The 57,671-nt window shown below is 30.2% G+C and carries 43 protein-coding genes (2 of these 43 cut by a window edge); 20 read left to right on the top strand and 23 right to left on the bottom strand.

What is annotated here, in order from left to right; translation table 11 throughout:
• Positions 1 to 1,689: the 5' portion of a catalase/peroxidase HPI gene (gene katG, locus DAD81_RS18765; protein WP_111709850.1), read on the bottom strand. The gene continues 561 nt to the left of window position 1, outside the view; 1,689 of the gene's 2,250 nt are visible here — the first part of the coding sequence; it begins with the start codon at positions 1,687 to 1,689; its stop codon lies beyond the left edge, outside the window.
• A 280-nt stretch (positions 1,690 to 1,969) separates the two neighbouring features.
• A complete protein-coding gene (clcA, locus tag DAD81_RS18760; protein ID WP_111709849.1) occupies positions 1,970 to 3,310 on the bottom strand; it encodes a H(+)/Cl(-) exchange transporter ClcA in 1,341 nt (446 codons plus the stop codon).
• Between the two features lie 391 nt (positions 3,311 to 3,701).
• Here clcA and DAD81_RS18755 point away from each other — a divergent pair, with 391 nt between their 5' ends.
• A complete protein-coding gene (locus DAD81_RS18755) occupies positions 3,702 to 4,013 on the top strand; it encodes an MTH1187 family thiamine-binding protein (protein WP_111709848.1) in 312 nt (103 codons plus the stop codon).
• Between the two features lie 345 nt (positions 4,014 to 4,358).
• Positions 4,359 to 5,432 carry an NADH:flavin oxidoreductase gene (locus DAD81_RS18750; RefSeq protein ID WP_111709847.1) on the top strand — a complete coding sequence of 358 codons (1,074 nt, stop codon included), beginning with the start codon at positions 4,359 to 4,361 and terminating at the stop codon, positions 5,430 to 5,432.
• Between the two features lie 150 nt (positions 5,433 to 5,582).
• On the opposite strand, the gene DAD81_RS18745 is transcribed toward DAD81_RS18750, so the two are convergent.
• Positions 5,583 to 6,338: a DUF5995 family protein gene (locus tag DAD81_RS18745; protein ID WP_111709846.1), complete on the bottom strand. Its 756-nt coding sequence runs from the start codon at positions 6,336 to 6,338 to the stop codon at positions 5,583 to 5,585.
• Positions 6,339 to 6,722: 384 nt separating this feature from the next.
• Here DAD81_RS18745 and DAD81_RS18740 point away from each other — a divergent pair, with 384 nt between their 5' ends.
• The gene (locus DAD81_RS18740; protein ID WP_157961190.1) at positions 6,723 to 7,940 is read left to right on the top strand and encodes a hypothetical protein; all 1,218 of its coding nucleotides are present in this window, start codon (positions 6,723 to 6,725) and stop codon (positions 7,938 to 7,940) included.
• Complete coding sequence (locus DAD81_RS18735; RefSeq protein WP_111709844.1) at positions 7,937 to 9,856, top strand: ATP-binding protein; 1,920 nt, start codon at positions 7,937 to 7,939, stop codon at positions 9,854 to 9,856. The genes DAD81_RS18740 and DAD81_RS18735 overlap by 4 nt, the downstream gene beginning before the upstream one ends.
• Before the next feature lie 46 nt (positions 9,857 to 9,902).
• On the opposite strand, the gene DAD81_RS18730 is transcribed toward DAD81_RS18735, so the two are convergent.
• The 7 genes from DAD81_RS18730 to DAD81_RS18700 all read right to left on the bottom strand — a co-directional run bounded on the left by DAD81_RS18730 (position 9,903) and on the right by DAD81_RS18700 (position 20,216).
• Positions 9,903 to 11,504: a hypothetical protein gene (locus tag DAD81_RS18730; protein ID WP_111709843.1), complete on the bottom strand. Its 1,602-nt coding sequence runs from the start codon at positions 11,502 to 11,504 to the stop codon at positions 9,903 to 9,905.
• A gap of 68 nt (positions 11,505 to 11,572) precedes the next feature.
• Positions 11,573 to 11,902: an HNH endonuclease gene (locus DAD81_RS18725; protein WP_218939738.1), complete on the bottom strand. Its 330-nt coding sequence runs from the start codon at positions 11,900 to 11,902 to the stop codon at positions 11,573 to 11,575.
• 190 nt (positions 11,903 to 12,092) lie between these two features.
• Entirely contained in the window at positions 12,093 to 13,334 is a 1,242-nt protein-coding gene (locus tag DAD81_RS18720; protein ID WP_111709841.1) for a peptidoglycan-binding domain-containing protein, read from the bottom strand.
• A 19-nt stretch (positions 13,335 to 13,353) separates the two neighbouring features.
• Positions 13,354 to 14,241, bottom strand: a complete 888-nt coding sequence (locus tag DAD81_RS18715) for an exonuclease/endonuclease/phosphatase family protein (RefSeq protein ID WP_218939737.1) — start codon at positions 14,239 to 14,241, stop codon at positions 13,354 to 13,356.
• Positions 14,242 to 14,559: 318 nt separating this feature from the next.
• Complete coding sequence (locus DAD81_RS18710; protein ID WP_111709839.1) at positions 14,560 to 16,530, bottom strand: DUF2779 domain-containing protein; 1,971 nt, start codon at positions 16,528 to 16,530, stop codon at positions 14,560 to 14,562.
• Positions 16,531 to 16,572: 42 nt separating this feature from the next.
• Positions 16,573 to 18,357 carry a patatin-like phospholipase family protein gene (locus DAD81_RS18705; protein ID WP_111709838.1) on the bottom strand — a complete coding sequence of 595 codons (1,785 nt, stop codon included), beginning with the start codon at positions 18,355 to 18,357 and terminating at the stop codon, positions 16,573 to 16,575.
• 104 nt (positions 18,358 to 18,461) lie between these two features.
• Positions 18,462 to 20,216: an amidohydrolase family protein gene (locus DAD81_RS18700; RefSeq protein WP_111709837.1), complete on the bottom strand. Its 1,755-nt coding sequence runs from the start codon at positions 20,214 to 20,216 to the stop codon at positions 18,462 to 18,464.
• Positions 20,217 to 21,256: 1,040 nt separating this feature from the next.
• Between DAD81_RS18700 and DAD81_RS18695 the strand changes: the two genes are divergently transcribed.
• The 16 genes from DAD81_RS18695 to DAD81_RS18620 all read left to right on the top strand — a co-directional run bounded on the left by DAD81_RS18695 (position 21,257) and on the right by DAD81_RS18620 (position 36,838).
• Positions 21,257 to 21,751, top strand: a complete 495-nt coding sequence (locus tag DAD81_RS18695) for a hypothetical protein (RefSeq protein WP_111709836.1) — start codon at positions 21,257 to 21,259, stop codon at positions 21,749 to 21,751.
• 52 nt (positions 21,752 to 21,803) lie between these two features.
• Positions 21,804 to 22,391, top strand: a complete 588-nt coding sequence (locus DAD81_RS18690; protein WP_111709835.1) for a hypothetical protein — start codon at positions 21,804 to 21,806, stop codon at positions 22,389 to 22,391.
• 372 nt (positions 22,392 to 22,763) lie between these two features.
• On the top strand, positions 22,764 to 24,188 hold the full coding sequence (locus DAD81_RS18685) for a S41 family peptidase (RefSeq protein WP_111709834.1): 1,425 nt from the start codon (positions 22,764 to 22,766) through the stop codon (positions 24,186 to 24,188).
• Positions 24,189 to 24,416: 228 nt separating this feature from the next.
• Positions 24,417 to 25,781, top strand: coding sequence for a glycoside hydrolase family 28 protein (locus tag DAD81_RS18680; RefSeq protein ID WP_245949358.1), 1,365 nt, complete (start codon positions 24,417 to 24,419; stop codon positions 25,779 to 25,781).
• A gap of 146 nt (positions 25,782 to 25,927) precedes the next feature.
• The gene (locus DAD81_RS20860; protein WP_111709832.1) at positions 25,928 to 26,239 is read left to right on the top strand and encodes a hypothetical protein; all 312 of its coding nucleotides are present in this window, start codon (positions 25,928 to 25,930) and stop codon (positions 26,237 to 26,239) included.
• 224 nt (positions 26,240 to 26,463) lie between these two features.
• Entirely contained in the window at positions 26,464 to 27,690 is a 1,227-nt protein-coding gene (locus tag DAD81_RS18670; protein ID WP_111709831.1) for a hypothetical protein, read from the top strand.
• Positions 27,691 to 27,866: 176 nt separating this feature from the next.
• The gene (locus DAD81_RS18665) at positions 27,867 to 28,301 is read left to right on the top strand and encodes a GNAT family N-acetyltransferase (protein ID WP_157961189.1); all 435 of its coding nucleotides are present in this window, start codon (positions 27,867 to 27,869) and stop codon (positions 28,299 to 28,301) included.
• A gap of 85 nt (positions 28,302 to 28,386) precedes the next feature.
• Positions 28,387 to 28,821, top strand: a complete 435-nt coding sequence (locus DAD81_RS18660) for a hypothetical protein (RefSeq protein WP_111709829.1) — start codon at positions 28,387 to 28,389, stop codon at positions 28,819 to 28,821.
• Between the two features lie 133 nt (positions 28,822 to 28,954).
• Positions 28,955 to 29,713: a tRNA-uridine aminocarboxypropyltransferase gene (locus DAD81_RS18655; RefSeq protein ID WP_245949356.1), complete on the top strand. Its 759-nt coding sequence runs from the start codon at positions 28,955 to 28,957 to the stop codon at positions 29,711 to 29,713.
• Between the two features lie 266 nt (positions 29,714 to 29,979).
• On the top strand, positions 29,980 to 30,630 hold the full coding sequence (locus DAD81_RS18650; RefSeq protein WP_157961188.1) for a DUF3667 domain-containing protein: 651 nt from the start codon (positions 29,980 to 29,982) through the stop codon (positions 30,628 to 30,630).
• A gap of 131 nt (positions 30,631 to 30,761) precedes the next feature.
• Positions 30,762 to 31,682, top strand: a complete 921-nt coding sequence (locus DAD81_RS18645) for a ThuA domain-containing protein (protein ID WP_111709826.1) — start codon at positions 30,762 to 30,764, stop codon at positions 31,680 to 31,682.
• A gap of 361 nt (positions 31,683 to 32,043) precedes the next feature.
• Positions 32,044 to 32,865 (top strand): hypothetical protein, encoded by an 822-nt coding sequence (locus DAD81_RS18640; protein WP_111709825.1) that lies wholly within the window; start codon positions 32,044 to 32,046, stop codon positions 32,863 to 32,865.
• A gap of 362 nt (positions 32,866 to 33,227) precedes the next feature.
• A complete protein-coding gene (locus tag DAD81_RS18635) occupies positions 33,228 to 34,016 on the top strand; it encodes a peptidase MA family metallohydrolase (RefSeq protein ID WP_111709824.1) in 789 nt (262 codons plus the stop codon).
• Positions 34,017 to 34,408: 392 nt separating this feature from the next.
• Entirely contained in the window at positions 34,409 to 35,335 is a 927-nt protein-coding gene (locus DAD81_RS18630; protein WP_111709823.1) for an alpha/beta hydrolase family protein, read from the top strand.
• Positions 35,336 to 35,672: 337 nt separating this feature from the next.
• Positions 35,673 to 35,864, top strand: coding sequence for a hypothetical protein (locus DAD81_RS18625; protein ID WP_157961187.1), 192 nt, complete (start codon positions 35,673 to 35,675; stop codon positions 35,862 to 35,864).
• Positions 35,865 to 35,977: 113 nt separating this feature from the next.
• Positions 35,978 to 36,838 carry a CPBP family intramembrane glutamic endopeptidase gene (locus DAD81_RS18620; RefSeq protein ID WP_111709821.1) on the top strand — a complete coding sequence of 287 codons (861 nt, stop codon included), beginning with the start codon at positions 35,978 to 35,980 and terminating at the stop codon, positions 36,836 to 36,838.
• Positions 36,839 to 37,254: 416 nt separating this feature from the next.
• Here the strand turns inward: DAD81_RS18620 and DAD81_RS18615 are convergent, their stop codons facing one another.
• The 13 genes from DAD81_RS18615 to DAD81_RS18555 all read right to left on the bottom strand — a co-directional run.
• Complete coding sequence (locus DAD81_RS18615) at positions 37,255 to 38,607, bottom strand: TolC family protein (protein ID WP_111709820.1); 1,353 nt, start codon at positions 38,605 to 38,607, stop codon at positions 37,255 to 37,257.
• A 20-nt stretch (positions 38,608 to 38,627) separates the two neighbouring features.
• Positions 38,628 to 39,365: a Clp protease/crotonase-like domain-containing protein gene (locus DAD81_RS18610; RefSeq protein WP_111709819.1), complete on the bottom strand. Its 738-nt coding sequence runs from the start codon at positions 39,363 to 39,365 to the stop codon at positions 38,628 to 38,630.
• 12 nt (positions 39,366 to 39,377) lie between these two features.
• On the bottom strand, positions 39,378 to 40,334 hold the full coding sequence (locus tag DAD81_RS18605; protein WP_157961186.1) for an efflux RND transporter permease subunit: 957 nt from the start codon (positions 40,332 to 40,334) through the stop codon (positions 39,378 to 39,380).
• Positions 40,335 to 40,355: 21 nt separating this feature from the next.
• Positions 40,356 to 42,413: an efflux RND transporter permease subunit gene (locus DAD81_RS18600; RefSeq protein WP_111709817.1), complete on the bottom strand. Its 2,058-nt coding sequence runs from the start codon at positions 42,411 to 42,413 to the stop codon at positions 40,356 to 40,358.
• Positions 42,414 to 42,415: 2 nt separating this feature from the next.
• Positions 42,416 to 43,501 carry an efflux RND transporter periplasmic adaptor subunit gene (locus DAD81_RS18595; protein ID WP_111709816.1) on the bottom strand — a complete coding sequence of 362 codons (1,086 nt, stop codon included), beginning with the start codon at positions 43,499 to 43,501 and terminating at the stop codon, positions 42,416 to 42,418.
• A gap of 83 nt (positions 43,502 to 43,584) precedes the next feature.
• Positions 43,585 to 44,154, bottom strand: a complete 570-nt coding sequence (locus tag DAD81_RS18590; RefSeq protein WP_157961185.1) for a TetR/AcrR family transcriptional regulator — start codon at positions 44,152 to 44,154, stop codon at positions 43,585 to 43,587.
• 470 nt (positions 44,155 to 44,624) lie between these two features.
• Positions 44,625 to 46,142 carry a RagB/SusD family nutrient uptake outer membrane protein gene (locus DAD81_RS18585; protein WP_111709814.1) on the bottom strand — a complete coding sequence of 506 codons (1,518 nt, stop codon included), beginning with the start codon at positions 46,140 to 46,142 and terminating at the stop codon, positions 44,625 to 44,627.
• 17 nt (positions 46,143 to 46,159) lie between these two features.
• A complete protein-coding gene (locus DAD81_RS18580) occupies positions 46,160 to 49,177 on the bottom strand; it encodes a SusC/RagA family TonB-linked outer membrane protein (RefSeq protein ID WP_111709813.1) in 3,018 nt (1,005 codons plus the stop codon).
• A gap of 774 nt (positions 49,178 to 49,951) precedes the next feature.
• On the bottom strand, positions 49,952 to 51,259 hold the full coding sequence (locus tag DAD81_RS18575; protein ID WP_111709812.1) for a hypothetical protein: 1,308 nt from the start codon (positions 51,257 to 51,259) through the stop codon (positions 49,952 to 49,954).
• A 297-nt stretch (positions 51,260 to 51,556) separates the two neighbouring features.
• The gene (locus tag DAD81_RS18570; protein WP_111709811.1) at positions 51,557 to 53,140 is read right to left on the bottom strand and encodes a sulfatase-like hydrolase/transferase; all 1,584 of its coding nucleotides are present in this window, start codon (positions 53,138 to 53,140) and stop codon (positions 51,557 to 51,559) included.
• Between the two features lies 1 nt (position 53,141).
• Positions 53,142 to 54,626: a sulfatase-like hydrolase/transferase gene (locus DAD81_RS18565; protein ID WP_245949362.1), complete on the bottom strand. Its 1,485-nt coding sequence runs from the start codon at positions 54,624 to 54,626 to the stop codon at positions 53,142 to 53,144.
• A gap of 69 nt (positions 54,627 to 54,695) precedes the next feature.
• Positions 54,696 to 56,288 carry a sulfatase family protein gene (locus DAD81_RS18560; RefSeq protein WP_111709809.1) on the bottom strand — a complete coding sequence of 531 codons (1,593 nt, stop codon included), beginning with the start codon at positions 56,286 to 56,288 and terminating at the stop codon, positions 54,696 to 54,698.
• Between the two features lie 27 nt (positions 56,289 to 56,315).
• Positions 56,316 to 57,671: the 3' portion of a T9SS type A sorting domain-containing protein gene (locus DAD81_RS18555; RefSeq protein WP_111709808.1), read on the bottom strand. Its footprint extends 699 nt past the window's final position; only the last 1,356 of its 2,055 coding nucleotides appear in the window; the start codon falls outside the window, past its right edge; its stop codon occupies positions 56,316 to 56,318.

The raw sequence follows: 57,671 nt of genomic DNA, 5'->3' as shown, positions 1-57,671 counted from the left end.
TTCTACCCCAACATTACCTGCTAAAACAATTGTATCTGCAATACTAATACCAAATTCAGAAGCAATTGGTTCTAATATTGATAAAACATATTTTAAACGGTTTGGTTCGTTTCCTACCCAATCTTTTTGAGGAGCTAAACGAATACGAGCTCCATTGGCGCCTCCACGCATATCAGAACCACGGAAAGTACGAGCGCTATCCCAAGCTGTTGCTACCATTTCTGAAATAGATAAATTTGTTGCCGCAATTTTTTCTTTTACAGCTATTACATTATAATTTGTAGTTCCTGCAGGAATAGGATCTTGCCAAATTAAATCTTCTTTTGGCACATCTGTTCCAAAATAATTTGCTTTTGGCCCCATATCTCTATGCGTTAATTTAAACCAAGCACGTGCAAAAGTATCTGAAAAATATGCTGGATCATTCATAAACTTTAAAGATATTTCTTTATAAATAGGATCTACCTTCATAGCCATATCTGCATCCGTCATCATTGGATTATGGCGAATACTAGGGTCTTCAACATCTACAGGTCTGTCTTCTTCTTTAATACTTACAGGTTCCCACTGCCAAGCACCAGCAGGACTTTTAACAGATTCCCACTCATGATTAAATAACATTTCAAAAAAACCATTATCCCATTTTGTTGGGTGTGTAGTCCAAGCTCCTTCAAGCCCACTTGTTACCGTATAGCGACCTTTCCCTGATTTATTAGGGTTATGCCAACCTAATCCTTGTTCTTCTACATTTGCACTTTCAGGATCTGGCCCTAAAATACTTGCATCACCATTACCGTGTGTTTTACCAACGGTATGTCCACCAGCAGTTAAAGCAACTGTTTCTTCATCATTCATTGCCATACGCGCAAAAGTTTCACGTACTTGAGCTGCTGTTTTTAATGGATCTGGATTTCCGTTAACTCCTTCTGGATTCACATAAATTAGCCCCATTTGTACCGCAGCTAAAGGATTTTCCATAGTTTTAGGATCTTCTAAATTACCATAACGCTCATCACTTGGTGCTAACCATTCTTTTTCAGCTCCCCAATAAGTATCTTTTTCTGGGTGCCAAATATCTTCTCGCCCAAAACCAAACCCAAAGGTTTTTAATCCCATATTTTCATAAGCAATAGTACCAGCCAAAACAATTAAATCTGCCCAACTAACTTTATTACCATATTTTTTCTTAATAGGCCATAAAAGTCTTCTTGCTTTATCTAAACTAACATTGTCTGGCCAAGAATTTAGCGGTGCAAAACGCTGATTACCTGAACCTCCTCCTCCTCTACCATCAGAAGTACGGTATGTTCCTGCTGAATGCCAAGAAAGACGAATAAATAAACCTCCATAATGTCCCCAATCTGCCGGCCACCATTCCTGACTATCTTTCAGTAAAGCATGCATATCTTTTTTTAATGCATCTATATCCAATTTTTTAAGTTCCTCATAATAATTAAAATCTTGTCCTAATGGATTTGTTTTAGTATCATGTTGATGCAAAATATCAAGATTTAGTGCGTTTGGCCACCAATCCATAACAGTTGATTTGGTTGATGTATTTCCTCCATGCATTACCGGGCATTTACCCGATGATTGAGAATGATCGGCTCCTATACCTCCATCTTGCTCCTGATGAATTGGACATTTGCCTTCTTTGTTTGATGAATTTGAATATTTATCGTTTTCCATTTGAGAAAGGTTTATATAATTAGTAATTTGTTTCCTATCAAATTTAACCTAATTATTACTTGGAATTATTAATTATTCAATTTTTATACTTTATTTAACGATAGATATATTTTATAGAAACATATTTATTTATAGTTTTAATGAATAGATTCAAGTACCTATATTTTTAATATCACTTAAAAAATAGGTTTTAAAAATTCAAATTAAAAAAGGGAATATTTTTAGAAAGGTTTAAATGTATTATGAATGTAAATGAACAAAAGCAATGTGGTGAAATTATTTAATTTTCTACTTGAGGTGTTACTTTTCCCAAAGTACGTTTTAATAAGGTTGTATAAATTGGTTTGTTTCCAAGTAGCGTGGTAAATACTGATGCCGTTACCGTGGTAATTATTAAAGGTAATATTAATTCATAGTTAGATGTCATTTCTATAGACAGTGCCAAGCCTGTTAGTGGAGCTTTAACTGTTGCTGAAAAAATACCAGCCATTCCTGCAATAGCAAAAATTTCTGGATGTGATATTAAATTGGGGAAAAATTGTTGCATAATAATACCAAACAATACACCTAAAATAACCCCAAGTGTAAGCATTGGTAAAAATATCCCTCCAGGCACACCAAAACTATAGCTAAAAAAAGATAGTAACATTCTTATACTAAATAAAAACACTAAAAATAATAATGGAAATGAATTGTCTAGTACTTTGGTAATAGTTATATACCCTCCTCCTATCATATCAGGAGATAAAAATCCAATTATGGTAATTATTGACCCCACAAAAACCCCTGTATAAAGTATTGGTAATTTATTAGAAAATTGAAAAAAATCTAAAGATAAAATAAGTACTTTATTGTAAATTAAGCCTATTATACTGCACAATAAACCTAGAATAATATATAACCACAAGCTATAAATATTTGGACTTGGAAATACCATCATTTGTATAATTGGTTTGGCTTCAACTAAAATTCTTACAATAAAATCCGCTGAACCAGCACCAATCATAATAGCTGCCACTGAATAAAAATTAAATTTAAAATGCCCATGCATTTCTTCAATTACAAAAATAATACCTGCAAAAGGAGCGTTAAATGCACTGGCAAGTCCGGCAGCTGCTCCAGCAGAAACCAATGGGTTATTTTCTATATCAGTCTGTCCCAAAGTATCCTTAACCATTTTACCAATATTGGCTCCTAATTGAATAGTTGGACCTTCTCTTCCTAACAACAATCCACTTCCTAAAGAAAATAATGAAGCAATAAATTTTATTGGAATAACTCTTTTCCAAAGCATAGGACGCAAACCATCTAATGCTCCTTCTATTTCGTGCACACCACTTCCTGATGCTTCTGGAGCAAATTTACGAACTAAAAATAACGCAACACTTACACCTATAATGGCAAATAATATTGGCCACAACCAACTTAATAAATCAGTTTTTTCTACGTTATTAAATAAGGTATTTCTAAAATCTTCAATATAACTAAGTGAAATTCTAAATAAGCCAGCTACAAGCCCTACAATTAGTCCAATTAACAGCGCATAAAATAATAGCCTTAAATTTTTAGTATTCTCATCTGTTAATTCTCTATATATTCTGTATGAGGCATTAAATTTCATATGAAATCAGTTGAGTTTATTATTTACAAAAAATATTCTATAAACAGATTTTCTTCACTTTGAAAGCAATCATTTATATTTTTTGCAACATCTAATATAAAACAAATTTTCATTCTAATAGCAGAGAAAAATCCCAAATTAAAAAGATTAACTTTTAATTAATTTTCTGCTGCTAAAAAAATTGTTTGAGTCTTTAAACCCTTCAAAATATATTTTACTACGTTTTTTATTTAAATTTAAAAAAGTGAGACTCTCCAATTCAACTTGCAATAAAAAACCAAACATTTTAATTTGTTGCCGCGTTTAACTTATACATAAAATGGATTTATTTGCTAAATAAATTCAACACTTTCACTATCTTTGTCATTATACTTAATTCATTATTAAATCAATGTCAGTACTATTAGAATTTGCCATGTTTCCTACCGATAAAGGTGAGAGCATAAGCCCGTATGTGAGTAAAATTATACAACTAATACGCGAAAGTGGAGTTACTTATCAACTTACCGCAATGGGGACCATAATAGAAACCGAAACGCTATCTGAAGCTTTAGCTATTGTTCAACAGTCTTACGATGTTCTGGAGCCGGATTGCGATCGCGTGTATTCATCTCTTAAATTTGATATTCGAAAAGGGAAAACTCAATGTTTGACTCAGAAAATAAAATCTGTAGAAAAAATAATTGGAGAAGTAAATAAATAGCACATTTAAAATATAGCTTATTTTTAATTTGAAAGGTTTACAATAAGGTCTAATAATTCTGTATTTTACATATATATTTAATTGTAAAAACCTTTTTTATAAAAGATTAGATTTAATTGAAATTCTTAAAACTTACTACAACTATGCTCTTTAACCAGATTCTGTTTTCTTTAGTGAAAGAGCAAGGTTTGTTTTAATATTATTTGTTGATATTTTGAATAAAGTTGAGGATAACCGTAACACAAAAGTCAGAATTCTATACCTTTTTTTGAAAGTTTAATTAGATTTAAAAGGATTTAAAATTTCTGCTTAAATTTGAAATCTAAATCATTTTAACATTTTACTATGATCAATGCAAATTCAGCCTTAACTTTTCCTTGTGGAGCCACTATGAAAAATAGATTTATGTTGGCTCCTTTAACAAACCAACAAAGCCATGAAAATGGGCAACTCTCTAATGATGAACTAAAATGGTTAACTAAGAGAGCTGAAGGTCAGTTTGGTTTAGTAATGACTTGCGCCTCACATGTTCAAGAAATTGGGAAAGGATTCCCTGGTCAACTTGGTATTTTTAGTGATAACTTAAAAGAAGGACATATAAAATTAACAACTAATATTAAAGAACAAGGAAGTTTAGCTGTTATTCAATTGCATCATGCAGGAATGCGCACACCAGCAGAATTAATTAATAAAAAACCTGTTTGCCCTTCTAATAATGAAGAGACAAATGCGCGCGGCCTTTCTTTAGAAGAAGTTATACAATTAAAAGATGATTTTATTGCCGCAGCAATTCGCGCACAAGAATGTGGTTATAATGGTGTTGAAGTTCACGGTGCACACGGTTATATTTTAACTCAATTTTTAAGTTCTAAAATAAATAAAAGGACAGATAATTATGGTGGTTCTTTACTAAATAGATCTCGACTCCTTTTTGAAATTATAGATGGAATTAGAGAAAAATGTGGCCCTGATTTTTTACTTGGCGTTAGGTTATCTCCTGAAAGGTATGGAATGGATATTGACGAGATAAAATTGGTTTGTCAAAGGTTAATTGATACCGAAAATATTGATTTTTTAGATATATCCTTATGGGATGTTTTTAAAATTCCTTATGAAGAAAAATATCAAGATATCTCGCTTCTAGAACATTTTAACTCATTAGATTTTAAAAAAGTAAAATGGACCGTTGCTGGAAAAATATACAACGCTGTTAATGTTCAAGAAGTTTTAAATTCTGGAGTGGATTTTGTATCTATTGGTACTTCTGCAATATTACATCACAACTTTCCAAAATTGGTTATAGAAAATCCAGCTTTTAGTCCAATTGAAATTCCGGTTTCAGAAGAACATCTTATAAATGAAGGATTAGGTAAAAAGTTTATCCACTATTTAAAAAGGTGGCCAGATTTTGTTAAATAGTCTGTTTTTAATTCATAAAATTCTTAGATAAGTTTATTCATTAACAAATCAATTTATTGTAAAATTATTTCAACTAACATATGAAGAGACCTAAATAAAAGCTAAAATTAATTATAAAGAATGAAAGAAAACTATTACTCTAAATTGTATTTAATCTTCTTTCAATCTCGAAATAATCAAGCCTACATTTTTCTTTTCAAAACGCTTCATTATTTTTAAAATGAAACGCATAGTTCGTGTTTTTGGGGCTTTAATGCGTTCTGCAATTTTAAGCACAAGGTTATCTATTTTTTGAATAGCCTTTTTATTATCGTTATCACCAAGAGCCCATAATAAATTGGCCGAATTCCAAGATAGTTCTCTTGCTTTTCGCATACTAAAATCTATAACTTGTTCGTCTTTATTTTCACCTAAAAGATCTAAAAGAAACATTAACGGAGACACACGACTCAGCCGTTCTTGTAACTCATTCGTAATTTGAAACAATATATCATTAACCTTATTAAAGTCGGTTTCAACTTCATTTATCTCAATTCCTTTCATGGTCTGTGCAGTAGATACGCTAAGATCTAAATTAATATGCGCATTCATTCCTAACATTATATGCTGTAATATAGTTAAAGGCATATCTCTTTGGTTAAAAGCAAACTGCCACGATGCGCTTACTTGCTTATTATTTTTATAATCATTATAAGCGTCCAAGTAGAGGTTCGCAAACGCTACATCTAAAATCTCAAGTCGTTCATTATTTTGGAAATTCCTAAGTTTTGTTTCTCTAGCAATTTCGGCTGTGGTACGTCTGTAAATGTAGGCGAATAAGCCTAAACGATCATTGGATTCAATGGCATTTTCAATGATAACATCCAATTGATTAATAACTTCTTTTATGGTAGTTGCTCTGCTCATTTTGTAAAGTTCAGTTTTAAAATTCATCTAACATAGCCATCGCTACATCCCCATAATTTATTAACAACCAGACACTTTGATTGTAATTAACAATAAAGATAAGGTTTATTGTTTTTGCGAAAGACCATTATTTATTGTAAATTCCTATCAAGTTAAGATAAAAATTAATTTTAATATATTTAAATTCATTCAAAACTTAATATATTAAAAAGTTTGATAAACATAATTAACTCTCTATAAAAATTAATTGAACAAAAGCAGTAATTCATGGCCGCCATAAAGGAAAAAATTATCATTAAGGGAGTTACTGAAGACTCCATCACTATAGATGTTGACGGGAAACAACAGAAAATAGATAAAAAACTAGATGTCTTGCTGGCCTTAATGAAGGAACAGTCCTCCAAATCAATACAAACAGCGGATAAAATATATAATATTGGAACCATTACCAATGCCAATTTTAGCTATTTAATGGGACAGGCAGGTCATGATAAATCCTTACCTGGTGCACTATCTGAAAACTTAGTAGGAACTGATGACGAATGGATTAAAATCTTAGGTAAAGACCTTATTAAAGAGGGAATTCCTGTAGGAGATGACCCTTTAGAGATTTTCCAGAATTACGACTGGCTTATTCAAGTATTTCTACAAAAAATGTGTACACCTGATGGTCGTAAAAAAACGTTGTATGGACTTTCTTTTATGGCAGAAACCTATCAAGCATCACTTCGGTATCTGTGTTATATACAAATGGCACAAATATTACAATTAGACAAGCCTCCAAAACTGGGAATTATATCCGACTTTTTACAAATGGGTGACGAAGATTATTTGAGTTTCGATTATACCAGTCTGTTACTTACTACAACAGATTTAATAGGTGAAAATGGATTTGTTCATGAAATTAATAAATTCATTAATAAATTGACCGATACGGATTCTGATTTATTTGGAACCGCATCTTTTCTTGAATCGGAACGCCAGAAATTAATATCTGGCTCTATTGAAGAAAATGAAGACTTACCTAAACTAATGGAAAAGTATTTAACGGCCTTGGTTTTTTGGATAAAAAACCTATCATTCGTAGCCAATTATCGCTTAGTATCAATAAAAGATATCAATCTTAATTACCGTATTGGATCTGATAAAACCTATCTGCACCGCTATGCAGAACTTCACAGTGTATACAACAAGAGCAACATAGCAGATAAAACAAAATCAATTCAAGTAAAAGGCTCATTTACCTTTAGTAAAAGTATTTTATTGTTCAAAGGAAATGTTTTAGCTGCCTGTTTAAGGAATATAGAGGACAAAGATTCTTATATTTCGTTATCTCCAATGCTCATTGATAAAAGTGTGTATGATGATGAAAACAAAAAGCAAACTCCAGAAATTTTCTATTATACGGGTTACCAAAAAGACGGAAGAAAATATAGTTATGTACCTTACAACAAAGAACTTCCCTTATCTTTAGATACTAAAAAAAATGGTAAATACCCTACGCTTAATGTAAAATCTACCAATACAAACCTCTCTGGACTTGATGATCTTTTTGAACAATTAGAAGACATATTTAATCCTTTTAAAATTAAAACATCATGAGCCAGGTTCCATCTCCTTTTAAGTTCTTGGATTCTTATCAAAAATCTGATGTTAAAATTTTCTTTGGTCGTACCAAAGAAACTACAGAACTATATAATGCCTTAAGTGGCGTTAAACATCTCATGGTATATGGACCATCAGGTTCAGGAAAAACCAGTTTGGTAGAATGTGGATTGAGAAATAGATTTTCTAATGCCGATTGGTATGCACTTACCATACGTAAAGGGAATAATATAAATACTTCTGTTTATAACTCTATCAATGAAGCTCTTAAAAATAAAATTCCGATGAATGCTTCGTTAGGATTACCATCAGATCCGTCTATTGGATTTGGAGAAGCCGTTGAAAAACTATTCAAGGAACGCTTTCAGCCCATATACTTATTGTTCGATCAATTTGAAGAGTTATTGATTTCTGGTGATCAGGATGAGCAAAAGACTTTTTTTGAAAGTATAAACAAACTCATTTACGATACAGTACCATGTCGCATAATGCTTATTATGCGTGAAGAATTCATTGGTCATTTATCCGAATTCGAATCACTTTGTCCTAGCATTTTACAGAATCGTTATCGTGTGGAGAAAATGGGACGAAAAAATGTACAGGAAGTGATATTCCAGATTTTGGAAGCTCCAACTTATAAACAATTTTATCGCGTAGAGGATAGTAATAAACTAGCAGAAAAAATATTATCTAGACTGCCAGATAAAAAAATGCAAATTGAATTGGCACATGTGCAGGTATTTTTAAGTGAACTTTGGGACCGAGCACAAAGCATAAATAAAGACAACGAACTCCCCGTATTAAGTACTGAGTTGATACAAAAAGGAGACAACCTAGAGAAAATTCTTGAGAGTTTCTTAAAAAAACAAATAGACACATTAGAAGGTGATTATGGGAAAGGTGTGCCTTTGGAACTTTTAGCCACCATGATTTCTGAAAAATTCACTAAGCTGCAATTAAGTGAAACAACAATTAGGCTTGAACTTGAGCATAAAAAAGTACAAAGCAAAAGCCCTATTTCTAAATTATTAAAAGAATTAGTTCAAAGACGCATCTTACGAACTTTAAAAGCTGATGATGAAAGCCAGTTCGAAATAAGCCATGATTCTCTAGCATTAGTTGTTGGTCAAAACCTCACAGAAGAAATGAAAATGAGGGAAAAGGCAGCAGATATATATAAAGTATATGATGAGCGAAAAGGCCTTTTTACACAAGATGATATTGATTATTTAAGACCTTATGAAAAAAGTTTAAATTTTCCTCCAGAGCTTCAAAAAAGAATACAAGAAAGTAATCTAGCTATTCAAGAACAACGACAAAAAGAGATTGAGCAAAAAATTTCAGATTCAAATAAAAAGAAGAAACTACGCTTTTTAGGGGCTGCAATTGTTGTTTTAATTGGTTTTATAGCAGCTATAACTTATTTAGCTATGGATGCAAAGAAGCAGGAAAAATTAGCTAAAGATGAAACTGTACGTGCAAATATTGCTGAAGGAGAAATAAAAGAATTATTACATTTAGTAATGAAAGGAAGAGGTGAACAGTATGAAAACATACCAGATTCTGTACTTACAAAAATATTATTTAAACAACGCACATATCCAATTGATAGCTTAATTATTCCAAAAGGATCTATAAGCCCATCAAACAAAGGTGGCGAAAATAGAAATTATACCATGTGGATAGACGTACCATCATTTAGAAAGAATGAAATTGAAAAAGTACAATATAAATTTTGTAGAGGATTTGTTGACCGACTAAGGACTTCAATAGATCCTACATCTTCTTTTTCAATTGGATATTTAGGTTATGGTTATTGCCCTCAAGGTTATGATATTGATATTATACTTAAAACCGGAGATACAATTCATCTTAATTTATCATACGAGGATTTTGTTAAACAAACTCCTTAAGCTTCAAAAAGCATCAACCATATAAATTTAACCAATAATTACATACTTAATTTTTTATCAAATTATCTAAACCAGCAAGTCCTAAATGTTCTCTTGCTTCTATACTACTACTAATGTTTAGCATAGGTACTTCTCCAATATCACTTTGATGAAAATGGTATACCAAGACAGATAAGTTTTTATTTGAGAACTCCCTGTTTTTTAAATCATCAGGAAGTGAATTATAACTATTTTGCATTAGTTGCTCTGCCATACCTGCAGAAAGTGGAGCATCACTAATTGTAACATTTTTAGACGCCACAATAAGAGCAAACATTCTAAATTCAGACTCCATTTCAAAAAAGAGGGATTTAAATATTTCGTAATATGAAAATTTACCATCACTCCCAAGATTTTTTATCCATCGTTCGTTGTCATCTACACTTGTGCCATTGGTATTAAATTTTTCTAAACTCGTAGTCATTGCAAACCCATCCAAATCATAATAATAGTGTAATTGATCAGTATAACCCGCTGTATCTAATATCTCACTCATATAATCATCCACTTGGCCAAGAGTAGTTATACTTGGTTGAAAATCCATTATAGTTAAACTAGTTGAAGGTAAAGGAGCTGGATTTGGGAAAAAGTATTGATTCTGTGAAATTATAGGCATAACAATCTCATTACTAAGTGAAGAACCGTCTTTAATTTCAGTTAAAATAGATTTTAAAATTACATTAGGGTACTTATTATTCAATTCTTTATAAAGACTTTCACATACTTTGGGATTTAATTCTTTTAAAATAAACTCATCTTTTTCCTTTTTAAGGTCTTTAATAAAACGATTATATAAATCATACAGATTGTTAATTTGATAACCACTCAAAGATTTACTGTGATGGTTAGATGCAATATATTTAAGTTGAATATATCTTGATATTAAATCATGTTTCAAGTCCAATTCATAAATGATATTTCCAGAAAATGGTTTTAAATAAGAAAATAATTTAAAGTTTAAACTGTTTAAAATTGAAAACTCTAAAGACAAATTATAGTTAGCTGCCAATCCCCATAACTTTAAAAAATTGTACCTATTTGAGTACTTTGCATCATTAAATAGTTTTTTAAAATCAGGATAAATATCATTATTCAAGTATGGCGTAAACTGGATACTTAAATTGGTTATCTCTTTAGATAAGTGAACCTTGGAATTGTTATTAAAATTTATGAGTTCATACCAAGAAGAATCTATACGGGTAAATATCGTCTGCTTTTTAATGCTTCCATTATAATTTTTATGTGCATTTTTTAAGGTTCTAACCCATTCCTTTAATTCTTCTCGAGTAGTATCATTTCTCTTTATATATAGCAATTTTGCTTTATTGAAATATAATAAAGCATGTGTGAATTTATAAAGGTTTAAGTTTTTACGAATAAATTTTCTATCTTTTATTATCCTTAATTCACGTTCTTCATAAGGGAGTATTTTTGATATACGACCAATACTTAAGCTATCAAAATACGTTTCTGTTAATGATAAATTAATATATGCTTGCGCAAGCGTTATAGATTCATACGTTTTACTCTTCTCTGAATTTTGCGCATTTAATTCAATCGAAATTAAAAAAAACAGCAAACAATAAATTAAAAATTTGTAACCTTTCATATTTTATAAATTTTTAAAAAAATTAGAATAAAACCAAGCAATCAATACTGTCCTAATAAATCAAATTTCTAACTAAAATTAGCGGTATCAATATTTTCAATATTGTAAATTTTCTCAGCATTTTGAACAAAGGATTTAGATAAGTTTTCATTTACAGGCGTATCCTTATTAACAGATTCATGCGCGCTCTTCCATTCTTTTATCACTGAAGCTGGAAACTTATCTATAGTATCAGGATTATCTATCATCTTATGATGTTCATCACATAATAAAATTAGGTTATTGAAAGATCGTCTTTCATCATCAGTCATTTTAGAGTCAAAACGAGGGCCTTCAGAACTAGCAGCACAAATATGAGCTATCTCACCTAAAACATTATTCTCATCCTCCGAAATCATACTGCGAGAGCATGATGGTTCTGCACATATATTACCCGAAAGGGCAAATAACTTTTTTACATCTTTAGATTTATATTGTCTTGCTTTCTGTGTCATCTTAATTTATTTTTAGTTCATTAAAGTTTATCTAATTACATTAAACATTTATTTATGTTTAATGTACAACTCAATCAATAATATATTTCTTAATTTAAATATTTGTCATAGTACTTAAAGCTCTTCTAGCATAATCAGCACCAAAATTAGCATCAATATTCAAGGATTCTTCTCGTCCCAAAGTATATATTAAACTTTGCACTCCCGGTTTTGAATAGCATACAACAAGATCTGCTAACATATTATAAGCTCCTTTAGTTTTCTTAGCAGAGTTTGTTAATTCGCTATAACTTCTTGAAGCAAACTGTGAACAATCTACCCCATCCCCTTTATTATTAATATAGCTTTTACCTGAGATTACTTGGCAACCAGCCGAGAAATTTGTACTACCAATACCAGACCAATGTATATTTATAGAGTTATTAGCCCGAATACCCAGAGGCTTACCATTTCTATCTGTAATATCAAGATCTTTTGGTGTTAACGAATTATCGTTGTTCCAATCTCGCAAGACCAAAACACCGTTAGCATCTAACGGCTTAGCCGCTCTATATATCTTTTTTTCAACCCAAACCTTATGCCACCCAAAACGGTAAAGTTGTTGCCCTTCTACTAAAAACGGTTCATCTTTTCTTCCTGCCATGCGAACACTTGGATCTGTTGATCCCCAAAACTTAAAAACTTGCCCATTAACCAATAAAATAAATATATCATCATTTTTACGATCATGTGCTGGCTTGTCTTGATTACGACGAATACCAATAAGATGAATTTCATCACTATCAAATGTCCAATCGTCTATTTTACGAGTTGAATATGTTTTATTCATTTTATTAATATAACTTAAAATAGGACCTGGATTAGCTTTGTAATGCGACTTCGCTTTTATTAATAATTTAAACCAATCTGTATATTCTTTTGTTGGTGTAGTTGCTGATTCTGGCCCCCAACTACAAACTCTATCCTGAGAAATCCAACGATTTACATGAGCCATAGTGCCATTACCTACAAATCCGTCAGGTACCATGGTCTTATCCCCTTCTTCATCAATGGTTCTAACGTATTCTTGAAATAACCTAACAGCCGCCTGAGTGGCATAATCAAATACACCAATATTCATCCTATTAGTCATAAATCCAGCTTTTTTAAGAAATTGCTGTAATTTTTCAACATCATGTCCCGCTACTTTTCTAAAAGAACGCCATTTAGTGCGATCATCATCCCTAAAAGATACTTTACCTACCATTAATCCATCTTGATGGTAATTTTTTAAAAAAGTTTTCCGGTTGTTAGGATATTTTGAAGCATCTGTACTTCCTAAATAAAGTAGTCCCATAATGTTATTATTTTAATGATTAATCCATATTTTTTATCTTCTCTAAATACTTATCTGTAAAATTAATTTCAATTTCCACCCATAGTGGTAAATGATCACTAGCTTGAAACGTACGCCATTTTTTATAATATGCCTTAAGTGAAGTATCTGTTTTTCGTGCTGCCTTTAAACTCGCAATCCGAGAATTAATTTTCTTCTTGGCTGTGTTTGAGGTTGCTTTTTCAAGTTCTTCTAGATTCTCCTCTAATTTTTCAGCAATTCGTTCTTTCATTATAGGCTTATACATTTCATAGTCATCGTCTCTAAAAATGCTATTGAAAAATTGAATTACACGATCTTTACGCTTAGGTTCTAAAAATTTCATTTCATCTTTGTTAGACATAAAAGAAATCTGATCATAAAAACTCGTTTGATCGCTATTACTACCCACATTATTTGTAACAACGGTAAAGCCATTATCTTTTAAGGCATTAAATCCTTGGCTTCCCTCCTTTTTAATATTAAAATCTCCAACTAAAATGTAATTGGTACTACTGGAATTACTTTCAGCACTTTTCTTAGCTTCATTTGCAAGGTATTTTGCAACTGCCTCTATTTCTTGAACTCGCCGTTTATACTTGTCAGAACTTGTGCTATTGGATCCAAAATAAATATGAACCGTTGAAAAGAAAAATTTAAACCATCCAGATTGAAAATCAACCCCAAAAGGTGATCGAGAAAATTGTAATTTTTCTTTTGTCTCCTTACTAATCATCAATTTTGGAGGCAGAACAATTTCTCCTGCTACGCCCGTAAATTTCACTTTATTTTTATCGTATATAAACCCAAGTCGCTCCTCGTTTCCTCCAATACTGCTATGTGTTACATCGGTAATGATATAATCAAAGTCATCTCCCAATATTCTCATAAGTAATTTTAACGGCCAAAGATCATAACAGATTTCCTGTATAGCAATCACATCAAAGTGTGATATGATTTCGGCAATATAATAAAAGGACTCCTCTAAACGAGGTCCAAAATTGAAGCGATCATCATCAAAATTTCTTAAGTTCCAAGTACCAAGAATTAACGAATCTGAGGCTTTCTTTCTTGGAAAACGCTCATCTTTAATTTGTTGACGAATGCGTTGTAAACCTTCAATAGTTCGTCTACGACGACTAATATCTTTTATTTTCTTAAGTGGATAATAATTTGGCATAACTTATTTCTTTAATGAATTTTCATTTTATTTACCTACTAGTTCTAAAAAATGTTCATAGATCATAACCATTGCGAGTGTATCGAGCTCACAATATTTTAATAAAGACTTCTTAATCTCGTCAACCTCCTTTTGTTCCATATCTGAATACTGAAGCTTTCCATAAGCGGTTAAGGCAGCTCCACCATCACTAATAGATTCTATTTCTGACATAGAATTTTCAATATCTTCTTCAGTCCAATCTTCAAAAATTGGTGGTAAATTTTTATATGGACTAATAACTTTTTCACCATCAACTTTAAGCCAAACATGGTTTTTAGAAAAATTCTTGGACGTTAACTCCAATTGAGCTAGTTTTTGAGAATATTTTGATTTTAAAAATTCACTTGTTTCTAAAATAGCTGGGAGTACAGCTTTAATAGAATTAGAACCTTTAGTTAATGGGTTGTAATAATAATCTTTAATCATTTCCAATAAATCAACCATATCACTAGGTCCTTGCCAATTTACATCTGCACTTTTTATACTATGGGAAATGCTTTTAATAAAAGTCATTAAAACATCTTTATCCGGTTCATTAGAAGTGGTCAGCTGCTCATAGAGAACATTAAGAATGGAATTTTCATGATTGGCATAACGGAAAATACTGCCATTATCTTTTTCAAGAGCCTTCTTTAAAGCCCTAATAAATTCAAAATTTGGAAATTCGCCAGGCTCCGCGTTTAAGAATTCATTGGCATGCTCAATGTGTCCATCTTTATAAAAAATATGATGTGAAAATTGAAAAGCAATTTGTTCGTAAGGATGCCTGCCTTTGTGAAATGGCAAAGCTGATGCACTGGTTTCAAAATCTATAAAATGTAATGGAAAAACCCATAAATCCATTTGAGATTTTAACCCTTTTACATCTATAAAAACAGAAGTATCTTTATTAACTTCCTTTTCAATTTGTAGCCATTGACGTTGGGTACTGGATAATTTACCTAGTTCCTCCTTATATTTAATAGCATCACGAGACAACTGTTCCATGAAAAACTTTTCTTCATTAAATAATTCAATTCCTCTGCGATAATACAATCCGCCAATCTCAAAAATGTTTGGTTTATTAAAATCATCTTCCGTCCACCCATGTTGTTTTTTAAAGCAATATTCAAAACCAGAATCTAAACCATCTTCTTTTTCTTCAATAGAGGTTTTAAATTCACAATGTTTGCAGGCAGAATAGGATGTTGGCCAATTTGCATAATCATCTTGTTCATAGATATACTTAAACCGCTTTATTGTATCAGCAAAAAGGAGGTCTTCTTGATATTTATGAACATCCTTTACAATATCTTCTATAATATCACTTACATCAACTCTTTCTAAAACTGGTGTACCTAATTCTTCAATAGATTTAACTAATACTTTAATTCCCGTTCTTTTATTGGTGGTTTTGGTGATTCGAAATTTTTGGTTTAATTTATTAATTGAAGCTGTTTTGGATGTATCAGCCATCATTATAAAACATTTAATTTCAAAACCTGGAAAACATTGCTGCATCACATATTTTTGAAATGCAATATCAAATAAATAGGTTTTCCATTCACTTCTTAAACCACCTCTAGAACCAACAAAAATGTTTTCTTCTGTGGAATCGAAAGATTTTGCCTTAACCTCTATCAATTCAATAAAATCTCCCTTTTTTACTATAACATCTGTTCTTACAAATAAGCCATTGTGAAGCAATGCAGCTTCATAAATGATTGAGTTATCTTTCCTTAGTAAATCTCTAGTTTTATACCAAAGTGCTTCATAGTCCCAATCCCTACCCTCTAATAATTTACCTCCTGGGAAAGACATTCTTGCCAATTCTTCCACTTGAAAACCACCTTGCGCCAATACCTCAAGAAAACTATCATTATCTTTATTATTGGCATAGGATTTCTTACCACTATAGAACAACTTATTTGGGCATTCTAATCCTAATTTAAATCGAGATTTTGTGAGTACGCGCATTTTTTTAGATTTATAAATATTTTATCATTTTTTAGAATAGAATTACATTCCTCTGTTCGAAAAGTCTTTTTCAATAGTTTCTATAACCCATTTTGTCATCTTCTTGGAAATTTTATTAATAATAAATCCTTTTCCTATTCCCCAAAGCCATCCAGACATTTTACCATTTAGTTCGGCTTTTAAAATTGCTTTAACCCTATTTTTAATAGGACCCTCCAATTTTCTGAAAGCTTCTTTATTAAACTTAGGAAAGTCTTGAACTGTATATCTAGAAGGATTAGGGTCATCATCCGGATTTAGTTTGCTAACATCTGGAATAATGGGCATAAAAACCTTCATAGTACCATCCTCTTGCTTAATATTTCTACCAAATTTTTTAATGGCCTCATCACTAACTCCGTGAAACAGACTCTTTGGGTTTGTTTTATCATATTCCATGAACATGATACCTCTTAAAAAATTTCGCGCATTATCACGTCCTAAAAAGAAATCGTGTTTTCTGAATTCAATATCAATAAAGCCTCCAAAACCACCAATAGCACCAGTAGCCAAAGGAGGATAACTTACTTCTTTTCGAGAACCTAATTTTAGTTTTCTTGGAAACGCCATAAGTTTAAACAATCCTGTACCATAAGTATCGCTTTGTTTATTTCTTGCTTGATTAAGAACTGTTGGTATTAAATTTCCAATAATATCCATAATACTGGTTTTTTCGTAATTTGGCTTTCCTGCCCCCTTTTCATCTTCAAAATTTGGAAAAGGATCAATTAAAACTGTTCCGTATTTTGGATTTACAGAATCTTCAGGACCATGATTATCTACTAGACATCTAAGTACTTCATCAAAAGGTTCATTATTTATAGCTCCACCATCTACAGCTGTAAACTGAAAATTTTCTTTTGAATCTATATCTAATTCAATATCCATTTGAGAAGTAAATGCTTTTCTTTCAGCCAGACTATTATAAACATATTCCATAGGAAAATCAGATTCAAAATAACGTGGTGCTAAACCAATAGGAAATGCTCCTGTAGCCTTGGTTACATTAATTAAAAAGTCTCTATTTGATTTTAATTTCTTTCCTAAATCATTAACTATATCTGAATTAAGTGGTTGAAATGGCAAGTATTTATTTTTGTCTTTGTCTTCATCATATTTTAATTTAAAATGAGCGACAATATCATGGTTACTTATTCTGTGACCTGGTGTAGAATCTAAAAATTTAGATTTAATTTTACTAAACTTCACCTTATAATCTAAAGGACGTAAACTTGTTACTGTTAGTAAAACTCTTAAATCATCAGATATGTAACTAGGAAAATTATTAGGAGTTGCATTTGCGGGAAGTTGCTCAAAGACATTTTCTGCAATTCGATCTATTGGTTTAGAATTTAATAACGAAGGGGCTCCTTTATTAGCATCCAGATCAACATTAGTTAGCATTTTTTCAAAGGTAGTTTTCCCTCCTCCACTACCATCATACAAGCTATTATCATCATCAAGAAAAACCCAGCTATCATAAAGAATATTTCCAGTTTTAGTGTTTGAAACTTCCCTTACTGGTTTAATATTTCCTGCACATAACGCTAAGGTTGTAATCATACTTACCATACCACCAGCTGAAGCACCTCCAATTGCATCAATAATAACTTTGTGATCTGGAATATTACTATTCGGATTATTTTCGTTCTCTTTTTTAGCAGCTTCCCAGGCAGAAAGCGCCTCTAAAACATAGTCCATAAAACCTGCCGTATAAGCACCTGCAGAAACAGCTCCGGCCATGGTAATACCTAAATGAAATGTACTTGATTTTGAATTATTGCCCATGATTTTTAGTTTAATTGTTAATTATAAATGTTCACCCAAATTATTTTACTCTTTTAATTTTCTTTACTTATGCTTAGACTTCTTTTTTAAGTCTTTATTTATATTTATAAAGAACTCGCTAATTTGCTTTTTAAAAACTCTGTTGGATTTTGTTTGGCTATTAAGTTCCATTTTATAGCTCCCAAGGAATTTTGCATATCTATCCAATACTGTTTTTCTGTTTTATGATTGCTCACCACGTAAAAATCAGTTCCAAATAATACGCGTTTACCAATTTTAGGATTATCTAATATTTCAGATAATAAATTCAAGTATTTAAGATCGTGAGATGTATAACTAATATCAGTATATACATTCTCAAACTGCATTATCATAGTACTAATGATAGAAAACCAATCTACATAATGCCAAAATTGATATAGATTAGCATTGCTTTCTAACCTTGCTTTTAGGTTAAGCCCATTTTTAGGATTTTGGATAATGGCATTAGCTTCACGATAACGATCTTTAGATAAAAACCTTTCCCACATCTCAGCACTTCCATAGTGGGCCAAATTGATTTTTAAATTTTTAAGATTACGAGTTATCTTTCCATCTTTATAACCAAATAAGGTTTTTAAATCACCATTTTCGTCAAAAGTTTCAATCACTTTTGTTAATAAAGGTTCATGCAACAAACATAAATAATTTAATGGGTGCGTAAAATTCTTCTGAAAATCTTTGTTCTTCAACTCAAGAAAACGAAGTTGTCCAATTGTTTTTTCCTTTGTGTCTTCATTCTTCTCATAAACCTCGTTAAAAATAGGATGATAATCGTAATTTTTTCCTAAGTCATTTAATTTTCCGCGATAATACACCGGACCAATTGAGCAATGGGTTGTAATAGGAATATTTTTTTGTTGGCAATACAACCAAAGTTTGAGTAGATTTTTATCGAAAACATAATAACCCAAAGCTGGATAGATTTTAATCCCCGCACAACCACCATCAATATAAGTTTTCAATTGGCAGTCTTCTAAAATAATGTTATCCGGATCATCTGAATTCAGGTTTAAAAACACCTTTCCATACTCTTTAATACGTCTGGGATCCACAAAAATAAAAGGATAGCAAACATCTTGGTTGTCTTTTATTTTTTTCAAATCTATTACCTCCTTCATTTGTTCTAAAAAAGGAGTTCTCACAGGACCAGCCTCCATATATTGTAAATCCATAGGTAATATTACAAACTTTGATCCAGCAGGATATTGCTGCTTTAACTGATTAAAAATATAAGCTTGTCCACTGTGGCTTGTAAAACGGGCAATATTAATATAACGCAACAACAGCTCTAATTGCTCCTTACCAATGGCCTTTTGAAACCGACTCCAAAGGTATTTTATCAACATGCTGCGCACACTTTTAAATGCAATAACAATGAATAGTAAAAGAAATACTGAATTCCATAAATTACCTAAATCTGGCATTATTGGATTTAATAAATCTATATAAAAATTGCATAACCACCCTATCCAAGTTTCTTTTAATGAAGGGACTATAAGTTCAAATAAATAATAAGCAAAGATTAACCAAACAACGGTTAACCAAACAAAATACAATATCTTAAAAGGTGTTTGGGTTCTGAATTTCTTTTTCTGGTAAGCCAAGTGCTTCTTGTTGCGCCCGGTATATCCAAAATCATCATTATTTCTTTTTAAATAAGATTTAATAAAGTTTACTATTGGAATGGTTGGAAACCATTTATAAAACGGCCAAGGAAGGATTTGTTTTGCCATATATTTAGGCACATGCTCTTTTGTAAAGGTATGCGTGTGAGCATTAATAAACGGTAATCCTGTATTTGGTTGGTTAAGTGACATAGCTTTTGTTCTTTTCAAATAGTTTTATAATTTTTTTTTATAATGTTATAATATAGTTCCCTATTTAACCTTCTCTTGCACAATAGTTATCCAGCCTTATTATGAACTTACAATAAAAAAGTAGACATTTAATTACGAGATTATGCCACTATATTTTAGTTATACATTTTTAACTGAAATTCATTAATGTTTTAAAACCTATATAAAAATAACTTCCTTTTTATTGAAGTAAGTTTTATTTTTACTTTTAGGATTCAAAATAAACTTTCTCCCTCTGCATTATCCATTAATTTTCTTACCTACTTTTTATATGATTAAAAAATTCAGACTAATTTTTACACGTAATAATTGATAATTATTATTTCAGTTATAAAAAATATTATCTATTGAGTCTGTATTTTTTTGCAAATATTATTACTTATACCTTTAAAATTAAATGTTGCAGCGACGTCTTCTTGTTTGAAAACCTTCCCTTTCACAAATGGCTACTTTTAATATATCTCCTCGTGTTTTTACTGCATGCTAATTGGTAATTGTATTTTTTTTATAATTATTACCAGATATAGATTCAGTGCTTAAAACTGGTCCAAAAGCTTAGCCAGAATTTTGTGTATTTAATACGTTAAGATCAGCGTAAAAGAAGCATCTTTTCATAACTATCTCATTAACAATTTATTAAATATATGAAAATAATTTCAATAATTAATAATTTTTTTTTAAAAGAATAATAAGCTTATAATTTGAGTCTCTTAATAAACTTAAAAAATAGACTTTTATTTAAATATCTATTAAGCATTTCAAATTGTAATGATTTTTTATTTCTAAAGTTTTTCGTTAACTCAGTTCTTAATTTAAAACAAGAATCGTAATTAAATACTACACCTAAACTAACTTGCAATAAAGAATCTGATAAATATTAGAGTCATAGTCCTATTGAATAATTATATTTGTTTGTGAATATTAAATAAATAACATTATTCATATAAAAAAATTGAAAAATAATACTTTTTATGATTATATAATGAGTTATAAAACATAAGATGAAATATTTTCTACAAATAATATTACTATCGATTATTTTAGCAAATTACTCTTGTACAGAAAAGAAAATTGAGTCAAAAGTTGAACATAGAATTGTTAGTATTTATATGTACGATTCTATTCCTGAAAAAATGGAATATCAATTAGTAATAAAATCAAATGATACACTGATTGATTTCTATTACTGGAATTTAAATAATCCTAAGGGAAGTATGTTTTTTAATTACCTGACAAAAACCAAAACGTTGATTTGGGAAGGAGATAAATATATAATTGACAAAGAAAATACATTTAGTGATTTAAAATTCTCTGAATATAAATTTGACAATTTTCAACAAGAAGACAGAGAAATCGATGGAACTGGTCCGATTTTATTCAACCAAGAATTCGGAATATTAGGAATTGGAAATGTATTTGGGCCTGAATTAATATTTTATCCGAATTTAGAAATATCAGATGTGGATAAAGATATTTTAAAAATATTGCACGATTAAAACGTTTTACAACACCTCATATTTTAGGACTAGACATTTAAGAAAAACAGAAATGAAAAGAATATTTTTAGGAATTATAATAAGTATAGTTTGTTTGAATTTAAGTTTCGGACAAGAATTACAAGATGGACAAAAAAGATGGAGTTCAAGTTCAAAACTCACCATAAATGATTTTAAAATCAAAATCAGTGATCAAAATAATGATGCTGTATATAGCCAATTTATGATTTCTCATTCAATTGGTGGATTTGACTTTATGAAACGGAATCTGAATCAAAAAATTGGAAATCTATTTTTAGGAAACGCATCTTGGATAGACACAACAAAAGTAGAGAGTATTGAAAAACAAATTGATTTCCAACAAATGCAATTTGACCTTGCTGAAATTCAAGCACGGAAATTCAGAAAAAGAATATTAAAAGACAAACGAGAAATTTCAAAAGGTTTTGACATTGTGAATAAAATCAATAACGAAACAATAGCGGAATTTTCTGTAATTCGACTTAAATTAATGAGAGAAACTGAAAGTGGACGAAATGAAAAAAAAGTTGCAGAATGGAAAGAAAAGATTGAGTCTGAATTAAAGGAATTGAATGAATTTAGGTTCGAGAATAAAAAGAAAATAAAGCTGAAAAAATAAAAACCAGTTGGCAACAAAAAACTGAGTTAAAAAGCAAATAATGAATATTATGCCAACAACTATAAGAACATTTATATTGTTATTCTTCATGTCATTTTTAATTGTCGCTTGTACAATTCAAAATTGGCTAATTAGGAAAAAATAATAACAAAGGAATATCCTGATGCAGAACTTAAGGAATACAAACCGTTTTAAGGAATTGATATAAAAAATAACCGTCAGCACCTTGAATAACTAATGGCTTGTATTCTCCTACTACTGAAAAGCCTAGCGGATTTTGTATTCGGTTTTTATTTGCTAAATTAGGAATTTAAAACACGCAACTTTCCATACACAATACATTAAAAATAATTAACCAAACCAAGAAACAGTGTGAAAAACATTAAAATTTTATCAATTCTAACATTATTTTTAATTTTTAGCTCGTGCAATGAAAAAGTATTGAACGAAAAACCAAAACCAGACGGAATTTGGAAACAAATTGGATATGGAAATATTATAGAATTGAACGACACAATTATAAGTGTATATAATATTTCAAAGCAAGATTGTAATTTATCATTTAAAGAACATATTTTAGATTTTGGTAAAGTAAAAAACTATACAAAAGACACGTTAACCATTCAGCACGGAAATGATGATTGGCTATTTACTAGATTAGAGAAGTTACCCAATCTCTGTAAAGCTTCAAACGAATTGAATAACAACCCTAAACATAATTTCCAAGTATTTTGGAACACTTTCAATGACCACTATGCATCCTTTGATATTAAAAATATTAATTGGGACGAAGTCTATGAAAAGTACGAACCTAAAATAAACGAGAACACTAATGATTTAGAACTTTATACAATCTTTAAAGAAATGATTGCGCTTCTTAATGATGGCCACGTAAAAATGGAAGTTCCCGAAAAAATCGAAAACGAATATAAAAATCAAATAGAAGAACAAGAAGAAAAGTATTCCAAATTAGACGAATTTAATCTCAATAAAGAAATTGCAGAATTTTATGTAGACAGTTTGCAAAATTATAATGCAGGAATGGTTCGTTACGGACTTGTAAATAATAATAATATAGGTTATGTACAAATCAATTCTATGCTAATGTTAGCTGACTATAATTTGGAGAAAAATTTGGATTTGAGAAATTTCTATGGTCAATATTGGGAAAAAGCAGAAAACAGAAAAGACGAATTACAAAGACAAGACGAAGTTGATGGCATCAACAAAGTGTTAAACTCAATAATTTTAGATTTACCAAAAGCGAAAAGCTATATTTTAGATTTACGCTTTAATGGTGGTGGAAAAGATGCAGTTGCACTCGACATTTTAAATCACTTTTCAGATACCGAAAAATTAGCCTACACAAAAAAAGCAAGAACAGAAAAAGGTTTTACGAATCCTCAAAATTTTAAAATTATTCCATCAAAAAATCATTTCAGTGGAAATGTATATTTACTCACAAGCCATTTAACAGCAAGTGCTTCCGAAATTCTTGTTTTGGCATCTCTAACTAATAGTAATTTCAAAAGAATTGGTTCAACAACAGAAGGAATTTTTTCTTCAACTTTAGATAAAGAACTTCCTAATGGTTGGGAATACGAATTATCTAACGAAGTTTATTTAGATTTAAATGGCAAAAATTACGAAAATATTGGAATTTCGGCAAATTACCAATTGGAATATTCAACAAACAAAGACGAATTTTTAGACCAATTATCAACTGACTTGAAAAACAAAAAAGACAAAGCAATTGAATTAGCAATAGAACTTGAAAAAAAGCAATCGAAAAAATAACAAAAGCACAATACCTTGAATAATTAATGGCTAATTCTCGCTTAATTACGAATAATCTCGAGGATTTTCTATTCAGTTTTTATTTTCTAAATTAGGAGCTTAACCACGAAACCTAACTCTAATCCGTTATAGCATATTGACTAAGATTATTTATTTAACTACAATACAATTTATTAAAATATAATGAAGATATTAAAATCAATAATATTAATACTAAGTATATCATTTGTGACAAATGCCAGAGAGTACAACATCTCTGATTATAATGCTGTTAATGATGGAAAAACACTGAATACGAAAGCAATTCAACAAGCTATTGATGATTGCACTTCATCTGGAGGTGGAATAGTAAATATTGATGGAGGTGGAATTTATGTATCAGGCACTATTTACCTAAAAGATAATGTTTCATTACACATTGATGGGGGTACTACTTTGCAGGGAAGTGCAGACTATTACGATTATACAAAGGATACTTATAAAATGATGTATCAATACAGTACCAACATGGATCGCTGTTTTATATATGCTGAAAACTCCAAAAACATAAGTATTGTAGGGACCGGAACTATTGATGGAAATGGCCATTTAGAAAACTTTGCCCAAGGTACGGGTCGCCCAATGCTAATTCGTATGTTAGAGTGCCAAAATATCCATCTCAACAATATCAATTTAATTAACCCAGCAAGTTGGACTTCCGTTTTTTTATACTGCGATAATATTGAGGTTTCAGGTATTAACATTCATAGTCGTGTTAATTTTAATGGAGATGGACTTGATTTTGATGGGTGTACTAGGGTTCGGGTATCAAACAGTAACTTCGATAACAGTGACGACTGCATCTGCCTTCAGACTTCACGCTCTGATAAGCCATGTAAAGACGTTGTTATAACAAATAATATATTTCGTTCTAAATGGGCTGGTATTAGAATTGGCTTACTTTCAAAAGGGGACATTGAATCAGTTGCTGTAAGTAATTGTACATTTAGAAATATTGAAGATGCTGGTATAAAAATACAACAAAACGAGGGTGGTGAAATGAAAAATATGACCTTTTCAAACCTAGTAATGGAAAATGTTCCTAGACCAATTTTTATGACATTTTGCCAACAACGAATGAGTGTAGATACTCCCAAAGGTCAAATAGAACCTATTAAGCGAATGCATGGTTTCTATTTTAATAATATAATAGCTGATAATTCTAAAGGCGATAAAAATTCAGCGATTTTTATTACAGGACTTCCTAATCATAAAATAGAGGATATCTCTATTAAAAACATTAGATTCATAGTTTCTGGCGGAGGAACAAAAATGGATGCTGCAAAAGTTGATTCTGTAAAAGAATTTACACCTGAGGTTATGGGTGTTCATTACCCTGAATTTTATTCGATTGGAACTTTACCTGCATTTGGAATTTTTGTTCGTCATACTGCAGGACTTCACCTTGAGAATATTAACCTCATAACAATAAATGAAGATAAAAGGCCTCCTGTGATTTTAAATGATGTGACAGATTTTTACAGCAGTTTTCTGAAAAAGAACGGAAAAAAAATTAGAGATATTGAAATTATAAATGTCAGTAAAAAAGAATAACGTGCTAAAACAATGTATAACCAAAATTGCTTAGTTCAGTAAAATAGAATGTTTATAAAACAAAAAAATATTAATTTCAAACATCGGTAAATCTCCAATTTTTAATCCGAACAAATCTTATAATAACCCATTGGCATTTATTAAATATGAAAATGAAAAAACCGATGAAATGGAATGAAAATTTCATTTATTTAACGCTAGCTTATTTTTTTATTAATGCTGCTTTCATTTTTCACGCAACTTCAATGAATGGAGGTAGTTCTTTAGGATATATTTACATTCTTCCAGTATTTTGGCTTATTTTTATTATAGGAGCTGGATTTTTCGCTTATAATAAACGAAAAACACTTTTTGATAAAAAGACTAAAAAATCATCGATATTATTATTGTCACTCTGTACTCCGATTCCTTATATAATAATCGTTCAGATTTTCGGATTAATTTTAATGATGTTCTGAATAATTCAAAAATAAAATTAAATATTACAAAGTAAAAAATCGGTAGTAATAAAACTACAGCCAACAACTCATAAAATTTATGCTTACTTTTAAACTAAATAATAAACCAACAAACATTCAACAAACGATTTGCTAGCACCGAAAAATCTCCGATTATTCAAACGTACAATTCATTTAAAAAACCGTTGCTCACAAGTAGAAAAAAATTGCAGTAAAAAGCAACTATGAAAAAAATATTAAATCTATTATCACAAATTGTATTAGCAATTATTACCGCAATTACCTTTCTTATAATTACTTTTTTTGTAACCTATAAATTTAGTCGTGAAATTATAGTTTCGTTAAATCCATTCCCTATTTATATTAGTTCTTTTCTTAGTTTTATATTTGTTCTGTTTTTTATAAAAAAGAAAAAATATTTTTATTCTACTATTACAATTCTTCTTCTCATTACTCTATTAAATTTCTTGATAAATAATTCTAAGCATAACCATTCAAATTTATTTTCGGAACATTTAACAACTTGGAGTAATACTGAACATACTACAACAATTCCTTTTTATAGTTCTGAATCAGGCCATATTTATCTGAAAGCAAAAATTGGAAATGAAACAAAATATATAGCTTTTGATACTGGTGCAGAATTATGTGGTTTTAATGAAAAATATAATGTTTTAAAAAACGATACTTTATTTATAATGCCCATTATAGATTCTAATGGCAAAAAAAATAAAATGAAAATTCATAAGCTAAAAAATCTTTCATTTGGAGCTTTAGCTTTTAAAAAAAATCATTTTGTTTCGATGAGTAGCGATATTTGGGAGAAAAAATGTGGAATATTTTATAATCAAGATTCAATTGCAGGAGTACTAGGTAACAATATAATAAATTGTTTTGTTTGGGATTTTGATATGTTAAATAAAACTGTAAGTATAAGTGAAAAAACAAAGTTACAAAACATTTCTAAAGCTGTAATTATTCCTTTAAATGAGATTGATAAAAAAAATTGGGTTGTTAAAATTAAAATAAATGGAGAGAAAAAAAAGGTAATATTAGATTCAGGTTGTGATGCAACTCTTTTTATTAAAGACACCTTAAATATTTCTAAAAATTATAAATACCTAATCAGTAGTAATACCTCAAAAGGATTATTCTCGTATAAAGATTGCATGGAAAAGAATGATAGTACAGAAGTTCTATTTAAAAATAAAAAAACAACTAGAAATATTTTTGTTAATTTAAAAATTGACAATACATTATTTAAAGATATATTGATAAAAGATTCTTCTTCAAATAACCTGTTAGGAGTTCCTTTATTTTGGGAATTTGAAAGAGTTGTTTTAAATTTCCCTAATAAAATGATGTATCTCTTTAATAAAAATAATGATACAAATACGAAAAGCATCACCAATATAAGTGATAAAATGAAAATAATCTTAGAAAAAAACTAGAGCCAAATAAAGTACATAAAAAATAGCTTACATACATTAAATTAGAATGTTTCTAAATCAAAAATACATTAATTTTAAACATCTGAAAAGTACGTTTTCAAATCTGCTACTTTCCATGTACTAACTCGTTAATTACATCCAAAATGAACATCCGAAAATATTCAAAAAAAGACCATATGGCATGTATGGAAATTATTAAAATTAATACCCCTGATTATTTTGGCGAAGATGAGATTCCTCTTTTTAAAGATTGGCTAGTAGCTCAGGAAGAAGGAAAACTCGCTTATTCTGTATCCGAAAAGGAGTTTTATTTCGTGCTAGAAGAAAATAATAGAGTTATAGGCTGTGCAGGTTATTTACTTGTGAAAAATTCAACTAAAATATATCTCTCTTGGGGAATGGTTCACCGTCAGTTTCAAAAATTAGGCTATGGAAAAAAACTACTTGAATATAGATTTGATTCTATTACTCAAAATTTCCCTAATAGCATAATTGCACTAGCTACCACCCAAGAAATTGCACCTTTTTTCGAAAAACATGGGTTTAAAACGATTGAAATTAAACCCAAATATTACTCAGAATCATTGGATCGTTATGAGATGGAAAAATAAATACTGTAAATAACAGCTCCTAAATCGCATTACAACTCCTGCAGGAGATTAACGCTGTTTAGCTTAAAACGTAGCCATACATAAAATGAATTTCCTAAAGGATATAACTAACAAAGACAAAATTAAAAACAAATATACTTTGAGTTATGAGGTAGTTCAGAATGAAAAAGAAAGTATCGCTAAAAAAGTAAAAAAAAACAAAATGAGGTTAAGAAACTTATTCATGTTAATTTTAACCCTTACAATTCTGATTACTTCATTGATTATATTTAAGAATTATAAAACTGAGAATCTGTATAATAAAGGAATAATTAAGTCAGCTATTATTACGAATATAATTCACAATAATTATAAAATGAATGATGTGGACGGTACATTTGTGAATAATTTCCTAATTGAATACGAATTTGAATTTGATAAAGGAATTGTTAATAGTTTTTATGAGATTCATAATAAAGATTATAATAAATACTTTGAAAATAGAGGAATTATTAAATGGCATTATGGAACGAATATATAAAAACGTCCTACATCAATACAAAACCAAAATTGCTGCATTAAGTAAAATAGAATGTTTCTTAATACTAATTTTATTAGTTTTATAAAACGAAAAACTGCAAAAACCATAACACGCCTTTCCACACACTAAACCGTTGGCAAGTAGAAAAATAAAAAAAATATTCACCTTGCAAGTAGAAATAAAAAACCCAAGAATCAATTGTTATAAATGCATGAGGCCTTCAAGCACATGTATTTGCAAACACATTAGTCCTTTCCAAACTAAAACTCGTTTTATAATTCTTATGCACCCGAAGGAGTACAAAAAAGAAAAAAACGGAACGGGACATATGACTAATCTTCAACTTGAAAATTCAGAAATTATAGTTGGTGTCAATTTTACCAATAATAATCGTGTAAATGAAATACTGACTAAAGAAAATAGTTGTTCTTTCCTACTTTATCCGGGAAAAGATAATTTCAACTTATCCATAAGAGAAAGTTCAGAAATAAATTCTTTTATGGGTAATAATCCACACATCTTCATTCTTGATGGCACATGGCCCTGCGCCCGCAAAATGCTTAAACTAAGTAAGAACTTACAAAAACTAAAAAGAGTGAGTTTTGATAATAAAATCAAATCAAAATTTATTATCAAGCAGCAGCCAGAATCTCTTTGCCTTAGCACTATTGAGTCTGTATATACTATCTTAAATTTACTTAAAGAAGGTAACTTAGAACAATGCGAGACGAACAGCTTCCTTATTCCTTTTGAAAAAATGATTGAGTATCAACTCGAATATATTCTAAACCCAAATAGTAAAAACTATTGTTCAACTGAGAACAGAGAGATTATTCCTAAGAACACATATAAGAAAAATACTGAAAGAAGTGTTATTTTTGAACAAGAATAGATGTATTATAAAAACTAACTATAACAATAAATAAAATTTAAACTAGCTAAAACAACAAACATTCAACAAGCAATTTGCTTCGTCCGAAAAATATCCGATTTTCCAGTTGTACAAATCTTATAAAAACTCGTTAGCGGTAATATGAAAAGCTCACTCAAAAAAAATAAAACAGAATGGTTTGTAAGAATTGTAAACAGAATTTTGATGGTAATTTTTGCAATAATTGCGGGCAAAATTCAAACATTGGGAAAGTTGACTTTAAATACTTGTTAGAGGAAATTTCTAATAGTATTTTTCAAGTAAATCGCGGAATTTTATTCACAATAAAAGAATTATTTACAAGACCTGGAAAAAGCATAAGAGAATATTTAGAAGGAAAGAGAAAAAAACATTTTAAACCTTTAGCATTTGTACTTCTGGCTTCTACTTTATATGTTTTAACAACATATTTAACAGATATGAATACATATTTGGGAGATTCTATGTTTGGAATAGCTGAAAGTCTGAGCAAAAACACTACTGATGCATCTGCGAGTGTGAAATTTTTGAATTGGTTAGCAAATAATAACGCATATTCTACTCTTTTATTTTTGCCAATTTTTTCTTTGGCATCTTATTTAGTTTTTAAAAAATCAAAATACAATTACTTTGAGCACTTAATATTGAATTTTTATATTACCGGTCAACAAACAGTAATTTATTTAATTTTTAGTCTTGTTTTTTTTAAAGGCTATTATATGCCGTCGTTTCCTTTTATACTTGGAATAATATTTAATTTTTGGGTCTTTAATCAGTTTTTTAAAAATAATAAGACTATTAAAAATATGCTGTTAATATTATTAACATATATCCTCTTTCACATAGAACTCATTATTTTGATTTCAATAATAACTGGAGTCGTTATTTTTAATAAATAAATAAATACTACTGCCAATAATCTATAATAATTTATGCTTAAATTTAAACTAGCTAAAACGACAAACGAACAAATCTTATAAAAACTCGTTGTAAAACATTCAAAATGAAACAAATTAAATATTAATTTATTATGGTAAAATTATTTCTTAGATCAGCAATCTTTCTTTTTTTTGGACACGTTGTATTTGCCCAATCTCATTCTGATAAGTTAAATGTATTGATTGTAGACGGATTTAGTAATCATAATTGGAAACAAACCTCTTTAGTTGTTAAAACAATTCTGGAAAATAGCGATTTATTTAATGTTGTTATTTCAACAGCACCTTATGAAAACGAACATAACGAATGGAAAAACTGGCGACCGAAATTTAAAGATTATGATGTTGTTATACAAAACACCAATAATATTCACAATAAAAATATACGATGGCCTAGAGAAGTAGAGAAAAACTTAGAAGAATACATACGGTCAGGTGGTGGTTTATACATACTTCACTCTGCGAACAATGCTTTTTCTAGGTGGGAAGAATATAATTTAATGATAGGATTAGGTTGGAGATCTAAAGATGAAGGGATTGCATTACAGATAAAGGAAAATAAAGAAATAGTTGAAATTCCAGTACATGAAGGAAAATATACCTATCATGGGCCCAGAAATGATGAAATTATTTATATCCTAAATGATCACGCCATTAATAAAGGTTTTCCTAAGGTATGGAAAACACCTGATATGGAGCTTTATAAGTTTGCCAGAGGCCCAGCCAAAAACCTTACTGTTCTTTCATATGCCAAGGACAATAACACTAATATTAAGTGGCCTGTAGAATGGGTAGTCTCTTATGGGAAAGGAAGGGTGTATAATTCATCTATGGGACATCTTTGGAAAGGCGACTCCTACCCCGTAAGTTATAGATGTGTCGGATTTCAAACAATCTTGATTCGTGCTACAGAGTGGTTGGCTACAGGAAAGTCATCCTATAAAATACCTAATAATTTTCCTACCGAACATAAGATAGAGTTAGTTCCCCTAGATCCTATCACTAAGAATTAAAACGAATTACAACAATGATAATCGTTGCATAAGGCAATAAAAACTGCGCCCTAGTGCGCGCTCACTTAACTAAAAGTTAGCAAATAATTTTTCTTGATATTATTTCTTGCCTTACATGCCATGAAATAAAAATTTCTTCATCTATAAACCTAGTATTTCTTTATATTTGGGGCTTCTTCTGCAACAAGGACAATGCATCTAAAAAAACTGCTATATTCAACAATATAGAATGTTTCTAAAACATAAATAACTTAAATTTATACATTGAAAAATTACGGTTTCAAAACCGCTATTAGCCTTATTCAAAACCATTGCCATTCATTGCACTCGTCCTGAATAAAGACTACATAATTTTAAATTTATGAAACATCTTTTGCTTATTACTTTATTATTACCTTTTTTTAGTTTTTCTCAAGTAGGAATTAATACCACAAACCCAAAAGCTACATTAGATCTAAGAGGTAACCCTTCTGAAATTACTATCGCAGATGGTGTAATAGCTCCTCGAATTTCAAGAATTAATTTAATTGCAAAAACGGCTTATTCAACCGATCAAATAGGTATTATAATATACATAACTGATTTAAGTGGAACAGTAAATACGCAAACTGAAAAAATTACTGAAATTGGTTATTATTACTTCGATGGTAACATTTGGAGATCTATGAATAGCAATACTAAACTTAGTTATGGAGATACCAAACAAGGTTTTCAATCAACAGACCATAATGGTTGGATAAAATTAAATGGCAGAGCTATTAGTTCACTAACGTCAACTCAACAAACACAGGCTACAACTTTAGGGTTTAGCTCCAATTTACCTGATGCAACCAATTCGTTTTTAGTACAAAACGGTACATTGTTAGGAACTGTTTCAAATTCTAATAATAAAATGATTGTACAAGCCAATTTGCCAAATGTTACGTTAACAGGAACTACAAATACCAATGGAAATCATAATCACGGATATTCAATTGATAGTTCTCCATGGAACTCAGGTGGCTCAAGTGTAAGTAATGTTACAAGTAGAAATAATGTTCCTACAAATGTAGCAGCATCTTTTGCAGGGAACCATTCTCATACAATAACAACTTCATCATTAAATGGTGGTGTTACACAAACAACTTTAGATGTCACTCCAAAAAGTTTATCAGTTAATACTTTTGTATATTTAGGAAATTAGCTAAATAATTTAGCGACTTTAATGAATGAATATAAATTTCTGATTTTTAGTAAGTTTGAAAAAAATAAAAACAAAACTGAATCCGGAATTTTTTACTGAAACGGAGCTTAAAAAATTTCGAGAATAAATCCTAACAGGATTTACGCAAGCCTAAAATAAGAAATCAGAGTTTTGATTGAATATGAACAAGTTGAAAAAACGAAATGGCAACAAGGTGAATAATTTATAGCTTGTTTTAAGCACACTAACAAAAATCCTAACGGAAATTTCTATTCAGTATTTATTAACTAAATTAGTTGTTTAAAATAGCTACCAAGCATATACTAACTCGCTGTAGGTAATTAAAAATCAAATTCAAAAAAATGAAATTAGGAAAAATTGTAACCATTATTTTAATCGGATTTATTGTAAGCTGTTCAAACAAATCTAAAAAAAATGAGGAATGGACAAAAATTACACGAGAGTCAAAAACGATTGATAACATAACTTACCATTTCTCATCCAAGATTCACATTTCTAGAAGAAATTCTGCAATTGAAGAGTGCCAAAATTCCATTACCGAAAATTTAAAGTTAATTAAAGAAACTGAATTTACAAATGAAATGGATATTGAGTTCTTAGAATCCAGAACAGAAATGTTAAAATATACTGGAATGGGAGCCCAAGGAATGGCTTTTCCTGATAGAAATACTTTTTTTACTTTATTAAAAGATAAAGATTCACCCATAAAACACGAAATGATGCATATGATAACTATGTATAAATGGGGAACTCCTCCCGAAACATCTACTTGGATGAATGAAGGACTTGCTACATATTCCGGTGGAATTTGCTCAAAATATTCATTAACTGAAATTTACAAATATTTTATTCAGAGTAAAAAATTAATTACTATGAATAAACTAGCTAATAATTTTTATGGGAATCCTGAAATGATAGCTTACAGCCAAAGTGCGTTTATATGCAAATTTTTAATTGATAATTATGGTTTGGATAAATTTAAACAAATATGGGTAAAAGGTTTTAATGAAATGATATCAGTATATGGATTTGATCATCAACAATTAGAAATTATTTTAGCTAAATATGTAAACGAAAAACACCCAACTAATATCGAATTTGATTGGGAAGAATTTAATGAAGGGTGTTAAAATAACCACCTACAATACATCATATAATTTATTCTTAAATTAGAACTAATACAAACGACAAATATCAATAAACGATTTGCTAGGGTATAAAAATCTCTAATTTTCCAGACATACAAATTATATAAAAAAGCGTTAGCATTAACGTAAGAGCAAGTTTATAAAATTAAAGAAAATGAAATAAATTATACAGCAGAAAAAACACGAAAAGCCAACAATGCTTTTTATTCATTGCTAGGTTCGGTAATTCTCTAATATTCTTTCTGTATCTTTAAATCTGATTTCCAGCACAAAAAACGCTAACGAACTTATTGTAACAAAATCAAAACTTTAAATCATTTTAGGTAATGCAACCTAAATGGAGTTAAAGAATAATTCGATAAAAACATCAACAAATGAAATTAATAAGTCAACTTGTATTACTGTCGTTGTTTCTCACTGTAATTAGTTGCAATAAATTAGGCGAAGAAAAAAAATCTTCATCAAATCATTTAAAAGCTCAATCAATAGATTCAATAAAAACGAAAAATGTGATATTTGAGAGTGAAGGAATTAAATTGGCAGGTACCGTTTATAGTCCCAAACATCCTCATTCAGCTGTTGTTATTGTACACGGTTCTGACCGAGTACCTAGAATGACAAAACTTGCTGAATTATATGCAAAAAATGACATTTTGGTGTTGACCTATGATAAACGAGGAGTTGGAGAATCTGGCGGAGTTTATGCTGGTCCTGAAGTAGGAACAAACAATATTAGTACTGATAATCTTAATCTATTAGCAAAAGATGCGAGTGCTGCTGTAAATATAATTCATCAACAAAATAAAGATTTACCTGTAGGTCTTGTAGGTTTCAGTCAAGCTGGATGGATAATTCCTTTTGCTGCAAATAAAAATCCACTAATAGAATTTATGGTTTTATTTAGTTGTCCTACCATAACTACTCTTGAACAACTCAGATTTCAGTTTTATACAAATGGGAAAACAGATTTTTGGGAAAATCATACAGAAAAAGATGTACGTGAACATATCAAGAACGACCCTGACAGATTTCAATTTAAAGCAACTGACCCAAAAGATGCTTTAAGAACCCTTACAACTCCAGGCCTCTGGGTTTTTGGTGAAAAAGATATTCAGATTCCTGTAAAAATATGTATAGAACATCTTAATAATCTAAAAGTAAAAGACAAACCTTTTGAATATGTCTTATTCCCATCTTTAGGACACAACACAAATAAAACAGAACCAATCAATATTTCTATTCATTGGATAAAACAAAAGGCTTTCAATATTACGAATAATGTGATAAAAAACACGCATTAGAATACCAAAACAGTGCCTACAAAATATTCTTTCTGTATCTTTAATCCTGATTTCCAGCACAAAAACCCTTCAGTATTTATCGAAACTAAATTAAAACTATAACCCGTTGTAATTCATTATGACCAATCTTTAACCAATGATAAAATTCTTAAACAGATATAAAAAATACCGGTAAAATAAGTATTGTAATAAATCGTAAAATACGTGAGAGTTTTACTAATTTAGAACTAACTCTTACTGGATTAACTTCTTTTATAAACGATAGCTTAACACTGCAACAATGTGTATTGATGCCATTATTGTTAATGATGTAAATTTTGTTAGATTATTAAAAATAATGGAACCTAACATTAATATTGATAATGAATCAAAAAACAACTATAACTTAATTTTAAATAATCAAAAAATAAAAAACTTACTTGCTCTTAAGTTAAGCCTTACTTATTCTGCAATTAAATATAGACAAGAATTTGGAGATGAAATAGATGATTTAATACAATTAGTAAAATTAGAATTGCAGAGAGAATAATAAAAAAAGTTCAACAAGTAATTTGTATCGTCCAAAAAATCTTCTATTTTACAAATCCGAAAATCTTATAAAAACACATGGTAGCTTATTTATAACAAACCTAAAATTTATTGATGAAACTTACATTAAAAAAAATAATTCACTTTCCTGTAATCAAAATAGTTTTAGGAATTACAATTTGTCTTGGAATACTAATTGGAATTCAAAATTTTATTACAAAACCTTTAATACATAACTTTATTAACAGTAAGCCAATTGGAGATACTATTATAAATTATATTTCTGTTATTGTTTTATTATTAAGTTATTTTTATTTTTTCAAAATATATGAAAAACGAGAAATTAAAGAACTGTCTAAAACAAATTTAAGAACAGAATTATTAGGTGGTTTTCTATTTGGTTTTTTTGTTTTATCATTGGTAATATTAATTCTTTATTTACTCGGTTATTATACCGTTGATAGTATTTCTGACTTTTCTTATCTATTAGCACCATTTTCATTTCTTGTAATTGCAGCTTTAATTGAAGAGGTTTTTTTCAGGCTAATTATATATAGAATTATTGAAAAATGGTTAGGAACTTATTTAGCTTTGTTAATAATATCTATAATTTTCACAGTACCACATTTGTTGAATGACAATGTTACATTATTGTCTGTTCTACTATTATTAACCTTTGGTTTTGCACATAGTATAATGTATACCTATACAAAAAGATTATGGTTGCCTTTTGCGTTTCATTTAGGATGGAACTTTGCGCAACCTTTTTATGGTTCTAATCTCTCAGGAACAGAAGAAGAACATATAATCAATTCCAATTTTAATGGGCCCATTTTACTAATAGGAAGCGATTTTGGTATAGAAGATTCTATTTTGTCTATAATTTTACTACTCATAGTTTGCATTATCTTTTTGAAATTATCAATAAGTAAGAATAAAATAGAAAAAACAAGCTACAATAAAGTACTGTGGTAAAAAACAAATAAAAATAGTTTAATTTTTCACTAGAGTACTTACCTAAAATTCCTTCACCGTACAATTTGCTTTTTAGCATAGTACTCTGTTCTATATTTATTAAAAGTTTCTGTTATTTAAAACGTATAAATGAAGTGAATCTTTTTCCCTTCTTCTATCCTAGCTATTCATTTTGTCTTGTATGAAAGTTCTTTGATTTTAATTTGATTAAAAATGAGTAAACCGTCTTAAATTTTAAATACTGAGCCAAGAACATTCTTAAATGTTCGTTCTATTAAATTTCTGCATATATTAATAAAAGTGGTTTAAAATATAATTTCCTACTTAAGTTCTTTGTTAAATAATCTAGTTTTTATAATGCTTTATCAAGCCATGAAGACTTGATAAAACACTAACTATATGTGAGAATAAATAGTTTAAGGATTTAAGTTACCGATAGCTTTTGAATAGGTTGCTTCACTAATTTTTACACTAGCTTTTGCCGAAATATAGTCAACTTTAGCTTTCTGCCATTGTACTTGTGCATTAAGCAAATCTGTAGTAGTGGAAACTTGCTCTTTTAAACGGTTTGTTTCTAAATTCAAATTTTCTTCAGCTTGCCTTAATGCTTCAATGGTAAAATGCAATTTGGTCATTGCTTCTTTTAATTTAAAAATAGACTGATGAATTTCAAGCGTCAACAATTCTTTTGTTTGATCTAGTAGAAATTCAGCATTGGAGACTTTTATTTGTGCTTGTTTGTTTTTTAAACTTTTTTCACCCCAGTGAAAAACCGGAATACTTAAAGACACCCCAGTATTAAAAGTTAACTCATCTTCTTGTTGTGATAAATGATTTGGATTCTGAAGATAGTAATTACCAAAAGCAGTAAGTTGAGGTTTGTAATCCGCATTTACAATTTTATTCTCTGATTCATAAATTTTGGTCATATTAGATAATACTTGAATCTCTTCACGGTTATCTATGCTTATATTCTGACTATTTATTAGGTCCATTTTCATATATTCATCAATTTCCTTATCTTCAATTTGTAAAGGGCTATTAATTTCTTTTCCTATTGATTGGTTTATAGCCATTTTCAGCATCTCAATATTATTACGAAGAGAAATATCACTAAGTTTCGCGTTATTTAGCTCAACCTGAGCCTTTAATACTTCATTTTTGGTTACTATACCACTTTCATAGAAGTTAGTTACATCAGTAACTACATCAGATAAGAAACTAATTGATTTTATACTTAATTCTTGTGTTTCAATTAACGAAACTAATGTCCAGTATTGTTCTTCAATATTTAATAAAACTTCTGTTTTACTTAGGGCTATTTCAGATTTTGAAATAGCCATAGATTTAACTGCAATTTTACGTGCTTGAGCTAGTTTTCCACCCATATATATAGGTAATGCAACACCTACATTTGCATTGTAACTATTCTTGTATTGTAAATTAGTTAACGCAGCAGGTGAATAAACTCCACTTGGTGTTCCGTCTAAATTTGGTAATTCAAAACCTGGAATATTCATTTGCATAGGGTCATTTGCATAAAGATAACTTATCTCAAAATCAGCGTTAGGTAAAGAAGCTCTCTTGGCCAATTTTAACGAAGCCTCACTTGATGTAAAACTAGCTTGTTTAACTTTAACTGTTTGGTTGTGTTTCAAGGCTTGTTTTTTACATTCGTTTAAGCTCAACGTTTCTTGTGATTGAACTTTAATACTTATTGCAAGCATCAATACACAAAGAAATAGTGTATGATTTATTTTTTTTGTCATTACAATTACTTTCTAATTTCTTATTGATTTATTTTTGTTCTTATACAGGATAATAAAAACTCATTTTCTTTTTGGAGCTTATGCTCTATCTTATTTAATCTTTTATGATCTAATATTTTTATAGTTTCCATTTCTATATAGTCAAATGTTGCTAAATGATCAGCAATAGTTAATACTTTTTCCTCTAAATTATTTGAATAAACTCTATCAACCAATTGTCTTTTGTATAGCGTATCAGGTTTAATTTCTTTTAATAAGAATATTAATTTAAATGGGTTTTTGTAAATATACTTGTTAAGTATATGCCCTCCTTTAGGTATATTTACCATATTCTTATTGTTATTATTAATAACAAAATCATTACTAATAAAACGTAGATCAGCAGACATGCTAAAATTGAAAAGCATTGTATTCACTGTTTTATTACTCATAAAAACAATTGCTTTTTTAAGTGATTTTATTTTTATAAACAATTCATCATAGGTTCTAAATACTCTAAGAATATTATCTTCCCAATATGCCCCTTTATAAAAAGCGTCCCATTTTTCTTTGTATTTTTCTAAAGAGAAGTTAGTATGGTTATTGCTAATTATTACAATATCTATTTCTCTACTTTTTTCAATTTCATCTAAAATCGTTTTTAATTTTTCTTTATGAGAATAGGTTTCATTTTCCAAGAAAATCATGTAGTCTAATTCTAATATTACAGAAGATTTATGGTAACGTATATTAAAATATTTATCTGTTGTATTTGTCATGATATCGATTTGTTATTGGTTTATTTTTTGAGGTGCATTTACTTTAAAGAAAATTGCATAAAGTAATGGTACAGCAATAAGTGTAAGTACAGTAGCAAACAATAAACCGAAAATAATAGTTACGGCCATTGAAGCAAACATAGCATCACCTATTAGCGGCATCATTCCCAACATAGTTGTTAAAGCTGCTAATATTACTGGTCGAGCACGACTGATTACTGCTTTTATAATAGCATTGAATGGTATTACACCTTCTTTTTCTAAGTTAATTTTAATTTGATCCATAAGTACAATTGCATTTTTAAGTACCATTCCCATAAGTCCTAGAAAACCTACAATAGCTATAAATCCAAAAGCATTTCCAGTAATAAATAAACCTACTGCAACTCCAATTATTTGTAGTGGAATTATTAAACTTTGGCGAACATTGTTAAATAACATTATAATTATAAGTACAATAAGTAGCATTGCTAAAGGGAAAAAAATACCCGTTGCTTCACCTGCTTCTTTAGATTTTTTATACTCACCATCCCACATTACAGAATAGCCGTCAGGTAATTCAATCGCTTCGATGTCTGCCTTTACTAATGAAAGTAATGTTGTTCCAGACATGTTTACATCAATTGGGTTGCATTGAACTGTAATTGCACGTTGTTGATTGTATCGTTGAATAACACTATTTGTCCATGAAAGATCAATATTCTCCACCACTTCTTTTAATGGAACTGAAGCGCTTCCCATTCTTGGCCACACACCTGTATTACTAATACTTTCAATACTGTTTTTTGAATCATTTTCAACTTTAAGTATAAGGGGTAGTTGCTCATTATCTTCACGATACATACCTACTATTAAACCAGAACTTGTTGAGCGTTGAATAGCCGCTCCTAAATCACTACGTGTAATACCAGTTCTTTTGCTTTTATAGGTGAAAATTCTGGACTCCATGTCATCACTTGATTTCTCCAATCATCTTGAATATCTATGCATTCACATAACATTCTTTGCTTTTTCTGAAAGTTGACGAAGAACTGCAGGATCTGGGCCCATAAATCGTGCTTCTACTTTATAAGGAATTGGAGGTCCGGCAATATAACCACTAATTTGTACTCTTGCTTCTGGGAAGTTTTCGGCAAAGTATTTACTAATTTCAGGTCTCACACTTACTGCTTCATCTGAATCATGTGTTTCAATCATTAATTGTCCAAAACTACTGTTGTAACTTTGGGTTATAGCCATAAGCATATAACGTGGTGGCGTTTGACTTAAACTTGTTGTAATATTTACAATTTCACTAACGTTTTCTGATAAATAAGACTCTGCAATTGTTAAATCTTTATCTACTTTATTAAGTGAACTTCCTTCTGGCAACCAGTAATCAACTACTAAATAAGATTTTTCTAATGGTGTAAAAAATGCTTGTTTTACATTTCCAAAAAGACCAAAACCAAAAATCAACAACATAAATAAAATAGCGGTTGAAATCCATTTATGTTTTATGATTTTGGTTAAACCATTTTTGAATAAGATATACATTTTAGTATCATACGGATCTTCTTTTATAACTTTTGGTGCTTTTAAAAAACGTTCATTAGTTATAGCCGACTGTGTCATTGCGAAAATCCAACTTAAGCTTAATGAAATAGCCAATACTAAAAATAAATCTCTATTTATTTCCCCAGCTGTACTAGGTGATAAAAATACAGGTAAGAATGCTAATATTGCAATTATAGTAGCGCCAAGTAATGGCATAGCTGTTAATCTGGAAACATTTAAAATAGCTTTCTTAGGGTTTAATCCCCTCTGAATATCAACCAGTGCTCCATCGGTTACCACAATAGCATTATCAACCAACATTCCCATAGCAATAATAATAGCAGCAAGAGAACTTCTATGCAAACTAATGTCAAAAGCATACATAACAACAATAGTTCCTAAAATAGAGAATATTAAACCGCTGGCAATTAATAGTCCTGATCTTATTCCCATAAATAACAACAATATTACAAATACAATACCTACTGATTCAATAAGATTTATAACAAATGTATTTGTTGCCGCTTCAACTTCTTTTGCTTCATTGTAAATTGGGTTTAATTTTACGCCCACTGGTAAATTAGCTTCTATTTGTGCTATTTTTTTATTTAAATTTTCATTTAAAATAATTACATTAGCTCCTTTTGCTGCAGAAATCCCAAGGCCTTTTGCTTCACTTCCATTAAAATTCATTGTTTCTTGAGCAGGTTCAACATACGATTTTTTTATTTCGGCAAAATCTTTTAAATAAAATTGTTCAGGCCCAACCTGTATAATAGTGTTGCTTATATCATCTATATTTCCATATGGAGAATTTCCACTAACACGTACATATCTATCTACTAATTCAATATTTCCACTAGGCGCTATATTGGTTTGTGTTTGCAGTGCTTGAATAATAAGCCCAGGATTAACACCTAGCTCTGATAATTTCGCATCATTTACTATGATATCTACGCATTCTGGTTGATTTCCAAAAAGTTTAATTTTCCCTACCATATCAACAGTAAGAAGTTCTTTTTTCATGTATTCTGAATATTCTTTCAGTTCTTCATAAGAAAATCCTTCACCGGTTATAGCATAGAAAGTACCAAATACATCTCCAAAATCGTCAATTACTTGAGGGGCAATTGCACCTTCTGGTAATTCTCCAGAAGCATCGGATATTTTATTTCGTAAAACATCCCATATTTGAGACATCTCTTCTGATTTATAGCGATCATTAATGTTTATTTCTACAATAGATAAACCTGCATAAGAACTTGTGGATATATAATCAACATATTCCATTTCATTCACAGCACGTTCTATAACCTCTGTAACTTCTTGTTCTACCTCATGTGGTGATGCTCCGGGGTATGGTGTTATTACTAAAGCAACTTTAAGTGTGAATTTTGCGTCTTCTAATTTCCCCATATTCACATAAGAAATAACACCTCCAAACGCTATTAAGAGCAGAAAAAAGTATATAACAACTTTATTCTTAAAAGCATATTCTGTAATTGATCCCATTTTTATAACTTATTTCCTATGTTTGATTTTGAATACTCCTCCATTTTTTTCACTTCCTGATTTTCAAACAAGTAGTTTACTCCAGCAGTTACAATGTTTTCTTTACCTTTTAATCCTTTAGTAATTTCTAAATTTCCATTTCCAAATATTTTACCTGTTGATACTTCTTTAGATGAAACAGTATTTGTTTTTTCATTAAAAACCCAAACATAAGTAATGTTGTTTTTTGTAAATATAGAAGATGGTGGAACTTGAATGTAAGATGCTATTTGTGAATTATTAGTACTTAATTCAAGATGAGTAGTTGTTCCTGCTCGAAGTTTAATGTCTTTTGGAGAATCTATTATAATAGTTATTGGAAGTGATTGCTTAGTAATACTAGTTTTGTTTCCAATTTCTTTTAATTTACCAGCTATACGGAATTCTTTACCTTCTTGTTTTACAATACAAGTATATTTAGTTTCATTATTTATTTTAGAAGCATCAATCACAGAAATCCAAGCGTTAATTTCATATTTAGACATATCAAGTAATGATATAATAGGATGACCTGGTGCAACTGACTCAAAATTATTTACAAATACGTTATGAATATAGCCTGCAAAAGGAGCTTTAATTTCAGTGTCTTTAAAGGCATTTAAGGCTGCATCATAATTTGTTTTTGTTATTTTATAACGTGTTTCAATTTGATCAAAAGCACTTTGTGATATACTTTCCTTTTCTATAAGATTTTTATAACGCTCATATTCTGCCTTTGCTAGTTCATATGAGGATTTTGTTGCTTCAATACCAATTTTAAAATCGCGTTGATCTAATTGTGCTATTACTTCTCCTTTTTTTACCTGGTTACCAACAACATCGTTTAACTTTACTATTGGGCCACCTACTCTAAAAGAGAGTTTGGTATCACTTAATTCGTTTACGCTTGCTGGCAAATTAATTTTGTTAAATTGTTGTTGGGATTTTGATATTTTTTCTATCCTAACAGGTCTTACTTTTTTTTTGTGTATTGTTGTTTCATCCTTACAAGATATCATTAAAGATATAAGACAAAGTGCTATTAAGCAGTTTTTAAAAATTCGAGTCATTATTATTGTTTTATTTTATTGTTTTAAAATGTATCAAGTAAACCGTATTAGTTTATATAGTTTACCTTAAAGATAAATTTTTTTTACTTCATTATTCCTTTAAAAAAAAGAGTTAATACTTCATCCATATCTTTTTTAAATTCTATTCTATTATTACAATTTAAAGTATGGTATTCAATTAATGCATGTAACGTTTTTTCTATAACGGTAGCTTCTGCATAATCTACAATATCACCTTCGTTAATCCCTTTTTCAAAAAAGCTAACGGAAAGTTCTCTAAGGTTTTTAATATATATATTATCGATCATTTCACGTATACGTGGATACTCAACTCTAATAGCGCTAATATGTATTAATGCAAAATCATCAAAACCTTCTAAAATATGTTGACTTAAATTGTTTAAGAGTGTTTGAAAAGGTTGTTTGCTTTCTAAATATTTTTCTATTCTAGCGTTGTTTGCAGAAATACCTTTTTTACTGATTTCAGATAATAAATCTTCTTTTGTGCCTATTATTTTATATAAGGTGCGCTTAGACATGCTACAGGCTTCCGAAAGATCGTTCATATTCCACCCTTTAACTCCGTACTTAAGTAATAGGTCTTTTGTTTTTTCAAAAACAATTTCTTCAATATGTTTATCACCAACTTTCATAAAAAAAACATTAAGTAAACCATTTATATATTTCTGGTTTACTTTGCAAAAGTACATTTTATTTTTACATTTCAAATGAATTTATTATAGAAATAAACTCTAATTTTAAACATTTGGCTAAATAATGATGAATAATTTGATAATTGTATTTGTTAAATTCTAAGTTTGAAAATTGATTGATTTTATAAACGTATTCTCTATAACGTTTTGTTTTGAATTCCCTTGGTAATTATATTTTATGTAACAAAAACATATTAAAAAGCCTAAAAGGTAGAGAATAAGTGCTTTTTTTTTACAAATTTTTATTAAGGAATTTAAAAGTTGTTTGAAATAGAGTATTAGCGAAATGGAATATATTTCTTCTTTCTATGGCATGAAAAAACCCTAGATAATTTAAATTTACCCAGGGTTTTTAACCAAACATTTCATTAAACTCAATGAAATTTTTTTATTTTTATAGAATACTAAATCTAATATCCTTGATTTTGGCTTAAACCTGGAGCCAATAAAATTTCTTGTGCAGGGATAGGGAATAAATAATCTTCCTTTCCAACAGATCCAACTACAGGAATATCATTAGCATCTTTAGTAGAAGCTGCCCATTCTAGTTTTTCTGTTCTAATTAAATCATACCAACGTCTTTGTTCAGCTGCAAATTCCCAAGATTTTTCATCAAGAACTTCATCTCTAAACTCTATAGCTCCTAAACCTGTACTTGGACTTAAATCATAAGTAATATTTGCCACTCTCCAATCTACATTATTTGCTCTACGTCTAACTTTATTCAACGCTTCGTAAGAAGAAGCATCTGGTCCAGATGACATTGCCTTGGCTTCAGCATACAACAATAAAACATCTGCAAATCTATATATCTCAAAATTATCTCCACCTACATGGCTTTTTGAATTATTCCAATCATAAGAACCTCTGTGTTTTTTATAATAAGGATGTCCTAAAGTAGAATTTTCCCACGAAATTCCATTATGCTCCGTTTTAAAGGTAACATCTTTTCTGTACCCTTCTGGAAATCTATTAAAGAAACCTATTTCACAAAAGAAATCTGCAAATCCTGCAGGTTCTTCTTTTTGAACAAAAGATCTACCTCCAGGTCTTGATGCTCCATTAGTTGAAACTTCAGCATTGGTAACAAATACCATCTCAAAAATGGTTTCTTTATGACTATCATAAGTTCCAATATCATCATATTTCCATAAATCAGCATAATCATCGAGTAATTCAGCTCCAGAATTTAACATAACGTCTTCAGCGTAACTTGCTGCAATAGCATATTTCGATTCATCTTTAATAGGCCAACCTGCCCAAGTAATATAAAAATCTGCTAATAATGTTTTTACAGCCCAGGCATCTGGATGACTAGCCTCAGTAGGCCAGCTTTCAGGCAGATACTTTGCCGCTTCTAATAAATCACTTTCTATTTGTTTATAAACATCTAAAACGGGGTCCCTAGTTTCATTTTCAAAATCACCTACGGTACTAGTAATTATTGGAATATCTCCAAAAAAGCGACTTGCATAAAAATGTGCCCAGCCTCTCCAAAAATGTGCTATTGCCACATATTCATTAATCTCATCTTGATTACCAGGAATTTGATCTTTAATCTCAATAATATTGTTAGCTTGTTTAATTACTTGATAAGGTAATTGCCATGCAGTAACATCAAAAAATAATTGAGATGGTGCTATATTATATTGATCAATAGGTGTCCATTGTGTTTTAGTAGTTGGCTGAGTTGTTAAATCATCTGCTCCAAGATGCATTTGAAAAGAACGATGCGTTCCAGGCATATGGCCACGGTTATTATATAAAGCTTTAAGTATACCATTTGTACCTATCCTTAAATCTTCAAAATTCTTATAAAACGATTCTTGAGACAATAAAGATTCTGGTTCTTCTTCTAAAAATTCATCGCACCCACTAAAGGTCAATGCGAATATAAATAATCCTATAATCTTGATATATTTTTTCATTTTATTCTTCTTTTAAATTAAAACTTCACGTTAAGCCCTAAACTTATCGATTTTGCATTTGGATATGTATCATCACCATCAGAAATCCCTTGAGATTGATCTCTATCTCCCGTAGCACTAGCCTCTGGATCATAGCCTGTGTAATCTGTTATTGTAAAAACATTTTGTGCGTTTATGTAAAATCGAAAACTATCGATACCAAACGCTGAAGTTGTTTCACTAGGAATCGTATAGCCCAAAGTAACATTCTTTAATCTAATAAAACTACCATCCTCAAGGTACTGTGTGTTTCCAGGATTATCAAAAGAAGAACTTGAATATGCCCACTGATTAGAAGATTCATTTGTTGGACTCCATGCGTTTAACAAATCAATATTAGTGTAACCTCTAGTTCTTTGATAAGAATCAAGATTTAATAGATCGAACCCTTGTACACTTTGAACAAACATAGAAAAATCAAAGTTTTTGTAGTTACCGTTTACATTTAAACCTAACGTATAATCTGGAGTACCATTACCTATTACAACAGCATCTTCAACAGTTATTAGACCATCACCATTCGTATCTCTATATCTTGGAGAACCTAAATCTCTACCATGAGCAGTTGCTAATGCCTGATCTTCCGTTCTATACGGCCCTTCATATATCAATCCTTGTATTTCAGCCAATGGCCTTCCTGTTCTTAAAACATATGGTATAACACCTGCAAAACTATTAGGTTGATATTGTTCTGATGTAACAGGTATAAAATTACCTAAGCCCTCTATACTCAATAGCTTATTTTTGTTTACAGATAAATTTGCGCCAATATTTAAATTAAAATCATCTTTTTGAATAATATCAGAACTTACCATAAATTCAAAACCGCTATTTTCCATTTCACCAATATTCTCAGTTACAAACGGATTTACATTTCCTGCCAAAAGTGGCGTAGGTCTTGAATATAATAAGTCAGATGTCTTTTTATAATAGTAATCTGCAACAACAGATAATAAACCATCAAACATTTCTAAATCAACACCTATGTCATACTGTGCTGTAGTTTCCCATTTTAAATCTGGACTTGCAGGATCTCCAAGTAATATTGGAATTGTTAAAGTTCCGTTTTCAACAGGAACCCCACCTGTTGTTGGAGCAATTAATGTTGAAAATGTTTGATACGGATTAATAGATTGACTCCCCACTTTACCATAACTTAAACGTAATTTAAATAGGTCTACATTATCAGAATCTTCTAAAAATGCTTCGTTAGATAGTTTCCACGCAAAAGCAGCAGATGGAAAATAAGCCCATTTATTACCCTTTGCAAACTTAGAGGAACCATCAGCTCTCATGGAAGCTGTAAATAAGTATGTGTTTTTATACCCATAATTTACCCTCCCCATAAACGATGCTAGTTGAAAGTTTCTATTTTGGGCTTCATTTGTTGAAGCAATACTTTCTGCTAAATTTAAATTTCTATATCCTAATGTAGTAGAAATAAAATTAGTTGCATCAATTTGAGTTTGGGTATTTTGTACTGATTGAACCTCTTGAACAGCTGTAATATTTAATGAATGATCTTCTCCAAAAGTATTACTATAGTTCAATTGGTTAGTAGCTTGTAAGCTTAAGTTACGCCTGTCAATTATTCTAGCTGTTGATGTACTTGGCACATCACCTGGCAAATACCTAAAAAATCTAGAACTATTACGATTCGATGTAGACGCAGCCCCTGTAAAACTATAGGTTAAATTTTCTACAAGATCTAAATCCAATCTAACTAACCCAGCCATTTGGTTTGTAATTCCATCTGTAATCTCTTCATTCATTGTAAATAAAGGATTATCTAAATTATCTCTTCCAATATGGTGAGCAAATGCATAATTCCCTTCATCATCATATTTTTGAGATAAAGGAGAATAAAAAGACGCTGCATTAACACCTATATCACTACTTTCTCTTTCAATTCTAGATGCATTTACATTTACGGTTAACTTTGCCTTATCACTTAATTTAAAATCTAAATTTGAACGCAATCCAAATCGCTTATAGTTATCATTTTCTACAATGGCTTCTATGTCATTATAAGTAGTAGAAACATAATACTTAATATTATCTGAACCACCTTGGGCAGAAAATTGGTAATCTTGTTTAAGACCTGTTCTAAAAATTTCATCAGTCCAATTTGTACCCAACGAAGGGTCGTCTAAATAAGCTTGTTGCTCTGTATCAGTAAATGATCCGGGAACAGCTAAATTTGCTATTTGGGTATATTCATAAGGTGTTGGTATTCTAATATCATTAACTAGACTATCAAAACCTATGTTAGAATTAAAAGACCAAACTGTAGTCCCTGATTTAGCTCTCTTGGTTGCTACTAAAATAACCCCATTTGAACCTTGAGAACCATAAATTGCTGTAGCTGAAGCATCTTTTAACACCTCAATTGATTGAATATCATTTACACTTATACCGCTCATATCAGCTCCAAGAACACCATCAACCACATACAGAGGAGAATTGTTACCTTGCAGTGAGTTTGTACCTCTAATTCTTACACGCAAAGCTCCATCTGGAGAACCACTTGTACGCTGAATTGAAACACCTCCTACTTTTCCTTGAAGCGCATCTTCAATTCTTAATGAAGGTTGTTCAGCAATTTTAGCTGATCCAACACTTGTAACAGCACCCGTTAAATCTGATTTACGTTGAGATCCATACCCTACAATAACCACTTCATCTAATGAACTTACATCAGAATCTAAAAATACACTGATATTCTTTTGATCAGTTACTACTATTTCTTTTACCTTAAAACCCATATAAGAAAATAATAAAGTGTCATCTTTATTAGCCTCAATGGTGAAAATTCCGTCAAAATCGGTCGTTACTCCTTTGGAAGTACCTTTAATTGTGATACTTACACCTGGTAATAATTCATTGCCCTCGGAGCTCATTACTTTACCAGTAACACTAATCTCCTGTGCTGCAAGGATCCCAATTGAACTTAGGATAAGCACTAAAGTTAGTTTCAGTTTTGATAATTGTTTCATAAAAAATTTGGTTTTATTAAAATTGTAGCTCAAAGAAATAACTTAGATTAACTCTTTCAAACAAAAAACTGTAAAGAACCGTAAAGTAACCGCTAAGTAACGGTTAACTTATCAGTTATTACTCTAGTAAACAATACATCTACAGCCTAATAGAGAACAACGTTATAACAATTAAGCATATCACTATATAAAAAATTATAATAAAATTTAAATTTTGTTCTTGTGAGTACTTTAAATGTATTCAAGAATTCAAAACACTAATAATCTGTTAATTAAGCGTACCTAAAGGTTATTTTAATCAATCATTTCTCGTTCTTTAATTTAATAGAAACACAAAATAGCTTATTAAACTGTAATAAATATTTAAGTGATTATAATCCTATATATCAAAAGAATGAATATCCAATCTAACTTATTGTTCACAATTACAAGAAGAAAAAATATTTAGGACTTTAGGAATTAGAATCTGTAGGGAATAATTGATATAGAATCATTAATCAGAAGGATAAATATCATTCACTCTTAAAATAATCCTACCTCGAAAGAAAAAATTAATCTTCTCCATTAAAATAAGCATCAATTTATTTAAATATCCTTATATAACTTCAATCTCTCACCATATTCAAGATTAGGATCATTTAAAATCAGTTTTCTGATGCTTTCCTGAAGTACTTCTTCCGTTCTTTATATTAATTACATATTCTTTTTAAAAATCAGCACCAACAACTGTTGTTTCTTGTTGGCAATCACTAACGAATCTTGGTTCCCCCCAATTTAATTACATTTAACAACAGCTCTTACAACTTTTTGAAGTCCATTATTAGGCCCTTCAAATTTAGTAACATGACTTTCATTAAAATCAATACTATATTTAGAAGTGTATATTACACCAGCTATTGATGGTCCTTCAAAACTATCTCCATGCAGAAATTCAGATAACACATTTTTTGTAGTTAACCCTTTTAAATTACATGGTAAATAACGGTAATGTTTGGGTTTCACCTGCGCTCCAGTTTCTGCATAGGTAACTTTTACATCTCTAATAATTGAACGAGAATCAAAAGAACCAATACTAGTAATACCATATGCTTTTTCATCTTTTGAAATAAACCCACCTTCAATTCGTACCGCTGCACCACAACGTACACTTGTAATATCTCTAAGATCAACTATACCATTAGCCATAAAATGGGGAGATAACATTATTGCCGCATTCCCTTCTGTGCATCTTACATTTCTAGCTACAATATTATCTATAACATTTACAGCATCTAACGTTCTCAAATTTTTATTATGTGGCTCCAAACGCAATGTTGCACCACCAATTCCGCTTATATTACTATAGAATATATTCTTTCCTAATTGCATTTGAATTAAACCATATCCATAATCAGAATTTGTAGTATTTGCATTTTTTAAAACCCCATTTTTAGGGCCATAAGCTCTATTATTTATTGTTTCTCCGTTAAAAACAAATGCTGAAAATTGAGTGTGATTATCTAAAATACTAACGTCAGAAACTAAAAAACCATCTGCATTTTTAAAAATACAAAACCTAAAACCTCTACCCAATGGTCTAACATAGTTTAAATCCACTGTGAATTTTCCGTTTGTACAATAAATACCTGTATTTCTTAATGGTACATTCTTATTTGTACTTGTAAATGAAAACATTAACAACGCTTTTTTACCCAAAGCAGCAAAAGGTCTTAGCACTGCATCCTTATCTATTTCAATATGAACATCCTTTTTTAAAGAAACCTCATTAAAAGAATAGTTACCTTCAGGAATCACTATTTTCCCACCTCCAGCATCCGACAGTTTATCAATTGCCTTCTGAAGTTTTTCACTATCATCTGTACTAAAATCATTATCTACATTGTACTCTGTTTTAAAATTGACTGTTTTCTTAAAAGAAGTAGGTAATGTGTAAAATTCTCCTTTATTTGTTGATAATAATACCGATTCTAATTCAGTTTTTACTTTATCATTTTGAGTTTTTGTTATGTTTAATTTCTTAGAACAGCTAAAAAATAATACAACTAAAAATAATACACTTAAGTATTTAATTATTCTTTTCATGATTCTAATTCCTTAATTTTAAATAAATAATAATTTAATGTACTTATTAGTTGAGTTTATGATATGGTTTACATTACTACTCTTCAAAAGTATTCATAACAAAAAAACAACTTGTCTTTACTATTCATTTAAGTGTCGCTATGAGTCAATATCCTTGTTTATTAAAAGAGAAACAACACTTTCTTTTAATTATTGAAAACAAAAAACGCAACATTTTAAACTTGTTAAAATCTTGCGTTCAATAAAACACAATTACTTCTCAAGAGTTTAAATTTGCTCTCAGTTATTGTAATTCCGTTAATGTTTCTTCTCCTTTGTAGAAGGTACTGCAAATGAAAATGTTGGATAACCACCATTATCTAAATCACCGTCACATTCCTTAAGAAGAATTGCTTTTAATTCTTTTACTTTATTTGGATACTTTTCGTTCAATACATTTTCTTCTCTATAATCTTTTGGAAGATAATACAATTGAAATACTTTCTTCTTATTTTCATATCTTAGCTTCCATCCTTCTTTAGTTACAATTCCAGGGCCTGTTTTTGATGAAAAAACTGTGTAATCACGCTCATCACTTTTACTACCTAACAATGTTTTTGAATAGGATTTACTGTCCTTTTCATGATAGTTCTTACCTCCTATCAATTCTGAAAGTGTATTTAAAATATCATAATTTGCTACCAATTGGTTACTTTCTGTACCCGCTGCAATCTTACCTTTCCAAAACCAATACAACGGCACCCTAACTCCACCTTCCCAGCTAGCTCTTTTTAAACCTGCCATTCCATTATTCCCATCAAATACATCTCCGTTGATATCACTATAGAACTTCGTTTTTACATTATCAAACTTCCCTCCATTTAACATACGTTTTCCATCTTCAGTTCTTCCTGTTTGAAGTGTAGGTACTTCATGTCCATTATCACCCGTAAATATTATAATAGTGTTTTCTAAAAGGCCTAATTTATCAAGATGATTATATAGCTTCCCAACACTATTATCTAAAATTTTCACCATGGTTCCAAATTCTTTTTCTATCTCGGTTAAGTCAGGATTGTTTTTTAATTCAGCATCCACTTCAGGAACAGAAACAGGCCCATGAGGCAACTGACTAGAGTAATACATAAAGAAAGGCTTATTCGTTATTTTAGGATTATTCTCATCTATAAATTTTAATGCTTTCTCCATAAATACATATTCCGAGTATTTTTCTTTACCCGTCATATCCCATCTCTTTTTATAATTTTCTGGTGATTCCCGTGAAAATGTAACCCCACAATCAACATGGGTATTCCCAGGTATTTCAATCAAATTTCCGTTTTCAAATAAAAATGGAGGATAAAATCCATGACATCTTCTATGATCATAATATCCAAAGTGATAATCCCAATCATGACTCTTTATTCGCTCAGGTGATGTGGCAAATCCCCATTCTAATTTTCCAAATTCAGCAGTTACGTATCCCTCATTCTTAGCTACAGTTGCTAAAAAAACCTCATTTTCACCAGCAGGAATAGATACTTTATCAATTTTTTTAGAAAGCTCAGCTACATTTATTTCATTAGCTGGTTTCATATACACTCCTCCTTGAGTAAAAGACCAAGGTTGTAAATGAGCATCATGCATACCACTTATTAAACTTGCTCTTGCTGGTGCACAAAAATTGCATCCATATACATGATTAAAACGCATTCCTTGATCCGCTAATCTATCAATATTAGGAGTTGTAAAGTATTTCTGTCCATAATTACTTAACATTCCTCTTCCCATATCATCAGCATAGATTAATATGATGTTTGGTTTTGTACTTTTCTTTTTCTGTGCTTTTATTGCTGTTGTTGTTAACAAAATTAAGCAAATTATTAATTTGAATATTTTCATCTTATTTATTATTTTTCTTTGAAATAAATTTGGATTTATTTCCTCCTCTTATTGCGTTAAATTTAAAAATCAATTCTTGAAGTTTTTCTTTATTAATTTCCGCTAAATTAATCTGTTGACTCGCATCTTCTTTTAAGTTATACAACTGATAATTTTTTGAACTTCCCATTTCAATATTTCTTTTAATAGCAGGCCCCTTATAAGGAGGAATCATAACCCAATCCCCTTCTTTATAGGCCGTTTTCGTAATTGCTTCAATTACTAAACTTTCTCTTCCTTTATTAGATTTCCCTAAAAAAACATCTAACAATTCTTCACTATCTTTTACTTTAACATCACTTCCTACAAATTTTGACAACGAAGATAATAAGTCTATTTGACATACCATTGCATCAGAAACTTTAGGTTCAATTGTTCCTTTCCAATAAGTAAAAAACGGCACATGTGTTCCTGCTTCAAAAAGGCTATATTTCCCACCTCTAAATTCACCTCCAGGAGTGTGTTTCCCTAATTTCTCTTCTGCATCATCGTAATAACCATCATTTAAAACAGGTCCATTATCACTAGAAAAAACTATGAATGTGTTTTCTAATAAACCCTCTTGTTCTAAGGTTTTTATAAATTCACCAATACACCAATCTGCTTCTAAGATTACATCTCCTCTTGGCCCCAAACCCGATTTCCCTACAAACCTAGGATGTGGTGTTCTTGGCACATGTGGTTGTTGCATTGCATAATATAAAAAGAAAGGTTCGTTTTTATGTTTTTTTACATAATCTTGAGCACCTTCTAAAAAATGGTCTGCCATGTCTACATCCTTCCATTTCGCACTTTCACCACCTTTCATATAACCTATACGAGAAATACCATTTACAATACTCCCATTATGTCCATGATGCCATTTCATAGTTGTTAATTCAGGGTTTTCTAGACCCGTAACTTGCCCTTCAAAATTATCTTTATTTCTAACCTCTATTGGATCTTTTGGATCCAAACCAACAACATTTCCATTTTTTATATAAACGGTAGGCACTCTGTCTTGTGTTGCAGCCATTATATAAGAGTAATCAAAACCTACTTCATTTGGTCCTGGAGTTATTTTATTATTCCAATTCATTTCTCCAGCACCTAAACCTAGATGCCATTTTCCTATAATTCCTGTGTAATATCCATTTTCTTTTAACATTTTAGGAATTGTCATTTGATCTGTTTCAATAATTAAAGGTGCAGATCCAGATAGTACTCTAGCATTTTTCTCTCTCCAAGGATACTCTCCTGTCAACAAAGCATATCTACTTGGTGTACATGTTGCAGAGGAAGCAAATCCATTTGTAAAACGAACTCCACCCTTCGCTAATTTATCAAGATTAGGTGTCTTTATTTCCGTTGCTCCATTAAACCCAACATCTCCATACCCCAAATCATCTGTATAAATGATTATGATATTAGGCTTTTCTATTATTACTGCTTTCTTATGCTCTCCCATACTGCAAGAGACTGCAAGTACAGCGGATAATACTATCAAATATTTTTTGATCATAACTTTCTATAAAAATTAATTTAAATACTTCTGAAATATTTTTATTTGAGGCCACTTTAATTTTGAGTCTTTTAAATTTGTTGGCTGATTTGCTCCAAAGGTACTTCGCCCATTTTTGATAATTTCAGCCAATTCCTTTGTCAATTCTTCTACAACTTTAGGATACTGGGAACTAACATTTATCGATTCAATTGCATCCTTTTGCATGTTAAAAAGCATTTTAGAAGAACTATTTACAATTGGCTTATCTTTTGGGTTGATACGATGATCTCCTCCATCTTCAGCAAAAACTAATTTCCACTTACCTTTTCTTATGGCAAAACTTCCATCTCCAGAATGATGTACAATTGCACGATTTATATTTCCTTTAATCGATTTTCCTTTTAAGGCAGACAAAAAACTCTTACTATCTTCACCTATATTATTTGGTAATTCTTTATCAAATAATTCTGAAAAAGTAGCTAACAAATCTGTTGTACAGATTGCTTGCTCATATTTTGTATTTGCTTTTACATTTTCTGGCCAACGAACTAAAAATGGTACACGATGCCCTCCTTCAAAAAGAGATCCTTTACACCCTCTATAGATTAAACTTGAATAATGACCTTTTGCTTGCATTTCATTAAACAATGCCTTCGATGAAGTTCCGTTGTCTGCTGTGTAAATAACTATTGTATTTTCTGAAAGATTTAGTTTGTCTAATGTATTTAGTACTTCTCCAACAACCCAATCTGTTTCCATACAAAAGTCTCCATGAAGATTTAAACCACTTTTCCCTTTAAACTTTTCACTAGGAACTATGGGTGAATGTGGTGAAGGAAGTGGAAAATAAACAAAAAATGGTTCATCTTTGTTTTCCTCAATCCATTTACAAGTTTTTTTAGCGAAAGTAGATAGCACCTTTTCCTGAACATAGTCCTTAGATACCCAACCAGATTGTGCATCAATAATATGACGTTTTTGTAGTCCTTCTGGATTCAAGTTTTCAATTTCTCCTAAAGCAAAATCGTTTTCAATAAATGCATGTGGAGACATATTTAATGATCCTGCTATCCCATAATAATAATCAAAACCAAATTTGTTAGGTCCATATTTTATAGGTGCTTTAGGAATTACTGATGTAGTATTTAAGCGTCCTCTTTTATTATATTTTGGATTCTCAACAGTTTTCCAGTCCATTCCTAAATGCCACTTCCCAATACATGCTGTTGCATAACCTTGCTTTTTTAAAAAAGTGGCCACTGTTTCCCGCTCTATATTAATTAAATGTGGACTTAGGCCTGAAAGAACTCCTTTTTTAAGAGAAGTACGCCAAGCATAACGTCCCGTTAAAATTCCATATCGCGTAGGTGTACAAACACTTGAGTTTGTGTGTGCATCAGTAAACATCATTCCCTCCTGCGCTAATCGATCAATGTTTGGAGTAGGAATTTTCCCTTCCTTATTGTATGCTTGTACATCACCAATCCCCATATCATCAGCTAAAATGTAAATAATATTTGGTTTTTCAACTTCCTTTTTAATAGGCTTTTTATTGCTACTACAGCTTAACCCACAAAATATTACAACAATTGCTATTAAATTTTTTAATACTCTTATTTCTTTCATTTTTATTAAAAATTGTAGGTACTCTTCTTAAATTTTAACAAACTTATTATTCATATTATTAACTTGAATAATATAGACTCCGGGATTCAAACCAGCTATGTTTATTGCTTTGTTTTTATAGACTCCTTTATCTACGATTTTACCAAATAAATCATAAATTATATACGGTTTATTACGCTCGTTAAAACTCAATAAAATAGTTTCACTTGAAGGATTTGGGAATACAATTATTTTGTTGTTGACATCAATATTTTTAGAAAATATACCTTCACATTCTTTATTTGATGCAACCTCCAACCTATCTCCAGCATTAACATCAATTTCAAAATTACTTAAAGATGTATTTAACACTAAATTCCCATTAATTAATACACTATATGGAGGTGTACCTTTATTTACACTTATGGCAGCTTTGTTAGATTTAACTGCAATTTTTCCTGAAATTGGTTCTGCCTTTTCAACTTCAACTTTAAAACATCTTTCAAAACACTTGTTAGGTATTGAAATACAAAATTCATAAGTATCTGTTTCTAGATTCTCAAAAACAATCTCATCTGTAAATTTGTATTCAATATCATTTAAATAAATCTTGTAATCATTCTCTAATTTTGCCTTAATTTCAATTTTACCATTATTTTGATTAGGACATGTTTCTCCAACAACTTTTATTGAAAAATTATCATTTTCAATTTCTTCTTTTTCAATAACTTTACTAAAATCATAAGCTTCTACTTCATAATCTAAATTGTGTGTACCTATATCTGAAATCCACTCTGGCCCTGTATGATTTAAAACCCATTCTTCTTTTTTTACTGCAGCCTGCTTTGATAAGACTTTTTCTTCGGCCTCTGTTAGTTCGCTTGGAGGACGAATACTTGGAATTTCATTAGAAATACAAGATCTTGTAATTGTACTTTCATCTATATTCACTGTATATGATTTGGCTTGGTTAAGAACTATCCCAACTGTTGGACCACCAGTAAAATGTTTAGTTCCTTCTAACGTTTTTAAGTTTTCAAAATCAGATTCTGTAAATGATAATACATCTGTACCCCATTTAAATTGGGCTTTATTACCATTAATTGCATGAATATTTTTAATTGATGAATCACTACTAAAATATCCTGATGTTCTAATAGGTGAGTCTTCCTTTACATGACCATCACCAAAAGACACAGCTCTTGAACAACCTATTGATGTTACTCCATCTACAGTAACCACTCCATTTTTTGCAGAATGTGGCCCCATTAAAAGTGTAGCTTTTCCATTTTCACAAATAATGTTTTTAGCCGTAATATCATATACTCCAACATTTATATTATTTGCTCCAACCTCTAGCCGCAATGCAACTCCACCATTCGCGTATAAATCCTCAAAGTGTAT

Source organism: Lutibacter citreus (genome assembly GCF_003260195.1).
Classification (GTDB): domain Bacteria; phylum Bacteroidota; class Bacteroidia; order Flavobacteriales; family Flavobacteriaceae; genus Lutibacter; species Lutibacter citreus.
The sequence above is the reverse complement of the archived record's forward strand: the minus strand, read 5'-3'. Positions and strand labels throughout refer to the sequence as shown.

What these genes read in the sequence shown, in the direction of transcription:
- clcA (WP_111709849.1), bottom strand. Translation starts at nt 3,310, where the DNA reads ATGAAATTTAATGCCTCATACAGAATATATAGAGAATTAACAGATGAG.
- DAD81_RS18755 (WP_111709848.1), top strand. Translation starts at nt 3,702, where the DNA reads ATGTCAGTACTATTAGAATTTGCCATGTTTCCTACCGATAAAGGTGAG.
- DAD81_RS18750 (WP_111709847.1), top strand. Translation starts at nt 4,359, where the DNA reads ATGATCAATGCAAATTCAGCCTTAACTTTTCCTTGTGGAGCCACTATG.
- DAD81_RS18745 (WP_111709846.1), bottom strand. Translation starts at nt 6,338, where the DNA reads ATGAGCAGAGCAACTACCATAAAAGAAGTTATTAATCAATTGGATGTT.
- DAD81_RS18740 (WP_157961190.1), top strand. Translation starts at nt 6,723, where the DNA reads ATGAAGGAACAGTCCTCCAAATCAATACAAACAGCGGATAAAATATAT.
- DAD81_RS18735 (WP_111709844.1), top strand. Translation starts at nt 7,937, where the DNA reads ATGAGCCAGGTTCCATCTCCTTTTAAGTTCTTGGATTCTTATCAAAAA.
- DAD81_RS18730 (WP_111709843.1), bottom strand. Translation starts at nt 11,504, where the DNA reads ATGAAAGGTTACAAATTTTTAATTTATTGTTTGCTGTTTTTTTTAATT.
- DAD81_RS18725 (WP_218939738.1), bottom strand. Translation starts at nt 11,902, where the DNA reads ATGATTTCGGAGGATGAGAATAATGTTTTAGGTGAGATAGCTCATATT.
- DAD81_RS18720 (WP_111709841.1), bottom strand. Translation starts at nt 13,334, where the DNA reads ATGGGACTACTTTATTTAGGAAGTACAGATGCTTCAAAATATCCTAAC.
- DAD81_RS18715 (WP_218939737.1), bottom strand. Translation starts at nt 14,241, where the DNA reads ATGAGAATATTGGGAGATGACTTTGATTATATCATTACCGATGTAACA.
- DAD81_RS18710 (WP_111709839.1), bottom strand. Translation starts at nt 16,530, where the DNA reads ATGCGCGTACTCACAAAATCTCGATTTAAATTAGGATTAGAATGCCCA.
- DAD81_RS18705 (WP_111709838.1), bottom strand. Translation starts at nt 18,357, where the DNA reads ATGGGCAATAATTCAAAATCAAGTACATTTCATTTAGGTATTACCATG.
- DAD81_RS18700 (WP_111709837.1), bottom strand. Translation starts at nt 20,216, where the DNA reads ATGTCACTTAACCAACCAAATACAGGATTACCGTTTATTAATGCTCAC.
- DAD81_RS18695 (WP_111709836.1), top strand. Translation starts at nt 21,257, where the DNA reads ATGAAATATTTTCTACAAATAATATTACTATCGATTATTTTAGCAAAT.
- DAD81_RS18690 (WP_111709835.1), top strand. Translation starts at nt 21,804, where the DNA reads ATGAAAAGAATATTTTTAGGAATTATAATAAGTATAGTTTGTTTGAAT.
- DAD81_RS20860 (WP_111709832.1), top strand. Translation starts at nt 25,928, where the DNA reads ATGAAAATGAAAAAACCGATGAAATGGAATGAAAATTTCATTTATTTA.
- DAD81_RS18670 (WP_111709831.1), top strand. Translation starts at nt 26,464, where the DNA reads ATGAAAAAAATATTAAATCTATTATCACAAATTGTATTAGCAATTATT.
- DAD81_RS18665 (WP_157961189.1), top strand. Translation starts at nt 27,867, where the DNA reads ATGGCATGTATGGAAATTATTAAAATTAATACCCCTGATTATTTTGGC.
- DAD81_RS18660 (WP_111709829.1), top strand. Translation starts at nt 28,387, where the DNA reads ATGAATTTCCTAAAGGATATAACTAACAAAGACAAAATTAAAAACAAA.
- DAD81_RS18645 (WP_111709826.1), top strand. Translation starts at nt 30,762, where the DNA reads ATGGTAAAATTATTTCTTAGATCAGCAATCTTTCTTTTTTTTGGACAC.
- DAD81_RS18640 (WP_111709825.1), top strand. Translation starts at nt 32,044, where the DNA reads ATGAAACATCTTTTGCTTATTACTTTATTATTACCTTTTTTTAGTTTT.
- DAD81_RS18635 (WP_111709824.1), top strand. Translation starts at nt 33,228, where the DNA reads ATGAAATTAGGAAAAATTGTAACCATTATTTTAATCGGATTTATTGTA.
- DAD81_RS18630 (WP_111709823.1), top strand. Translation starts at nt 34,409, where the DNA reads ATGAAATTAATAAGTCAACTTGTATTACTGTCGTTGTTTCTCACTGTA.
- DAD81_RS18625 (WP_157961187.1), top strand. Translation starts at nt 35,673, where the DNA reads ATGGAACCTAACATTAATATTGATAATGAATCAAAAAACAACTATAAC.
- DAD81_RS18620 (WP_111709821.1), top strand. Translation starts at nt 35,978, where the DNA reads ATGAAACTTACATTAAAAAAAATAATTCACTTTCCTGTAATCAAAATA.
- DAD81_RS18615 (WP_111709820.1), bottom strand. Translation starts at nt 38,607, where the DNA reads ATGACAAAAAAAATAAATCATACACTATTTCTTTGTGTATTGATGCTT.
- DAD81_RS18610 (WP_111709819.1), bottom strand. Translation starts at nt 39,365, where the DNA reads ATGACAAATACAACAGATAAATATTTTAATATACGTTACCATAAATCT.
- DAD81_RS18600 (WP_111709817.1), bottom strand. Translation starts at nt 42,413, where the DNA reads ATGGGATCAATTACAGAATATGCTTTTAAGAATAAAGTTGTTATATAC.
- DAD81_RS18595 (WP_111709816.1), bottom strand. Translation starts at nt 43,501, where the DNA reads ATGACTCGAATTTTTAAAAACTGCTTAATAGCACTTTGTCTTATATCT.
- DAD81_RS18590 (WP_157961185.1), bottom strand. Translation starts at nt 44,154, where the DNA reads ATGAAAGTTGGTGATAAACATATTGAAGAAATTGTTTTTGAAAAAACA.
- DAD81_RS18585 (WP_111709814.1), bottom strand. Translation starts at nt 46,142, where the DNA reads ATGAAAAAATATATCAAGATTATAGGATTATTTATATTCGCATTGACC.
- DAD81_RS18580 (WP_111709813.1), bottom strand. Translation starts at nt 49,177, where the DNA reads ATGAAACAATTATCAAAACTGAAACTAACTTTAGTGCTTATCCTAAGT.
- DAD81_RS18575 (WP_111709812.1), bottom strand. Translation starts at nt 51,259, where the DNA reads ATGAAAAGAATAATTAAATACTTAAGTGTATTATTTTTAGTTGTATTA.
- DAD81_RS18570 (WP_111709811.1), bottom strand. Translation starts at nt 53,140, where the DNA reads ATGAAAATATTCAAATTAATAATTTGCTTAATTTTGTTAACAACAACA.
- DAD81_RS18565 (WP_245949362.1), bottom strand. Translation starts at nt 54,626, where the DNA reads ATGGGAGAGCATAAGAAAGCAGTAATAATAGAAAAGCCTAATATCATA.
- DAD81_RS18560 (WP_111709809.1), bottom strand. Translation starts at nt 56,288, where the DNA reads ATGAAAGAAATAAGAGTATTAAAAAATTTAATAGCAATTGTTGTAATA.